We start from the raw sequence: 56,345 nt of genomic DNA, 5'->3' as shown, positions 1-56,345 counted from the left end.
ATGGTGGCCAGCAACTGCTGGCCAGTGGCGAGCGGCTGGGTTCTGTGACCTCGCTCGACCCACTCCGCGCGACCGCATGGCAGCAGGGCAAGCTGCGCTTCGACGGCACACCGTTGCGTGACGTGCTCGCCGATATCCGCCGTTACCGCCAAGCACCGATTCGCCTGGCCGATCCGCGTCTTGGCGAGCTGCGGGTGTCCGGCGAGTTCGACAGTGCGGCGGTGGAATCACTGATCGACCTGTTGCCGGCCATCCTGCCGGTGATGCTCAGCCGCGGTGGTGATGGCAGCGTTGTGGTGAGCGGGCGATAGAGAAACAAGCGTTCTGCGAACGACCGTGTGAGCGCGCAATGGGCGCTAAATCACGCCCCGATCCTATAAATCGGATCCGTATTCGCTCTCGGCAAAGCGGCTTCAAAAATAAACGAGAATTTTTCACATTCCGACCTCAACATCCCGCGACGCTCATCCGCCTTCTCCCATGAACGTCATTTCTGATCGCGTCATTGGGGAGCTTCATGAACAACAACGTACCATCGCGCCGCTCGCGGTTCGACCGGCTGTCACTGTTGACTGCCAGCATCCTGCTGGCTTCCAGCCTGCATGCCCAAGAGGCCAGGCACAGCGTCAATTTGCCCGCTCAGCCGCTGGACCAGGCGCTCAATGCCCTGGCCGAACAGACCGGCACGCGCATACTGTTCGCCACCGATAGCGCCGAAGGCCTGCGGGCTCCAGCGTTGAGTGGCGAGCTGAGCGTCGAGCAGGCCTTGCAACAGCTGCTCCGCGGCTCGATCCTGAGAGTGGAGAAAACGACAGATGGCAGCTTTATAGTGGCCGAGCCTGTTTCAGCGGACAACGCAATGAATCTTGGCGCGACGCTAATTCAGGGGCAGGGCATGGGAGAGGCCACCGAGAACAGCGGTTCCTACACCACGGGCCTGGTCAGCGTGGGTTCCAAGACGCCGGTCAGCCTCAAGGATACGCCCCAGGCGGTGTCGATCATCAGCCAGCAGATGATCGAGGACCAGCGCATGACGGCCTTGGCCGACGCGATGAAGTGGACACCCGGTATCACGCTACGCAATGCCAACTACAACACCCTGGCGTTCTACTCCCGCGGCTTCGGCATCGACAACCTGCAGATCGACGGCGCCGCGCCCATGGATATCGGTACTGGCGTGGGTACCTTTTACAGCGAGCGGCAGTACGACATGGCAGCCTACGATCATATCGAGGTGTTGAGAGGCGCCAGTGCGCTGCTGGGCGGTAGCGGCGATCCAGGCGCCATCGTCAATCTGGTGCGCAAGCGCCCACTGGACAGTTACCAACTCAAGCTCAATACCTCCGCCGGCTCCTGGGACAACTACCGCAGCGAGGTCGACCTGACCGGCCCGTTGGGATTCGAGGGCCGCTTGCGTGGTCGTGCCGTGGCAGCCTACACGGATCGCCAGTACTTCATGGACAACCGCGGTACCGAGAAGCCCTTCCTGTATGGCATCGTCGAGGCCGATCTGACCTACGACACCCTGCTGACACTCGGCGGCAGCTACGACAAGGTCAAGGAAAACGGCACGGGTGACGGCTTGCCGCGCTACAGCACAGGCGGTGATCTGAAGTTGCCGCGCCACCGTTGGTTCACCAACAATCGTGCGTGGAGCGATAGTGAATCTCGCGAGTGGTTCGCCAAGCTCGATCATCATTTCAACGAGGATTGGACACTCAATACCTCCTATACCCACTCCTTCAATACCGCCAGCACCGAGGGCATCATCCCCTACGGTTCGGTGGATGAAACAACCAATACTGGCACGTACTGGTGGGGCAGCTACGTGTCAAGCTGGAGCAAACAATCGGTATTCGATGTGAATCTTTCTGGTAGTTTCGAGGCCTTCGGCCGTCGGCATGAATTGCTGTTGGGGGCCGATTACCAGAAAGTCACCAGCCGCTGGCGTGCGGCGCTGGGCGTCAACGGCAAGGGTGGGTTGATCGACCTGTGGAATCCGGGCGCTACTCCGCTGCCGGACACTGGAACGAGCCGTGGTTTCTGGCGTGACTACTCCCCCAACACGCGAGAGCAATATGGGGCGTATTCGACCTTGCGTCTGCAACTCACCGATCCCCTCAAGCTAGTACTGGGTGCGCGCGCCCAGCGCTACAAATTCGAGCACGCGTACAGTACGGCTGCCAATACCGATGGCACGGGTGGCTGGACGACGGATGACCCAGTGCACGACCGAGTGGGGACAACGCTGATCCCCTATGGTGGCGTGATCTATGCCCTCAGTGACGAGTGGTCGGCCTATGCCAGCTACTCGCAAATGTTCAAACCGCAATCGCTGAGCATGCAGGCGCCCGAGGACGCACCGACCTCCATCGAGCCCATGACAGGGAAGGCCTACGAAACGGGGCTCAAGGGCGAATTGTTCGGGGGCGCGATGAACGTCAGCGCCGCGCTGTTCTACATCACCCGTGAGAATCAGGCAGTCACGGACCCCGCCTATCCCAATCCACCTTTCGGCTATAGCGGATCCTGCTGCTTCCTCGCCCAGGACAAGATCACCAGCAAGGGCATCGACCTGGAGGCCAGCGGGGAAATTTCGCCAGGTTGGCAATTACTGGCCGGCTACACCTATAACCAGGTGCGCAACGACACCGAGTCGACGCTGCACAGCACGATCACGCCCAAGCACATGCTCAAGCTGTGGAGCGTCTATACCCTGCCAGGTTCTCTCTCGGATTGGCGCGTCGGCGGTGGGTTAACGGCAACCAGCCCTACCTACGTATCGGGCAAGGCATATCGTTTCGATAATGCTGGTAATGCCGTCGATAGCCATGACTACGACTTCAGCCAATCGGGCTATGCGCTTTACGATGCGATGGTCGAGTACGACATAGATGAGAACTGGACCGTGGCCCTCAATGGTCGGAATCTTCTCGATCGTACCTATTACGCCAGTGTCGGTACCTCCGAATACGGTAACTACTACGGTGAGCCGCGCAACTTCACACTGACCCTACGTGGAACCTTCTGGTAACCAGGCAATTATGCTGTAACGCCCGCCGTGAACAGCGGGCGTATTGCTAGGGATACCAACTGGGCCGACGAGCAGCATCTGGTGAGCTAAGTGACTCGCGAGCACGGATGTTCGCAGTTAAAGGTCAATGGTGCATGCCCCTTGTGGCATCGGATGCAATCACTAGGCTTTGCAGGGCTACCAGGGCCTGGATCTCAGGCTCGGTAAGTGTCAGCCGACTGGGGCAGTCCACCTCGGGCTAGATGCCGGCAGGGAGGGGCAGGGCGGTAGTAGACTTGATGCGCTCCATGGCAAAGCTGGAGCTGATATCGGCGATACCGGGTATCTCAATCAGCCGCTTGTAAACCGCGTCGTAGCCTTCGATGTCCGGTACGACCACACGCAGCAGGTAATCGGTGACGCCAGCCAGCCGGTAGAAATCCACCACCTCGTCAATGGCCGACACCTTGTCATGAAACTGCTTGAGCCAGTCGGCGTTGTGCTGATTGGTTCGCACGAAGGCGAAAACCGTGACCGGCACACCGACCTGGCGCGGTTCCAGCAGCGCCACCCGCGCGCGAATCACCTTGCTCTCTTCCAACTTTTGAACGCGTCGCCAGCAGGCGGTGTTGCTCAGGCCTACGCGCTCGGCCATTTCGCCCAGCGCGAGGGTGCAGTCGTGCTGCAGAAGACTGAGGATGGCGTGATCGAACTTATCCATGGTGTAGCTCGTTAAGATGATTGAGGAATAACAAAAGCACTTAATCAAATATTATTGGAAGTAAATTCTATTTAAATGGTTTTTGGTAGAAATAAATTTCTTTTCTGCTTGAAGGTAGCAGCTAAATATCAAATTTATTCTTGTGCCTTTCCCCTAGCATGTTCGCTCTGATCCGCCGCTTTAGGTGGCGTTTTTTCGACCCAGAAGGCGGTATCCCCATGACAGAGCGCTATTTTGACTACGCAGCCACCACTCCTATCGATGATGTCGTGATTCAGGACATGCTGGCCCACATGGGGCGCAATACCATTTTCGGTAACCCTGCTTCATCCTCGCATTCGTTTGGGCAGCGGGCACGTGATGCTGTAGAGACGGCGCGTCGACAGGTTGCCGAATTGGTCGGCACTACTGCCGACAACTTGGTGTGGACCTCGGGTGCTACCGAATCCAACAATCTGGCGCTCAAGGGCGTGGCAGCCACCACACAGGGGCGCCGGCATATCGTGACCAGCAGCCTGGAACACAAGGCCGTGCTCGATACTGCCCGGCAGCTGGAGCTAGAGGGCTTCGACGTCACCTGGTTGCAGCCCGATGGTGATGGACTGATCCAGCCTGATGCGGTCGCCGCAGCTTTGCGTGACGACACCCTGCTGGTGTCGCTCATGCGCGTCAACAACGAACTCGGCACCCTGACCGACATCGCAGCGATCGGCGAGCGGGTTCGCCAGCGTGGCGCACTGTTTCACGTGGACGCCGCCCAGGCGACCGGCAAGGTGAAGATCGATCTGGCCCATTTGGCGGTGGATTTAATGTCGTTTTCGGCGCACAAGACCTATGGCCCCAAAGGCATTGGCGCTCTATACGTGGGGCCGCGTGCGCGCCCGCTGGTGCAAGCACAGATTCATGGTGGTGGCCATGAACGGGGCCTGCGCTCCGGCACCCTTGCCCCTCACCAGATCGTGGGCATGGGCAGCGCGTTCGCATTAGCAAATGAGGTAATGGACGAGGAGAATCGGCGTATCGCGCAGCTCAGCGTGCAAATGCGCGAAGGCTTACTAAGCCTTCCTGGGGTGCAGCTCAATGGATGTAGTACTCAACGTGTGCCGCACACGTTGAATCTGCGCATCGATAACCCCTGGTTCAATGTCGAAAGCCTGAGCCGCAGCCTGGCTTTTTCGTCCACGTCGGCGTGCAATTCGGCCAGCAATGCGCCGTCTCACGTGCTTCTCGCGCTGGGCCTGGATGCAGCTCAGGCGTATCGCAGCATCCGTCTGAGCCTGGGGCGTTACACCACGCTCGAGGATGTCGAGGCTGCCACGGATGCGATTCGCGAGTGCCTGCCGAAGTGATGCGCTGAGCAGCGCTTCACGCTGCTCTTGTGCCGTTCGAGCGCCGTACCCAGCAGCTATGTCGTGATGGCAGCGGCGCGCCAAGTCTTCACACGAGAGAGCCTGGCAGACGTATTGCAGTCGTGTCCGTCAGGCGCATCGGTTGCTGGCGCTGAGGTTGCGCCGACCGCGCACATTTAAAAAATATGGCTATCAGACGCCCCCTGGAGGCTGCCCCGAGGGTAGTGAGGGCATGCTCAACCAAAGCTTCAGGCCGCGCACGATAAGGCTCCTAGCTGTTTTTATATACGCTAAAGCTTTCTTGAGAAGCTCAGTCTATACCTCCCGTTTATATATATAGCGGAATTAATTCGTTCGAAAACGACCTCTTCTAGTCTAGGTTAGCGGCTATCCGTAGGCACCACAGGCCGGCCCTGTGAGCTGCTCACTGCCACTTCATAGGCCGCCGAATGTCGTTATCCATCGCACTTTCTTCACAGCCCGTCGACACCATCAGCCAGGGTGATTCGGCTTACGCTCGCATTCGTCGCGACATCCTCTCCTGCCGGCTGATGCCCGGTGCATTGATGACCGAGCCAGGGTTGATGGAGGCCTATGGCATTGGCAAGAGTAGCTGCCGCATCGCCCTTACTCGCCTGGCCCACGAAGGGTTCATTCAGTCGCTGCCACGTAAGGGCTATCAGGTTGCGCCGGTGACGGTGAAGGATGTCGAGGAAGTGTTCACCCTGCGCGTGCAGCTTGAACCGCTGGCCGCTCGTCTGGCCGTCGGGCGCGTGGACATCGAGCGCCTTCGCGTGTTGGAGACAGCTTGCCGGGTACGCCACCCGGTGCCGCTGCCTGATCAGATCGACGTGTTCATGGACGCCAATAAGGCGTTTCACCTGGAGATCGCCAGAGCTGCGGGCAACGAGCGTCTGTTGCGCACACTGTCCGGACTGATGGACGAGATGACGCGCCTGGTAGCACTGGGCTTCAACGTCCAGGGCACCAAACCCGAGATCAAACATGATCACAACGCGATGATCGCCGCGTTCGAAGACGGCGACGGCAAGCGCGCTGAGCTGATTGCCCGCCGGCATATCGAGACCTTTCAGGCCATGACGCTGGAAAAGGTCTATGCCAGCCTCAGCGAAGCCGGCGCGTCGCTGCCACTGTTGGCCGCGAGATTGGCCCGATGAACGCGGCGCTGCAGCAGCACCTTGCGACAGCGGCGATCAGCCTGCACGGGGTCGGCAAACGCTTCGATGCACTCGAGGTGCTGCGTGATATTTCCTTCGACGTCGGGCAGGGCGAAATAGTCGCGCTGCTGGGCACGTCGGGGTGCGGCAAAAGCACCTTGCTCAACATCGTATCCGGGCTGCTGGCTGAGGATCAGGGGCACCTTCGCCTCTTTGGTGACACCGCTGCGGCGTTCAGCGACTGGCGACGCATCGCCTACCTGTTCCAGGAGGACCGCCTGCTGCCCTGGCGCAGCGTACAGGCCAATATCGCCTTTGGGCTGGAGGGCGCAGGCATCGCCAAGGCGGAACGTGACCAACGTGTTGCCGAGGTGTTGCGCCTGGTGGGTCTCGAGGCCTTCGCGAAAGCCTGGCCGCATCAGTTGTCCGGTGGCATGCGCAGCCGCGTGGCGCTGGCGCGCAGCCTGGTGGTAAAGCCCCAGGTGTTGCTCATGGACGAGCCGTTTTCCAAGCTTGATCCGCAGACCCGCAGTCAGATGCACGATGAGCTGCTGCGCCTGCAGGCACTCACCGGGATGACGGTGCTGTTCGTCACCCATGATGTGGAGGAGGCCGTGGTCCTAGCTGACCGGGTGGTGGTACTGGAGCCGCGCCCCGGGCGCATTCGCGCGATTCATTCGATGGCCCTGCCGCGCCCGCGGGTGCCCACCGAGCCCGCCGTCAGCGAGCAGGTTCGCCGCCTGCGCCTGGAGGTCTGACATGGAAACCGCCAAGCGATTTTCCAGCCTCGCCCTGCAACGCTTCGCCCTGATCGCCGTGGTCGGTCTGCTCTGGTGGTACGCCGCAGGTCGCTTGCCATCGTTCGTGCTGCCCGGGCCGGAAAAGGTCTTCGCCGCGCTTGGCAGTCTGCTACACAGCGAGACCTTCTGGCATGACCTGAGCGCCACCCTCGGGCGCGTGTTCAGTGGCTTCGCATTAGCTACGCTGGTAGGCACCCCCCTGGGGCTGGCGCTGGGCAGCAGCCCGGCGCTGGCGCGCTTCTTCGAGCCGGTGCTGTCGGTGTTCAACACCGTGTCGTCGGCGATCTGGGCGATCTTCGCGATCATCTGGTTCGGCATCTCCGACGCCACCACGGTGTTCGTGGTGTTCATGACCGCCATGCCGCTGATCCTGACCAACGTCTGGCAAGGCGCGAAGACGGTGGAACGGCAATACGTGGAGCTGGCGCGTTCGTTTCGCCTGTCGCGGCTGCAGATCCTGCTGAAGATCTCTCTGCCGAGCATTCTGCCGTACTTCTTTTCCGGCGCACGCCTGGCGTTCGGCTTTGGCTGGCGGGTATCGCTGGTGGCCGAGACGCTCGGCGCCTCGGATGGCATCGGCTATCGCCTGCGCCAGGCGGCGGACCTGGTGCGGAGCGACCAGGTGTTCGCCTGGACCGTGCTGCTGGTCGCCCTGATGTTGTCGCTCGAGGCGGGCGTGCTCAAGCCCCTCGAACGTCGGCTGTTTCGTTGGAAAACCCCCTAGTTTCTTCCTCTATCAAGGATCACTCCATGCGTAAGTTGATTGCCGTCGCGGCCCTCGCCGCGAGCGCGGTGCTGCCTCTTGCTGCCCATTCGGCGGACAAGGTCCGCATCGGTTACTGGACCAGCGGCGTGAGCCTGGGCTACGGCTCGGTGCTCGAATCCAAGGATTTCCTCGCCAAGCGCGGCATCGAAGCCGAGTTCGTGCACTTCCCCGACGTCAATGCGCCGATTCGCGCACTGGCCGCCGGCTCCATCGACCTGGCGTTCGGCGCTCCACTGGCCGGGGTGTTCTCGACGGCTGCCGAAGGCGTGCCGATCCGCATCTTTGCCGCGACCCAGCCGGCCGACGTGCAGTTCGTGGTGCCGGCCGACTCGCCGATCACCTCACTGGCCGAACTCAAGGGCAAGAAGATCGGCATGTCGCCGGCGGGCTCCTCGGTGGCGGTGATCGCCGGTGCGGTGCTGGCGGGCAACCACGGCATCAAGACCAACGATTTCTCCTTGGTCGGCGGCAACGAGTCGCGCCTGGCGCAGTTCCTGGCGCAGAAGCAGGTCGATGGCGCGGCCCTGCGCTCGGTCACCATCGCCCAGCTCGAAGACGAGCTGAAGGTCAAGCGGCTGGGTAGTTTCGCCGAAGAGTGGAAGGCCCTCACCGATTCCGACGCGGTGCCCTACATCGGCGTCGGCACGGTCAGCGCCAAACTGGTCGACGACAAGCCGCAGGTGGTCGCCCGGGTCATCGCCGGCCTGCGCGACACCCTGGCGTGGGGCAAGGCGCACCCGGATGAAGTGGTCGAGATCCTGCGCAAGAGCGCCAACCTGCCGGAGAAGGATGCCCGCGTGTACGTCGGCCAGTGGGATGCCATGAATCGTATCGCCTTCGAGCCGGCGGACATCGAGACCCTGCGTCGTCAGCACCAGGTGTTCATCGACGGCGGCCTGATCAAGGGCGCACTGAAGGACGACCTGTTCGCCACCGAACCCTACACCCAAGCCAAACAAATCCAGTAATCACGGAGACAACGACTGTGAGCAAGACCATGAAAGCCCTGGTACTCGACGAGCACGGCGACCTTGACCAGTTGCGCGTCGTCACCGACAAGCCGATACCGGCAGTGGGCAGCGGACACGTGGTAATTCGCGTTGGTGCCTCGTCCTTCAATTACCACGACGTCTTCACGGTGAAAGGCATGCCCGGCATCAAGGTGCCGTTGCCGGTGGTCATCGGCCTCGACCTGGCTGGCACCATCAGCGAACTGGGCGAGGGCGTGGAAGGCTGGAAGGTCGGGGACCGCGTGCTGATCAACCCGCTCAAGCCCGATGTCGGCCTGATGGGCGAGATGGTCGACGGCGGCATGGCCGAGTACGCACGCGTCGATGCGCGGCAACTGATCCGCCTGCCCGATGCGGTGAGTTTCGAGCAGGCCGCGGCGCTGCCGGTGGCCTACGGCACCGCCCACCGCATGCTGATCACCCACAACACCGTCAAGGCCGGGGATCGCGTGCTGATCCTTGGCGCCAGCGGCGGCGTGGGCACCGCCTGCGTGATCCTGGCCAAACTGCTGGGCGCCGAAGTGATCGCCTGTGCCGGCAGCGACGAGAAGGGCGAGCGTCTCAAGGCGCTGGGCGCCGACCACGTCATCAACTACCGCGCTACCGACTTCTCCAAGTGGGCCATCGCCCAGTACGGCAAGCCGCAGCGCCGTACCTACGAAGGTGGCGTGGATGTGGTGATCAACTTCACTGGCGGCGACACCTGGCTGCCCTCGCTCAAGTGCATCAAGCGTGGCGGCACGCTGCTGGTGTGCGGCGCTACTGCCGGCCACGACCCCAAGGAAGACCTGCGCTACGTGTGGAGTTTCGAGCTCAACATCAAAGGCTCGAACAGCTTCTACGAAGATAACCTGGTCGGCCTGCTCGACCTGATTGCCGAGGGCAAGATCGATCCGATCATCGACCGCGTCCTGCCCCTCGAACAGGCCGCTGAAGGCCTGGCGCTGATCCGTGACCGGGAAGTGCTGGGCAAGGTGGTCGTCACCCCTTGATCGGCTTGCATCGATCTGCACCGTGCAGTCGCCCGTTTGTGGGCGACTGCACGACCTTCTGAACACTCAACAGGATTGATCTCATGACCGAAACGACACTTCCGAGCGCTGCCGACATTCAGGCCAAACTGCTCAAGGGCCCCTATCACCAATGGCTGGGCCTGCAGGTTCAAGCGGTGGGCGAGGGCAGCATCGAACTCAGTGCGACATGGCGCGAAGAGTGGGTGGTCAACGTCGAGGGTGGTTACACCCACGGCGGCATACTTGCCGCACTCGTCGATCTGACCGCGGACTGGGCGCTGGTGTCCAGGACCGGCAAGGGCGTGCCGACCATCGACCTGCGAGTCGATTACCACCGCCCGGCCAAGGGCGATCTGCGCGCCAAGGGCACGGTCATCAAGTTCGGCAAGCAGTTCTCGGTGGCCGAGGCGCAGGTCTTCGATGGCGAAGGCAACCTGGTCGCCAGTGGCCGCGGTGTCTATGCCACGCCTGCAGCGAAGGCGTGATTCCATGAGTGCGGTACTGGATCACCTGGTCATCAACGCGCGCTTCGATCTCGATGGGGCGGCAGAGGTCTTCGCGGGGCTGGGGTTCACCCTCACGCCGCGTGGGCATCATTCCCTCGGATCTATCAACAACCTGATCATGTTCGCCGAGGGCTACCTGGAGCTGATCGGCTTGCCGCTCGGGGGCGAGCGTTTGCGACAGGAAATTCTCGACAGCCCCCTCGGCATCGATGGCCTGGTGCTGGCCAGTGAAGACCCGCGCCGCACTCATGCGGCTCTGGTGCAGGCCGGTTTTCTGGTGCAGCCGGTACAGCATTTCTCCAGGCCGGTGGAGGTCGATGGGGCCTCTGTTGAGGCACGCTTCGGTACCGTCCGGCTGCTGCCTGGGCAGTTCGAGGCAGGCCGCGTGTATTTCTGCCACCACGAAACCCCCGAGCTGGTATGGCGACCCGAGTGGCTGGGCCATGCCAATGGCGTGCACAGCATCGAGCGCTTGACGGTGGTCAGCGAGCAGCCGGCGCACACGCGCGAGCTATTCGGGCGTCTGGGGCGCTTCGATGGGCGTTTCGCACTCGAGGTCATCGACGCGCAGGTCTGGCGCACCCGGGATATTGAGGCGCCCGAGGCCGCGCAAGCGCGGCCGGAGCGTTTCGTGTCGATCGGCTTGCGCGGTGGTGACCCGGCGGATCTGGCGCAGCGGGCGGCGAGCCTTGGTTTGCCGCATCGGCAGGCGGTAGACCGGGTGGTGATTGCCATCCCGGCGTTCTCCACCGTACTGGAGTGCCTGGCATGAATCCGCAGACCCGTAACCTAGGCCGCGTGCTCGACTCGCAGGCCACTGGCGAGCGACTGGCGTTTATCGGTTTGGACAATCAGCTCAACGAGTCGCGTTGCACCTATGCCGAGCTGGATGCGCTGGCCGATGGTATCGCCCGTGGCCTGCTGGCCCGTGGGCTGGGGGCCGGAGAGCGTGTCGCGCTGCTGGCTTTCAATTCGCCGGCCTCGATCGCCGCGCTGCTGGGCATCATGCGTGCCGGGCTGGTGGCGGTGCCGGTCAACCACCGCTTCCCCAAGGCGCTGATCGACTTCGTCATCGCCGACAGTGGTGCGCGCCTGCTGTTCTGCGACGCGGCCCATGAACAGGTTGCAGAGGGCAGGGCCTGGGTGTCGCTGGAAGCGGAAGGTATCGAGGCATTCACCGAGCCCGGGGCACTCAGCGCCTTCGAACCCGAGGGCGATGAGCCGGCGATGATGCTCTACACCTCGGGTTCCACCGGCAAACCCAAGGGTGTGGTGCTGAGCCACCGCGCCCACTTGTGGATCGTGCGCACCCGGTTGCAGGCCACGCCGCTGGCCGATGAGCGCACGCTGATCGCCGCACCCTTGTATCACATGAATGCCCTGGCCCTGGCGCTGCTGGTGCTGGCCAGCGGGGCCACCGCGGTGCTGCTGCCGCAGTTCGGCGCTGCGGCCTACATCGAGGCGATCCAGCGCTACCGTTGCACCTGGCTGACCGCCGTGCCGCCAATGATCGCCATGATGCTGCGCGAGCAGGCGCTGCTGGCGCATGCCGACCTGTCCTCGGTAAGGGTAGTGCGCATGGGCTCGGCGCCGGTGAGTGCCAGCCTGCTGGCGCAGATCCACCGCTTGCTGCCCAATGCGCGGGTCATCAACGCCTACGGCACTACCGAAGGCGGGCCGGTGGTGTTCGGGCCTCACCCCCAGGGCCTGACCAGCCCGGCGCTGTCGGTGGGGCATGCCCTTCCACACGTGCAGGTGCGCCTGCGTAACGAGGCGGGCGCGCTGGGTGATGAGGGCGTGCTGGAGCTGAAAAGTCCGGGATTGATGTCCGGCTATCACAACCGCCCCGATCTGGCCGTACCGTTCACGGTCGATGGTTTCTATGTTACCGGCGACGTATTTCGCCGTGATGCCGACGGCTTCCATACCTTCGTCGGCCGCCGTGACGACATGTTCGTCAGTGGCGGCGAGAACATCTATCCCGGTGAGGTGGAAAAGCTTCTCGAGCGTCACCCCGAGGTGCAGCAGGCCTGCGTGGTGCCGGTCGAGGACGAGATCAAAGGGTTCAAGCCCATGGCCTTCGTCGTCCGGCGCCAGGGCAGTGCAGTCGGGGAGGCGGCCATCAAGAATTTTGCCCTGGCCCATGCCCCGGCCTACCAGCATCCGCGTCGGGTGTGGTTCCTCGACAGCCTGCCGCTGGCCTCCACCCACAAGATCGACCGCAAGGCCTTGCTCGACAAGGCTCGGCGAAACCTCCTGGACAGTGACCGGACCACCGGACCGTCTGAATCGCAATCTGCCTAGGACCTACCACCATGCGCTTCGCTATCCGTTTCTTGCTGCCCCTGACGCTGGCCGTTGCCGGCCAAGCCCATGCCCTCGACGAGGTCACCGTCGCCCTGGCCATTCCACCAGCCGTCCACGACGGCGCGCCTTACGCTGCAGCCCAGGAGCTGGGCCTGTTCAAGGAGCAGGGGCTGAGTGTCAGTACCGTGGTGTTCCAGGGCGCCGGCGCCTTGCTTCCGCAGGTCGCCAGCAAGCGGGTGACCTTTGGTTTTCCGGTAGCTGAACCGGTGCTCTCCAGCCACTTCAACAAGAACCCCTTGCCGCTGCGCTACTTCTACAACGGCGTTCCCAGTCAGACCCTGGAATACCAGGTGCTTGCCGATTCGCCGATCAAGACCCTGGCCGATCTCAAGGGCAAGAAGATCGGCGTTGGCGCCCTGACCTGGGGCACGCTGCCCAACAGCCGCGCGGCCCTGCGCGTTGCCGGGCTGGAGCCTGGCAAGAACGTCGAGTTCGTCGCCGTCGGCGCGCTCGGCGCGGGCTTTCAGGCATTGCGCAGTGGCCAGGTGGACGCGCTCAATTTCAACAACAGCTGGGGCGACATGCTCGAGCTTTCCGGCACGCAAACCCGGCGCATCCAGTATCCCGAGGTGTTTCAGGAAAACCCCGGTAATGGCTTCATAGCGCACCAGGATACTTTCAGCGAAAACCCGGACCTGATCCGCCGCTTTGGTCGTGCCTATACCGAGGCGCAGTTCGTGTGCGAGGTGAACCCGGCTTTCTGCGTGCAGGCGTTCTGGCGCCAGCATCCGGAAAGCAAGCCTGCCGATGCCCAGGGCAAGGGCCTGGAAGATGCCAAGACGCTGCTCAGTCGGCGCCTGCAACGTACCCTGTACTTCCCAGGTGGCAGCCCGCGTGTGCCGGGGCAATACGACCTGCAGGCGATCCGCGCGGCGGTCAAGGCCATGGTCGAAGCCGGCGAGTTCCCCAGCGCTGAGGTGCCGGTGGAGCAAGTGTTCTCCAACGAGTTCGTGCCGGCGTTCAACGACTTCGACCGTGATGCACTGCGCAAGCGGGCAGAGGCGGCGCAATGAGCCCGGCGTTCGAGATCGACATTGCCGATGGACTGATCGACCAGCCACGGCGCATTTGCGTAGGGGGGCTGAACCCAGGGCTGGCGCGCTTGACCACCACCCTGGAGCACCCCGATGGCAGCTTGTGGCAGAGCGAAGCCCGCTTCGACATCGGGGCCGACGGTGCGCTGGATATCGATGCACAGCTGCCATTCGACGGGGACTGGAGCGAGCTGGAAGCGCTGGCGCCCGTGTGGTCGTTGCGTCAACTGAGCCCGCCCCATAGGCCGCAAGCCAGTGAAGGGCTGGAGCCGTTGTCGATTCGCTTGCAGGTCCGCGACGCAGCAGGGGCCAGTGCCTCGGCCACGCTAACTCAGCGCTTTCTCGCCCCCGGCGTAAGCCGCCGGGAAATTCGCGAAGAGGGACTCAGCGCAACCTTGTTCAGCCCCGAGGCTGCAGGCCCTCATCCTTTGGTCATCGTGCTCAATGGCTCGGGCGGCGGCACGCCGGAACAACGTGCAGCGTTGTATGCCGCACAGGGTTACGCGGCATTGGCGCTGGCCTACTTCAAGGCGCCGGGGCTGCCTGAGCACATTAGCGACACGCCACTGGAGTACTTCGAGCAGGCGCTGAACTGGGCGGCGCGCACGTTGCAGCCGCGGCACGGTTTCATCGCCGTCGCCGGGCTGTCGCGCGGCGGCGAGCTGGCGTTGCTGCTGGGCGCGACCTTTCCCGAGCGGGTATCGGCGGTGATCGGCTACGTGCCGAGTGCGGTGATCCATGGCACCTTGCGTGCCGGGCGCCCGGAGCAAGCCCGCGACGCCGATGCCTGGACCTGGCGAGGCCAGCCGCTGCGCAATGTCTGGCGGGACAACCCGGCAGCCGACTGGCGGGCCTTCGACCAGCCGCCCGAGCCCGGCGCGGCGATTCTCCAGGCGCCGGCGTTCGTGGCGGTGGAGGCACATGCCGCCAGTGTCGAGGCGGCGCGTATCCCGGTTGAGCGTATCAAGGGGCCGGTGTTGCTGATCTCGGGCAGCGATGATGGCTTCTGGCCGTCCAGCGCCTACAGCGAGCGCATCCAGGCCGAGCTGCAGGCGGCCGGCCATGCCTGGCCGGTCACCCATGTGCGCGGTGAAGGGGCGGGCCATGCCATCGGCTTTCCGTTCGTGCCGACCACCCAGATCGCCAGGGTTCATCCGGTTGCCGGGGTACTGATCAGCGGCGGCGGCACTCCTTTCGCCAATGCCCGGGCCAACCGCGAAAGCTGGCACGTCGTGCTGGCCTTCCTTGCCGATGCGCGGCGTACCCGCGAGGCGCAGTCATGAGCGCGGCCCTGACCCTGCAAGACACAGGGCTGACCTATCAGACCCGACGTGGCGAGATCCAGGCCCTGGCCGAGGTGAACCTATGCATCGAAGACGGCGAGTTCGTGGCCGTGCTCGGGCCTTCGGGCTGCGGCAAGTCCACCATCCTCAAGCTCGCGGCGGGCCTGCTCGAGGCCAGCGCCGGGCAGGTCAGCGTAGCCGGGCAGGGCATCGACGGCCCGAGCCGGCACACTGGCGTGGTGTTCCAGAAGCCCAATCTGCTGCCCTGGAAAACCGTGCTGAACAACGTGCTGCTGCCGGCACGTACCCTCGGCCTGCCCATCACCGAGGCGCGTCAGCGGGCACTGGCATTGCTCGAGCTGGTCGGCCTCGCACCGTTCGCCAACGACTACCCGTTCGAGCTGTCGGGTGGCATGCAGCAGCGGGTCGGCATCGCCCGCATGCTGCTGCACGACCCGCGCCTGCTGCTGATGGACGAGCCGTTCGCGGCCCTCGATGCGCTGTCCCGCGAAGCGCTGACACTGGAGCTGCAGCACATCTGGAGCCAGCAGCGTAAATCGGTGCTGTTCATCACCCACAGCATTCAGGAGGCGGTGTTCCTGGCCGACCGGGTGCTGGTCATGTCGCCGCGGCCTGGTCGCATCATCGACGAGGTGGCGATCACGCTGCCGCGGCCCCGTAGCCTAGAGACCCTGGTCGATCCAACCTTCACCGCACTCTGCCAACAGCTGAGAAGGCACTTCACCCATGCGTAGACTGCTGCCCGTGCTTTACCCCCTGACCAGCCTGGCGGTGTTGATCCTGATCTGGGACCTGTCCGTACGCCTGCTGGAGATTCCCGATTACCTGCTGCCCGCCCCAGTGACGGTCTATCAGGCGCTGGCCGGCGGTTTTGCCGATGGCAGCCTGTGGCCACACATCGGCGTCACCCTGGGCGAAACGCTGAGCGGATATGCCATTGGTTGTCTGCTGGCCATCACCTTGGGCGCCTTGCTGGCTGAGTCAGAAACCTTCGAGCGCTTCGTCTACCCGTTGCTGATCGGCCTGCAGGCAACCCCCAAGGTCGCCCTGGGGCCAATCATTCTGGTGTGGTTCGGTTTCGGCATGACTTCCAAGATCGTGCTGGTGGCATTGGTCTGCTTCTTCCCGCTGTTCGTCAACACGGTAAACGGCATTCGGCGTACCGACCCGGAGCTGCTCGACGCCTGCCGTTCCTTTTCCGCCTCGCGACTTTACCTGCTGGTTCACGTGAAGTTCCCGGCCGCGGCCGGCGAGGTATTCGCCGGCCTGCAGATCGGCGTGTCGCTGGCGCTGATCGGCGCGGTGGTCGGTGAATTCCTGTCGGCCCAGCGCGGGCTCGGTTATCTGATCGCTTCAAGCTCGGTAAGCATGAGCCTCGCGACCATGTTCGCCGGGGTCATCCTGCTGGCCTTCATCGGCCTGTGCGGGGCACAGAGCGTGCGCTGGCTTCAGCGCCGCGTGATTTTCTGGGAGCCGGGCGCCGCCCGGCCCCGTAAACATTGAAGGAGAGTTTCATGTCGTTCGACTGGCGCAACCCCTACCCAACGACCCGTATCCCGTTGTTCGCCCGCAACGTGGTGTCGACCTCCCACCCCATTGCGGCCCAGGCCGGGCTGCGCCTGCTCCTGGCCGGCGGCAACGCCGTGGATGCGGCCATCGCCGCGGCTGCCACCCTGACCGTGGTCGAACCGGTTTCCTGCGGGTTGGGCAGCGATGCCTTCGCCCTGGTCTGGGACGGCGACTCGCTGCATGGGCTCAACGCTTCCGGCACCGCGCCCGACGCCTGGACGCCAGAGTACTTCCGTCAGCGCTATGGCGAGGACGGCCATGGCCATGCGAAACGGCCCGTGCGCGGCTGGGACTCGATCACCCTACCCGGCGCGGTAGCCGGTTGGGGCGCGTTGCACGAGCGTTTTGGCAAGCGCCCCTTCGCCGAGGTGCTGGCGCCGGCGGTGGAGGTGGCCGAGCGCGGCATCACCATCGCGCCGATCGTGGCGCACAAGTGGGCGGCAGCGGTTCCCGAACTGCAGGGCCAGCCGGGTTTCGCCGAGGCCTTCATGCCCCATGGTCGGGCGCCGCAGACTGGCGAGAAGTTCGTCTTCGCCGACGCTGCGCGCACCTTGCGGCTACTGGGCGAGCAGGGCGCGCGGGCGTTCTACGAGGGTGAGATCGCCGAGGCCATCATCGGCCATGCCCGAGCCACGGGTGGCAACCTCACCGCAGCGGATCTGCGGGGCTATCGCCCCGAGTGGGTCGCGCCGATTTCACAGCGTTACCGTGGTTACGATGTGCACGAGATTCCGCCGAATGGCCAGGGCATCGCGGCGCTCATCGCGCTGGGTATTCTCGAGCACTTCGACCTGGCGGCTCTGCCGGTCGACTCGGCGGCGTCCCAGCATCTGCAGATCGAAGCCATGAAGCTGGCCTTCGCCGACGTTTACCGCTACGTCGCCGATCCGCGCAGCATGGAGGTCACGCCCGAACAGATGCTCGAGCCGGCGTACCTCGCGCAGCGCGCCAGGGCCATCGACCCGCGCAAGGCCAGCCGGCCCGGCTTCGGTCTGCCCAGGTCGGGTGGCACCGTTTACCTCAGCGTGGCCGACGAGGACGGCATGATGGTGTCCTTTATCCAGTCCAACTACATGGGCTTCGGCTCCGGCATCGTGGTGCCGGGTTATGGCGTCAGCTTGCAGAATCGCGGTGCCGGTTTCTCCAGCGACCCGGCTTCGGCCAATGTGGTGGCTCCCGGCAAGCGGCCGTTCCATACCATCATTCCGGCTTTTCTCACCCGTGATGGTGTGGCGCAGATGAGTTTTGGCGTAATGGGCGGTGATATGCAGCCCCAAGGCCATGTGCAGACACTGGTGCGCATGCTCGATTACCAGCAACAGCCCCAGGCGGCCTGCGACGCACCCCGCTGGAAGGTCAACCGGGATTTCTCGGTGGATCTGGAAGCCAGCATGAATGCCGATGCCGTACGCGGCCTGGAGGCACTGGGCAACCGTCTGAAATCCGTGGAAGACCCCTACATGGACTTCGGTTCCGGGCAGTTCATCTGGCGGCTATCGGATGATCCTGCCCATGGCTATGTGGCTGCCAGCGACAGTCGGCGAGACGGACAGGCTGTGGGGTTTTAGTTCAGAAGCAGGGCTGCACTCGCGTGCCGGAATGTTGATCGGCACAAGGGTGCATACAGAGAAAACATTCAGACGTGCGCTAGGGTCATGGAGCGGCTGTCAGGTCGCTCCTCTGCTAAGCCTTTGCCACCTGCTGTGCTGATGCAACCATACAGGCGCCAACAGGGCGGACATGCATACCCGCTATTGGTCTCGCTGTCATGCGCAGATGAACTGCGCATGTTCGCGGCCCGCTGCGCCAGTCCGATTGGGCCCTGTATGTCACGCGGCAGTTGCTGATCGCTAATCTGCTCCAGCGGTACCTGCAGTTGGCCACCGGAAAGCTGCTTTGACCATCTCGCGATGCTCCAGCAACTGGGCACAGGTGAGCTGCAAGCTGTTGATGTCGGCATTGGTCTTGGTGCGAAGAGCCAGGGTCGTGGCGTTCTCGTTCCAGATGGTGTGCTCCGGCGGGTTGGCACCGCGAAAGTGCGAGCCGTCGATCTGCAAAGCGCTGTTCCTGATCGAATAGTCCAGAAGCGTTTGACTGTTTACCACCGAACAGCCAATCAGCATTGCTGTGGTCGTCTATGCATTTCTCTTGTTTCTCACTTTATATAACTCTATGTAAACAAAAGAATTATCAGTTGGCATGAATCGTGTTGATAGAGCTACAAGCAGCACCGCCACAGGTGCCGAGCCTATTGAGCAGGAGTCCCCATGCCACGTGAAATTCGTTTGAACGCCTTCGAGATGAACTGTGTCGGCCACCAGTCGCCCGGCCTCTGGAGGCACCCCAAGGATCGCGCCTGGCAATACAAGGATCTGGATTACTGGACGGATCTGGCCAGGTTGCTGGAGCGTGGCAAGTTCGACGGCATCTTCATCGCCGACGTGATCGGTATCTACGATGTGCTGGGCGGCAATGGCGACGCGGCCATCCGCCGGGCGACCCAGGTTCCGGTGAATGATCCGCTGGCGCTGATCACCCCGATGGCGCTGGTTACCGAACACCTGGGCTTCGGTCTCACCGCCTCGCTGACCTTCGAACACCCGTATCCCTTCGCCCGGCGTCTGTCGACTCTGGACCATCTGACCAAGGGGCGCATCGGCTGGAACATCGTCACGTCCTACCTCGACAGCGGTGCGCGCAACCTCGGGCAGAAGGCCCTGAGCGATCACGATGCGCGCTACGACTACGCCGATGAATACCTTGAGGTGCTCTACAAGCTGTTTGAAGGCAGCTGGGAGGAGGGAGCGGTGGTACGTGATCGTGAACGCGGGATCTTCACCGACCCGAGCAAGGTTCACGAGATCCGCCATCAGGGAGAGCACTTCCAGGTGCCTGGCATCCACCTCTGCGAGCCGTCGCCGCAGCGCACGCCGGTGCTCTACCAGGCTGGCGCATCGAGCCGCGGCAAGGACTTCGCCGCCGGGCACGCCGAGTGCGTGTTCGTCGCCGCACCGTCCAAGGTGATTCTGAAGAAAACCGTGGCAGACATCCGCCGCCGCGCTGCCGAAGCCGGGCGCGATCCACGCAAGGTGCTGATCTTCAACCTGCAGACGGTGATCGTCGACGAGACCGACGCCAAGGCCCAGGCCAAGTGGCAGGAGCTGAAATCCTATAGCAGCTACGAGGGGGCGCTGGCGCTGATTTCCGGCTGGACCGGTATCGACTTTGGCCAGTACCAGCCGGATCAGGTGCTCAAGCACATCCACACCAATGCCATTCAATCGGCAGTGGAAACCTTCTCCACCGCCGACCCGGACAAGCAGTGGACGGTCCAGGAACTGGCTGACTGGGTTGGCATTGGCGGCTTCGGTCCACTGATCGTCGGCAGTGCGCAGACCGTTGCTGACGAGCTGCAGGCCTGGGTCGAGGAGACCGACGTGGATGGCTTCAACCTGGCTTACGCCCTGGCCCACGAAACCTTCCGCGACGTGGTCGAGCTGCTGGTGCCCGAGTTGCAGGCACGCGGTGTGTACAAGACCGATTATCGCTCCGGCACCCTGCGCGAGAAATTGTTCGGTGATGGCCCGCGGCTGCCCGCCAACCATCCGGGCGCCGGTTATCGCGACCTCGGCCAGCAGCGCGAAACCCTCAGTGTCGGCCTGGCCGAGCCCGCCTGACTCGGCAGAGGAGTCATCGCATGAGCATTCATGAACTCAATCCGCCGTTGCCTGATGTGGTGGGCGACAGTGCCCTGGCGGCGTTGCAGCGCTGGGCCAGAGAACGACCGACACGCATCGCCCTGCGTCATCGCCGCCTCGGTGCGTGGAAGGCCTGGCGCTGGATCGATGTGCAGCGCGAAGTCGAGCGGGTTGCCGATGGCTTGCGTCAGCAAGGCTTTGCTCCTGACGCGCGGCTGGCCTTGTGCGGCGCCTATGAACCGAGCCTGCTGATTCTGGCGCTGGCTGCCCGGCAGCTTGGTGGCCAGAGCCTGGTGATCGACCGCGACAGCCGTGGCGATGAACTGCAACGGCAGCTGCGCCAGGTGCGCCCTACGTTCGCGTTCGTCCAGCGCCGCGAAAACGTGTCGCACTGGTTGGGCAGCGGCCTTGTCGAGCAGTGGCCACTGCATCTGTTTTGCGCCCAGGCCAATGCCGTGAGCAACGGCTCGTGGCAGGTGCAGCCGCTGTCGACGCTGTTTGTCGGTGAGGCGCCGGCAGTGCAGCGTGAGGGTTGGGCGCAAGCGTCTGAGGATGATGTGCTGTGGATCGATGAGGGCACCGAATGGCATGAAGGATTGGGGCATTTGCTGAGCCGCTGGTTGGCGCATGGCGAAGGCCTGGCCTTCCCGGAGACCAGCGAGTCTGCCGCTCGCGACCGCCGCGACATCGCCCCGACCGGGTTGCTGCTATCTGCTGCGCGTGCCGAGGCGCTGGCTGGCGAAATCCATGCGCGTCTGGCGCCGCCAGGCACTTGGCGCCGGCGTCTTTGTGACTGGGCGCTGGAGAATCCGCGCCAGGGCTTGCGTCGCTGGCTGAAGGGGCGGGTGCGGCGTCTGCTCGGCTTCCATCGCTTGCGTCGGATCGAGGCGCCAGGTACGTCCGTCAGCAGGACGTTACAAAGCCCGGCGCGCCTGTCATGGCTGCATGAACATCTGGAGCGGGTGGCATGAGCGCCTTGCTGGAGATACGCAACGTGTCGCTGTCGTTCAGGGGCGTGAAGGCGATTTCCGATCTGTCGTTCAGCGTCAGGCGCGGCGAGATCTGCGCCCTGATCGGGCCGAACGGGGCTGGCAAGAGCTCGTTGCTGAATATCCTCAACGGGGTCTACCAGGCCGATACCGGACAGTTGTACTTCGCCGCCGAACCGCTGCGCCGTCCGCACCCGCTGAAGGCTGCGCGGCTCGGGATTGGCCGCACCTTCCAGAACAACGCGCTGTTCAAGAAGATGAGCGTGCTGGACAACCTGCTCACTGGCCTGTCGCGTTTTCAGCGCAGCTTCTTTCTCGAGCAGGCATTGGGCTTGCCACGTGCCCGGCGTGAAGCGCGCGCTTTCGCTGAACGCGCCGAGAGCGTGCTCGAGTTCCTCGAGCTGCAGCCCTGGCGCGACGTTGCCGTGGGCAGCCTGGCCTACGGCCTGCAAAAGCGCGTGGAGCTGGGCCGCGCACTGATCGCGCAGCCGACCCTGTTGCTGCTCGACGAGCCGATGGCGGGGATGAACGCTGAAGAGAAACAGGACATGAGCCGCTTCATTGCGGACAGCAACCGCGATCTCGGCACCACGGTGATTCTCATCGAACATGACATTCAGGTGGTCATGGGGCTGTCCAGCCACGTGGTGGTGCTGGACTACGGGCGCAAGGTCGGTGACGGCACACCGGCCGAGGTTCAGGCCAACCCCGATGTGATCGCCGCTTACCTGGGGACGGCAAACGGATGACCTTCTTTCTGGAAACCCTGATCGGCGGGCTGCTCGCCGGCACCATGTATTCGCTGGTGGCGATCGGCTTCGTGCTGATCTACAAAGCCAGCGGTGTGTTCAATTTCGCCCAGGGCGCGATGCTGCTGTTCGCTGCGCTGACCTTCGTCAGCCTGCACGAGCAGGGACTGTCTTTCGCCCTGGCGCTGGCCGTGACGGTGCTGGTGCTGATCATCGGCGCGCTGCTGATCGAGCGGTTGGTGCTGCGGCCACTGGTCAATCGCTCGCAGATCACCCTGTTCATGGCCACCCTCGGCCTGTCGTTCGTCATCGAGGGCCTGGCACAAGGGCTGATGGGCGCCCAGGTGCGTGCGCTGGATCTGGGTATCGAAGATATCCCGCTGTTCGTCGGCGAGATCATGATCAGCCAGTTCGACCTGGTCGCCGCGAGTGTCTCCGCACTGCTGGTGGTGGTGTTGGCGCTGCTGTTCAACAAGACCCGAATCGGCGTGGCATTGCGGGCGGTGGCCGACGACACGCGAGCGGCGCTGTCGCTGGGCATCAACCTGAACCGCATCTGGCAGATCGTCTGGGCGGTGGCCGGGGTGGTCGGGCTGGTTGCCGGGCTGCTCTGGGGGGCGCGCCAGGGCGTGCAGTTCTCGCTCTCGCTGGTGGTGCTCAAGGCGCTGCCGGTGCTGATCATCGGTGGTTTCACCTCGATTGGCGGGGCCATCGTTGGCGGCCTGATCGTCGGCGCCGCGGAGAACCTTGCCGAGGCCTACATCGGCCCGCTGATCGGTGGCGGCATCACCCCCTGGTTCGCCTATTTCCTGGCTCTGATCTTCCTCTACATCCGTCCGGCCGGCCTGTTCGGCGATCGGGCCATCGAACGGGTATGACGCCATGACCGCTACCGTTTCGCGCCTGCGCGCTCGCTTCGACGAAGCGCCTCTGATCCTGGTACGCCATCGCTGGCCGCTGGGGTTGTCGTTGTTGCTGCTGGTGGCCTTCGTCGCGCTGCCCTTGCTGGGTAACGACTACTGGCTCAACGCGATCCTGATCCCCTTTCTGGTGTTGTCGCTGGCCGGGCTGGGGCTGAACCTGCTGACCGGCTACACCGGGCAGACTTCGGTCGGCGCTGCCGGCTTCATGGCGGTTGGAGCCTTCGCCACCTACGGCCTGTTGCTGCGGGTGCCTGGGCTGCCCCTACCGCTGGCGCTGATCGGCGGCGGGCTGATCGCTGGCCTGGTTGGCTTGCTGTTTGGCATTCCCAGCGCGCGGATCAAGGGTTTTTACCTGATGGTCACCACGCTCGCTGCGCAGTTCTTTCTGGAGTGGGTGTTCGCCAAGTTTCCCTGGTTCTACAACTACGCCTCGTCCGGCACCATCAGCGCGCCGCGTCTGGAGTTGTTCGGCTACAGCCTGGCCACACCGGTCGGCCGCTACCTGCTGACCCTGAGTTGCGTGGTGCTGCTGACCTGGGTGGCGGTCAACCTGGTGCGTAGCCAGGTCGGCCGCAACTGGATGGCGATTCGCGACATGGATACCGCTGCGGCAGTGATCGGCATCGAGGTGGATCGCTACAAGCGGCTGGCCTTCGCCGTCAGCTCTTTCTACCTGGGTATCGCCGGGGCGCTCTGGGCGTTCGCCTACCTGGGCACTGCCAGTGCCGGTAGTTTCGATATCAACCGGTCGTTCCAGATCCTCTTCATCATCATCATCGGTGGCATGGGCAGCATCGCCGGCAATTTCATCGGTGCGGCCTTTATCAGCCTCACCCCGATTCTGCTCAGCCATGCCGGGCAATGGCTGTTCGACGGCAACGTCGATGCCGGGCAATTGCAGAACCTGCAGAAGATCCTCTTCGGCAGCCTGATCATCTGGTTGCTGATCAAGGAGCCGGAAGGGCTGGTACGCCTGCTCGGCGACTGGCGCGAGCGAGCCAGGATCTGGCCGCTGAGATTCTGAGCCCCACGACCAGAACGTTCCCACGAACCTTGACCCGACCCCGGGAAAGGAGGCTTCCAACACCGCACAAGAAGTACACATCATGCGTAAGAATCAGCATCGCCACCTGCTCGCCAGCCTTCTCCTGCTTGGCGCCCAGGCCCTGTCACCGGTGGTCGCCCAGGCGGTCGACAACCAACAGTTCATTCCCATGGCCACCTACCGGGTCGGCGCCTATGCCTCCAGTGGCATTCCCTGGTGGGCCGGAGAGATCGACTACTTTCGCTACATCAACGAGGTGGAAGGCGGCATCAATGGCGTCAAGCTGGTCTGGCAGGAATGCGAGACCGAGTGGAACGTCGACCGTATCGTCGAGTGCTACGAGCGCCACAAGGGCGGCAAGGACGGCGCATCGACGGCGTTCTTCTTCACCCACAGCACACCGGGTTCCTACGCACTGATGGAGAAGGGCGCAGCCGACCGCATCCCGTTGATCGATGGCGCCGGCGGGCGTACCGAGTCCACCGACGGCCGCGTGTTCCCCTATGCCTTCCCACTGCTGTTGAACTACTACGGCCAGGCTTCGGTGGGCATCAATTACATCGCCGAGCGCGAGGGTGGTTTCGACCCGCTCAGGGGCAAGAAGATCGTCACCGTCTACCACGATTCGGCGTATGGCCGGGAAACCCAGGCGCCGATGAAGCTGCTGGCGGAAAAGTACGGCTTCGAGAACATCCAGATTCCGGTGGCCGACCCGGGCAACGAGCAGTCGGCGCAGTGGCGCCAGGTGCGGCAGATCAAGCCGGACTGGGTGTTCCTGCGTACCTGGGGGGTGTCCACTCCGGTGGGCATCAAGACTGCCGCGCGCTTTGGCATCCCGGTGGATCGGATCATCGGCGACGTCTGGGCCGGCTCCGAAGCTGACGTGATTCCGGCTGGTGTCGCGGCCAAGGGTTACCAGGCGCTGGCGCCATTTCCGGGCGGTGACGGTTTCGAGATCCATCAGCGCTTGGGCCAGCACATCCTCGATGCCGGCAAGAGCGACCTCAAGGACAAGGGCTACTTCGGCAAGGTGTACTACAACATCGGCCTGATCAATGCCGCGATTGCCGTCGAGGCACTGCGCACTGCCCAAGGCAAGTTTGGTAACCGCCCGCTCAACGGCGAGGAAGCGCGCTGGGGCTTCGAGCACCTGGACATCGATGCGGCGCGGCTCAAGGTCATTGGTTTCGAAGGGCTGTTGCCCCCGCTGAGGCTGTCCTGCTCCGACCACGAGGGCGGCGGTGCTGCCCGTGTGCAGCAGTGGGATGGCGATAAGTGGGTGCTGGTGACGGACTGGATCCAGGCCGACCGCGCCACCCTGCGTCCGCTGATCGAAGCCAAGTCCGCTGCCTACGCCAAGGAAAAAGGCATCACCCCGCGCGACTGCGCCAACGAGCACTGAGTCCCTATCAACCAGCGCCTGGCCGCGGTTGCGCAGGCCAGGCGCGCGAGTGAGAAATTATCATGAATGCAACCCTGAAACGCCGCTTCGCCGCCTTCGGCCTAGTGCTCGCGACCTATGCCGCGCTGCCGCTGACGGCTCAGGCGGCCAATGAACAATTCTTCCCGCTGGCCACCTACCGGGTCGGTGCCTATGCCTCCAGCGGCATTCCGGTGTGGGCCGGGATGATCGACTACCTGCGCTATATCAACGAGGTGGAGGGGGGCATCAATGGCGTCAAGCTGGTCTGGCAGGAGTGCGAAACCGAGTGGACGGCGGAGAAGGGCATCGAGTGCTACGAGCGCTTCAAGAACGGTCTCAATGGTGCACCAGTGGCCGTCTACCAGCCCAATGGCGCGCCTGCGGCCTATGCCCTGGCGGACAAGGCCGCGGCCGACAAGATCCCGCTGATCACCCTTGGCTACGGCCGTACCGAGGCTACCGACGGCCGCGTGTTCCCCTATAACTTCCCGGTAATGTTGACCTTCTACAGTGAGGCCTCGGCATTCATCAACTACGTGGCCGAACGCGAAGGCGGGCTGGACAAGCTCAGGGGCAAGAAGATCGCCACCGTCTATCACGATTCCGCCTATGGCCGGGAAACCCAGGGGCCGCTCAAGCTGCTGGCGGAGAAGTACGGCTTCGAGAACATCCAGATTCCCGTTGCCGACCCGGGTAACGAGCAGGCCTCGCAGTGGCGCCAGGTTCGCCAACTGAAGCCGGATTGGATATTCCTGCGCACCTGGGGCGTGTCCACTCCAGTGGCGATCAAGACGGCCGCACGTTTCGGCTTTCCGGTCGAGCGCATCATTGGTGACATCTGGGCCAGTTCCAACGAAGACGTGCTGCCGGCCGGCGAGGCGGGCAAGGGTTACCTGGCGCTGACGCCCTATCCGGGCGGTGCCGACTTCGATATCCACCGGCGCATCAAGGAACACATCCTCGACAAGGGCAAGAGCGACCTCAAGGACCCGAAAAGCTTCGGCAGCGTCTACTACAACTCCGGCCTGGTGAACGCCGCCATTGCCGTCGAAGCGATTCGCGCCGGGCAGAAGAAATTCGGTAACCGGCCACTCAATGGCGAGGAAGGTAGCTGGGGCCTCGAGCACCTTGATCTCGACGATGCGCGACTCAAGGAGATCGGTTTCCTTGGCCTGATGCAGCCGCTGAAACTGTCCTGCAGCGACCATGAAGGCGGCGGCGCGGCCAAGGTGCAGCAGTGGGATGGTCAGCGCTGGAACCTGATCACCGACTGGGTCCAGGCCGACCGCACCACCTTGCGCCCGTTGATCGATGCCAAGGCGGCCGAGTACGCGAAGGAGAAGGGCGTGACGCCGCGCGATTGTAATGCGCAATAGCCGCTTGCCCTGAACCGGCAGCGAGGTTGAACCGCGCGACATACAACCGGGCGCGAGGGCGCCGACGGAGGATGAAGAGATGGGCAGTGCGCCGAATGCGGGTGCCGCGAGCCAGGAACTGCTGGCGGTAAATGATATCGAGGTGATCTACGACGGCGCGATTCTCGCCGTGGCTGGCGTGTCCCTGCGGGTCGGGCAGGGCGATATCGTTGCCTTGCTCGGCGCCAACGGGGCTGGCAAGAGCACCACGCTCAAGGCTATCTCCGGGTTGGTGCAAGCTGACCGGGCCCAGGTCAGTCGTGGGCAGATCCGTTTTCAGGGACAGGACACCGCTGGCGTTGCCGCCAATGTTCTGGCACGCCAGGGCATCATCCATGTGCTGGAGGGGCGGCATGTATTCGCCCATCTGACTATCGAGGAGAACCTGCGTAGCGGCGGTTTCCTGCGCAAGCCCACGCGACGCCAGCTGGAGCAGGATCTGCAGCGCATCTACGCCTGGTTTCCACGCTTGAAGACCAAGCGCAAGACCCAGGCCGGGCTGACCTCCGGCGGTGAGCAGCAGATGCTTGCCATCGGCCGTGCGCTGATGACCAAGCCGCGTCTGATGCTGCTCGATGAACCTTCGATGGGCCTGGCGCCGATCATCGTCGAAGAGATATTCGCCATCGTCGCTCAGCTCAATGCACAGGAGGGCGTGAGCTTTCTGGTCGCCGAGCAGAACATCAACGTCGCCCTGCGCCACGCCAGTTACGGCTATATCCTGGAGAACGGTCGGGTGGTGGGTGAGGGCGGCGCTACCGAGTTGGCCGCGCGGGAAGATATCCAGCATTTTTACCTGGGCGCAAAGGCCGACTGAGCGGCGCTAACGCCGCCGAGTCCAACGTCGACGAGTTGCGGCTGATCGTCCAGTCCCCGCTGGATATCAGCCTCTGCAGCAACTGTTCGCTTGGCAACAGCCAATCCGCAGTTTGCGTCGCCAGGCACTTCCCGATAACGGGGACGGTTCGCCAAGCCACTGAATTGAAAGGATTTACCAGGTTGGTACGGGCTGTGCTGTAGCCCTGGGGAATCCGTCATTCATGGAGCAGCACATGACCCAGCCACAATCAGCCGACCGGCCTGCGCAGGGGCGCTCGGCGCCGCAGCGTGCGGCTCATATCATCCGTCACGATGCCGAAGCCATCGACGTGGCGCTGCGTATGGCCGATGATTTCGCCCGTGAGGCGGCCTCTCGTGATCGCGAGCGACGCTTGCCCTGGGAGGAGCTGGAGCGCTTCTCCGAAAGCGGTCTGTGGGCGATCAGCGTACCGAAAGCGTACGGGGGCGCCGGGGTGTCGTACGTCACCCTCAGTGAGGTGATCGCGACCATCTCCGCCGCCGATTCGTCGCTCGGCCAGTTGCCGCAAAACCACTTCGGCGTGCTCAGCAACCTCGGCCTGACCGGCAGCGAGGAGCAGAAGCGCCGCTACTACGCCAAGGTGCTGCAAGGCTACCGTTTCGGTAACGCCTTCTCCGAAGCGCGCAGCCAATACGTCACCACCTTTCAGACGCAGATCCGCTTCGCTGGCGACACGGCCGTGCTCGACGGCGAGAAGGCCTACTGCACCGGTGCGTTGTTCGCGCATATCGTCCCGGTTGCGGGTGTCGACGAGGAGGGCCGCCCGCACATCGCATTCGTTCCGCGCGATGCCGCCGGCCTGACGGTGATCGACAGTTGGGACGGCTTCGGCCAGCGCATCACCGCCAGCGGCCAGGTGCGTATCGACGGTGTACGCGTGCCGGTGAGCGATGTGGTGCCGGCCTGGAGGGCTTACGACCAGCCAACCGCCGATGGCCCTATCTCGCAGATCATCCAGGCCGCCGTGGACACCGGCATCGCCCGTGGCGCCCTTGCCGAAACCCTGCGCGTGGCGCGTCAGGCACGCCCTTGGGTCGACAGCGGGTTGCAGCACGGCTGGCAGGACCCACTTGGCCAGGCGCTGATCGGTGAGCTGGCCTGGCGCCTGCAGGCGGCCGAAGCCATCTTGCAACGCGCTGCCCAGGCGGTCGATCGCGCCGTCACCGAGCCCAGTGAAGAGCACGTGGCAGACGCCTCGCTGGTGGTCGGCCAGGCTAAGGTGCTGTCCACCGAGATTGCCCTGGAGGCTTCCAGCCGCCTGCTGGAGCTGGGTGGCACGCGCAGCGTCTCGGCCAGCCAGGGCCTGGATCGCTTCTGGCGCAACGCGCGCACCCACACCCTGCATGACCCGGTGCGCTGGAAGTATCACCTGGTCGGCAATCAGTTGCTCAACGGCATCAAGCCGCCACGCCATTCCTGGAACTGAGGTCACGCCATGTCCATTACCCATTCACAAGGCCGGGGCGACCTGGCTCACGCTCGTCATGTCGAGGTGTCGCTGCTTGATTACCTGCGTGGACAGAGTGCCCGCCACGAAGCACTGGTGATTGCCGCAGTCGGCGAGCTGCGTATTCGCATCGATGCCGCTGATGCGCTGCTGGGGCACGCCGGTACTTCGCAATCGGCCGCCATCGCCTTTCGCCTGGCGGCTGCCGAGGCGGCACGTCTTGCCACCCAGACGCATTTCGAGCTGGCCGGCAGCAGCCTGTCGCGACCGCAGCCGGACAGTGCCGAGCCGGCATTGCCGACGCAACGGCGGCTGCTCGGTGACCATTACTTAAACGGCGCCGCCCTGGCCGATGAATTGGGAGGGCAGGCATGAATCGGGTCCCGGCGTTGCTCGCCGGGCTGATGCTGGCGCTGGCTGGCGGCTTGGTGCAAGCCAAAGCGTGGTGATTTGTGAGAGGGGCTTTAGCCGCGATTGGCGCTGCTTGGGCGTCAAGAGCTGACGGCTAAAGCCCCCTGCCACGAGTCGTGCGACCGGCTGCTCCGGCCTATTCGTTGATCTGTGCTAACTAAAGGATCGTGATCAGGTTTCAAGGTCTGGAGAGTGCTCTCCAGGCCTATGTATGCCGTCAGGACTGCTTGGCGCCACCACCGATCTGCCAGACATAGGGCGGCTCGGTGCCGTTTACATGCCAGTCGCCGATGATGCGCTCCTTGTAGATCACCGGGTTGTGCGAGGCGGCGGTACGGGCGTTGCGCCAGTGGCGGTCGAGCTGTTTGGCGGTGCTGGCGCCCGAAGCACCCAGCGTGTTGAACAGGTCGCTGGTGGCGCGCAGCACCAGCTCCACGGCAGCCACCTGTGCCTGGGCCGATTCCAGTTCGGCGGCGCTGTTGGCCTGTTGCTCGGCCGTTTCATCGCTGCCAAAGCGTGCCAGGTAGGCCCGCTGAGCTGCTTCGGTGGCGCGCAGGGTGCCCGCTTCGGCGGCATAGACCAGGCCACTGGCCTTGCCGATCACCTGCAGTACCTGTGGATCCTGACTGACGGTCGGCGCGTTGCCATGGCTGAACACCCGTGTGCGCTTGCTGGTTTCTCTGCTGAAATCACGTACGGCGGCGCGGCCTGAGCCAACGATGACGGCCAGCAGCACCAGTTGGTAGAACGCCGTCTGGTATGTGAAGCGGGTAGCGAAGTCGATGATGTTCTCTTCCTCGACCACCGCGTTCGCGAATACCGAAGTGCCGCTGCCGGTGGTGCGTTGGCCGAAGCCGTCCCAGTCGTCGCTTTGGGTGATGCCTGGCTGCCGAGTGCGGATTGCCGCGATCACGTCGGCGCCGGTGTCATCGCGCCGGGCGAACAGGTCGATCCAGTCGGAGAAGAGACTGCCGGTGCTGTAGTACTTGGTGCCATTGACCACCCACTGTTCGCCCTGGCGTGAGACCCGGGTGATGACGTCACCGATCTTCACCGTGCCCACTTCCGTCCAGGCGCAGCCGACCAGATCACCCCCCACGAAGCGTTTGAACCAGACGTCCTGCGGCGTGCTGGCATGAGCATTGAGGCGATCCTCGACGAATGCGAAGTGCCCGCGCAGCGCCTGCGGCAGGTTGGAGTCGGCTTCGGCCAGTTCGATCAGCAGCTGGAACAACTGCGGCAAGGATGCGCCGGCGCCGCCGTGTTCGACCGGCACGCGCACGGCGCCGAAGCCGGCCTCCTTCAGCCAGCGGATGGGCTCGAATGGCAGGCTGCGGGTGCGCTCACGTTCGACACTGCCTTCGGCGACGCGCGCGAAGATCGGCCGGAAGCGGGCGACGAGGGATTGGTAGTCGGTGCCGGTAGACAGGTGTGGCACATGGGCTTGAGCGGTCATCGCAGTTCTCCTCGGGTGATGCGATTGCTGACGGCTGATCCTTCGCAAATTCCGTACCCTGTATGAAAACCTCTATAAATCAAATGGTTGTGATTTTTTCGGGCAGGTTGGCTGTACCAGTACCAACAGCTTGTTGAACGTCTGTTGAAGGGCGGGCAGTACTGCTGCTTGGCGCTACTGTTTCTCGGTGGTCAGTGGTTCAACAGCTTGCACGCGGCGGGGCAGCTGCGGTTGTTGCTGGTTGATCACAACTCATTGAATCAACTGGAGTTAACCCATTGGCATGGTTGCTGCTCAAGCTCTCTCGAACGATGACCAGGGGCGGAGGGATGAGCATGAGCACAAGCGTTATCAAAGTGGTGGTGGTGTCGGGCAGTTTGCGTGCGCCATCACGTACGCATGGGCTGCTGGAGGCCCTGGTGCAAAGGCTGCAGGCAAGGCTGCCGAATCTGCAGGTGCATTGGGTGCGCATCGCCGAGTTGTCCAGCGCGTTGTCCGGCTCACTCGAGCGCGACACGGCCTCTGCCGATCTGCAGCCGCATCTGCACGCCATCGAGCAGGCTGACCTTCTGTTGGTTGGCAGCCCGGTCTATCGCGCTTCCTACACCGGTTTGTTCAAGCACCTGTTCGATCTGGTCGAACACCAGTCGCTCAAGGGGGTGCCAGTCGTGCTGGCCGCTACCGGTGGCAGCGAGCGCCATGCACTGATGATCGATCATCAGCTGCGCCCGCTATTCGCGTTCTTCCAGGCCCATACCTTGCCGTACGGCCTGTACGCCAGCGTCGAGGCCTTCGATGACTATCGCCTCGCCGAAGCGGCGCAGTTCGAACGGATCGAACGCGTGCTCGACACCGTCGCGGCGTTCTTTCATCTCCCGGTCGCCAGTGCGGCCTGACTTTTCCGAGCTACAGAGGAGCCACCGTCATGAGCCAACCGATCAAATTCGCCTACTGGGTACCCAACGTCAGCGGCGGCCTGGTTGTCAGCAAGATCGAGCAACGCACCAGTTGGGACATCGACTACAACCGCAAGCTGGCGCAAATCGCCGAGCGTTCCGGGTTCGAATACGCGCTGTCGCAGATCCGCTTCACGGCCGGCTATGGCGCCGACAACCAGCACGAGTCGGTGACCATCAGCCATGCGCTGTTGGCCGCTACCGAGAAGCTCAAGGTGATCGCGGCGATCCTACCCGGGCCGTGGACGCCGGTGCTGGCGGCCAAGCAACTGGCGAGCATCGATCAGTACACCAACGGACGCATCGCCATCAACGTGGTGTCTGGCTGGTTCAAGGGCGAATTCCGCGCCATCGGTGAGCCGTGGTTGGATCATGATGAGCGCTATCGCCGTTCCGAGGAGTTCATCCGTGCCCTGAAGGGCATCTGGACGCAGGACAATTTCAGCTTTCACGGCGATTTCTACCGTTTCAACGATTACACCCTCAAGCCCAAGCCGCTGCAGCGACCGCACCCGGAAATCTTTCAGGGCGGCAGCTCGCGAGCCGCGCGCGACATGGCCTCACGGGTTTCCGACTGGTACTTCACCAACGGCAACAGCGTCGAGGGCATCAAGGCCCAGATCGACGACATCCGTGCCAAGGCGGCAGCCAACGGCCATTCGGTGAAGGTCGGCGTGAACGCCTTCATCATTGCCCGCGACACTGAGGAACAAGCCCGCGCGGTGTTGGCCGAGATCATCGCCAAGGCCGATCCGGAGGCCGTCAACGGCTTCGGCAGCGAAGTGAAGAACGCTGGTGCAGCCAGCCCGGAGGGCGAGGGCAACTGGGCCAAATCCACCTTCGAAGACCTGGTGCAGTACAACGACGGCTTCAAGACCAACCTGATCGGCACGCCACGGCAGATCGCCGAGCGCATCGTCGCGCTCAAGGCCGTCGGCGTCGATCTGATCCTCTCCGGCTTTCTACACTTTCAGGAGGAGGTCGAGTACTTCGGCAGGCATGTGTTGCCGCTGGTGCGTGAGCTGGAGCAGGAACAGCCGGTAGGCAAGGCAGTGGCTTGAAACGAGGACGCAGCGTAGCCGAAAGAAACCGCCAACCCTTTGCGGGACGGCGGTTTTATTTTGCTCGTCTTGTGGCGTGGCGGTGCGCCAGGCGGCCAAGCCGGAGGCAGGGCCAGGTCGGTCGTCCGGCGCGCTGCACCGCGCTTACCCCAGGTCAACCCGAACAGCCACTCGGCATTGCCACCGAAGAACTTCTCCACCCCCTCATCCTCGAGCCCCCGGTATGCCACCGAAGGGCTGCAGGTAGGCTGGGCGACAGCACAGGTCGCTGATCTTCATGCGACTTGCTCCTTGCCGGCACGCACGTCGAACGCACCACCGGTGAACGCACCGTCGACGGTGACCTTGCCCTTGCCGGGCAGCAGCGGGAACACCAGTTCGGCGAAACGGTAGGCTTCTTCCAGGTGCGGGTAGCCGGACAGCACGAAGCTGTCGACGCCCAGGTCGGCGTATTCCAGCAAACGTGCCGCGACCGTTTCCGGGTCGCCCACCAGCGCTGTGCCGGCCCCGCCGCGCACCAGGCCGACGCCGGCCCAGAGGTTGGGGGCGACCTCCAGCTGGTTGCGGTCGCCTCCGTGCAGCGCGGCCATGCGCCGTTGGCCTTCGGAGTCCATCTTGGCGTAGTTGGCCTGGGCCGCAGCGATGGTGGCGTCGTCCAGATGGCTGATCAACTCGTCAGCAGCGGCCCAGGCCGCATCAACGGTTTCACGCACGATGACGTGCAGGCGCACGCCGAAGCGCACGCTGCGACCCCGTTTGGCGGCACGAGCGCGAACATCGGCAATCTTCTCGGCCACGGCGGCCGGGGGCTCGCCCCAGGTCAGGTAGGCGTCGACGTGCTTGGCCGCCAGTTCGTGCGCGGCAGGTGAGGAGCCGCCGAAGTACAGCGGCGGGTAGGGTTTCTGTACCGGCGCGAAGAAGTTCTGCGCGCCGCGCACCTTGAGGTGCTTGCCGTCGAAGTCGACCTTCTCCCCTTGTAGCAGGCGGCGCCAGATGCTGAGAAATTCATCGGAGGCTTCGTAGCGCTGGTCGTGGGCGAGGAATACGCCGTCGGCTTGCAGTTCGGTGGCATCGCCGCCGGGCACCACGTTGAGCAGCAGGCGACCGCCGCTGGCCTGATCCAGGCTCGCCGCCTGACGGGCCGAAGCGGTGGGGTTGCCCAGCGAGGTGCGCAGCGCCACCAGCAGCTTGATGCGCTGGGTGACCGGCGCCAGGCTGGCGGCGGTGACCCAGGGATCCAGGCAACTGGCGCCGGTGGGAATCAGCAAACCGTCGTAGCCGAGCTGGTCGGCGGCCACGGCAATCTGCCGCATGTAGGCGTTGGTGGCCGGACGGCCACTGCCGGAGTGACCGAGATAGCGGGTGTCGCCGGAGGTGGGCAGGAACCAGAAGATGTCGAGACTCATGATGTTTTCCTCGTTGCGGTGGTTGAGGCAACGCAAGGTAGGTAGTGAGCCGATGGGCGCCGGCTGCTCATATCGATAGCTGTACCGCCCGATTGGGTTGTGTGTGGGGGGCCGGCTTGCGGCGATTGACCACCAGCTCGCCGATGGCGATCAGCCGCGCGCGCGTGATGTTACGGCTCAGCCCCAGCAGGCTGGCGGTGTGCACCTGGTTGTAGTGGCAGAAGCGATATGCCGCGCGCAGCAGACTGTCCTCGACCTTCTCGTGCAGGCCTCCGGCCTGTTCCTCGAACAGGCGCTGAAAGGCGCGCAGCAACTGTTCGTCGGCGTTTTCCTTTATTGGCGCCGGCGCCTGATCCTGGCGCTCGATGCGCAGGTGCGACAGGCGCAGATCATCGTCCTGCACCAGGCCGTTGCGGCACACCAGCAGGGTGTGGTGGATGACGTTCTCAAGCTCGCGAATGTTGCCCGGCCAGTCGTAGCTCACCAGCTTGCGCTCGGCTTCGGGAGACAGCCGCACTTCGCCGTAACCCAGGCGGTTGCAGTAGGTTTTGATGAAGTGGCGGGTCAACGGCAGGATGTCGCCCGGCCGTTCGCGCAGCGGGTAGAGCTGCAAGCTGACGACGTTGAGGCGGTAGTACAGATCCTCGCGGAAGTTGCCGGCGCCGATGGCCTTGTCCAACTGCACGTTGGTGGCGGCGACCACGCGCACGTTGATCGGGATGCTCTTGCGCGAGCCCAGGCGCACCACCTCGCGCTCCTGCAAGACCCGCAGCAGCTTGACCTGGATGGCCATGGGCAGATCACCGATTTCATCGAGGAACAGCGTGCCGCCATTGGCCTCCTCGAACCAGCCGGCCTTGGCCGCCAGGGCACCGGTGAAGGCGCCTTTGTCGTGGCCGAACAGTTCCGCCTCGACCAACGATTCGGAGAAGGCGCCGCAGTTGACCGCCATGAAGGGGCCATTGCGTCGGCCACTCAGATTGTGGATATGGCGTGCGACCAGCTCCTTGCCCGTGCCGGTTTCGCCGATGATCAGAACGCTGGCCTCGCTGGGGGCGACCTGTTGCAAGTGGGCGAGAAGCGCCTGCGATCTAGGGTCTTCGAAGACCTGTGCGGTTGCCCGGATCGAGGTGGCCAGTGTCGGCGAGGGGGGGAGGGTCAGCAGTTGCATGGGGATCCCTACGAATAGAAAGACGGGGTGGGACGCGTCTGGTTCAGTGCCCACTCACCCAGCTCGTGGAGCTTGTAGTCCACTGGGTCGTGCAGGCTCTGGGTACGCAGGTTGCGCCAATAGCGGTCAAGGCGTAGCGAAGCGTGGGTGGCGCGGGCGCCGGTCACCTCGAACAGACGGTTGCAGATATCCAGGCCGGTGCGGGCAGCCGCCACCTTGGCCGTGGCGATGGACAGTGCCAGTTGCGCGCGCTCCTCGGCACCGAGGGCGTGTTCCTTGTGCCAGGCTTCGTCGAGCTGCGCGGCGGCGCGCTGCACCAGCAGGCGCACGCCTTCCAGGCCAACCCAGAATTCGCCGTAGTGGCGCAGCACGTAAGGGTCTTCGCTGACGTGCTGGACCTTGGAGCGGAACCAGGGCCGGCCTTCCTTGAGGGTGTACTGACGGGCTTCCTCCAGAGCGCCTTCGGCGATGCCGAGGAAGATATGGGCGAAGTGCAACTGGGCGATCAGTGGGCGCAGGCAGGCAAAGGGCGTGCTCAGCGGGCCGGGGTCGAGCAGCAGTTCGTTCTCTTCCACGCGCACGCGCTCGAAGGTGGCGCTGCCACTGTCGGTCTGGCGCTGGCCCATGTTGTTCCAGTCACCATGTAGCGTGATGCCGGTGCGGCCACTGGGAATGGCAGCGATCAGCAGTTTGCCGCCGGCGCTTTCGTCGACCGCCGAGGCAATCAGCATTTCCGAGTCGCTGGCGCCGGAACAGAAGCTCTTCTTGCCGGAAAACTCACGCCAGCGATCGAAGGTTTTGACCACGGTGCGGGTATCCAGCGGATTGAGCGCATTGCCCCAGAACCAGTTCTTGCGCGCAGTCTGCTCGAACCAGGGCTGCCACTGATCGGGGCGGGAGAACAGGCGCACGGTGGCCAGCATCAGGTGCTGGAAACCGAACACGTGGGCGATGGAGCTGTCGACCTTGGCGAACTCGCGCACCACTTCCAGGGTTTCGCTCCAGCTGGCGCCGAGGCCGCCGAACTGGGTCGGGATGCTCAGCGCCAACAGGCCGCTCTGACGAATCGCATCGCGTTGCTGCTTGGGTGTGCCGCCGGCCTCGTCGCGTTCGACGGCGGTCTCGGCGAAATCCGCAGCCAGCCGGCGAGCGGCCTGCAAGGGGCTGAGCACGCTGGGTTGTTGGTTGGTTCTCACGCGATGTCCCTCGCTTGCTGGCCTTGCTGGCAAATAGTGTGCTGGCGCATGCGGGCTCCTCAGGCGATCTTGCGCAGGGCATGCGCTTGGCCGCGGAACAGGCCAGCGGCACGCTCTGCCGCCAGTTCGATACGCGCTTGCAGGGGCTGACTGACGATGCGGTAGTCGGCGAATTCGGACTCGCTGGCGTAAACGCCGATGGGCAGGGTCAGCGACTGGAAGAAACTGAACAGCGGGCGTAGCTGGTGGTCGAGCACCAGCGCATGCCGCTCGCTGCCACCACTGGCGGCGAGCAGCACCGGTGTGTCGATCAGTGCGTCCTGGCCGATAAGGTCGAACAGGTGCTTGAACAGCCCAGGGTAGGTGCCGCGATAGACCGGCGCGGCGACTACCAGTAAATCGGCTGACTCGATCTGGCGCAGCTCGTGTTCGACGGTTGTCGACAGCTCCGTGCGCCACAGCGCACCACCGAGCGGGCGAGCGATGTTGCCTAGTTCGATCAGGTGGGTGTCGATAGCCAGATGCTTGCCGATTTCGCTGACGATGGCTTCGGTCAGTGCCAGTGTGCGCGAGGGACGGGAGGTGCCACCGGAAACGGCGACTATTTTAAAGGGAGTGCTCATCCGAGATGTTCCTGTAGTGCTGTTGCTCGAGGTGAGGCACTTGGAGCAATCGCCATACCAGCAGCGGTTCCCCCGGAAAAACTGGCTTGGCTGGCAACAGGCAGCTTGGAGTCTGTTGATCTGGCACACGGATTGTTGAATCGCTGTTGTTGCGGCAGCAGTTGGTCTGCTGTTGCCGTGGCAGCAGCTTGCAGGACGTGATCGGAGGCAGGTAATGGCTCAGGCATGAGCTTTGCCAGGTGTTCGAGCATGGGCGGTGGAGCCTTTTTGCAGCCGTGATACCTCGTCTTATAAAGGTTGGAGGGATATCTCTAAAAATAATATAAATAAATATTTATATTATTTTTAGAGATAAGAGATGTTGCTGCGCGAGCCGCGCTCTAGCTGCCAGCAGCAGCGCCTTTGCTTCTGCGCCAACAGTTGCGGCGGTGAATTACGATTGCTGGCGCTTACCCAAACTGCTTTCGATACGCTCCGGGCAGCGCCCCGATCACCTTGCCGAATGCCCGTGTAAAGGCGGCCACCGACTGGTAGCCGCAGGCATCGGCTGTCTCGGCGACCGGTTGTCCTTGTTGCAGCAGGCGACACGCCTGGCGCATGCGCAGGGTCAGCAGCACGTGGCCAGGCGAGGTGCCGGTCAGTTCCTGGAAGCGTTTGCAGAAAGCCGAGCGCGACAGGCCGGTCAGCTCGGCCATCTGCTCCAGTGGCCAGGCTTGCTGGAGCTCTGCGATCAAGCGTTCGAGCAGGGCGGCGAATTGGGGGTGACGGGCCAGGCCCAGCAGGCCGCCGAGGTTTGCCACGGCCTGGCCCTGTTCGCGCAGCACGTAGAGAAACAGCAGGTGGCTGAGGCGCTCGAGCAGGGCGCCGGCCGGGCCTTCGCTACGTGAGCATTCCTCCATGATCAGTTCGAACAGCCGCCGTGCGGCACTGGAGCCTGGATCACCAGCGCGCAGGATCAGGTGATCGGGCAGGGCATCGATGATCAGGCTGCTCAATCCTGGACGGAAATGAAAGAAGCCACAGACCAGGCTCACCCCATCCTGGGCGCCGGTGTCCAGTGGCTGCATGGCGATGCGCGGGTTGCACTGCGCCTGTGCGGGCGAGGCCGCGTCGGACAACCGATAAGGCAGATCGCGCAGCAGGAACACGGCGTCGCCGCTGTGCAGGGGGATGCCTTGGTCGCGTTCGGCCAGGTGCAGCCAGCACTTGCCCTGTACCAGCAGGTGGAAACTGGCCCGTGCCAAGCCGTGGGTACTGGCCTGCCAGCTGCCACAGTAACGGCCGACATGGAACAGGCTGGCGTCCAGTTCCAGGCTGTTTAATAACCATTCAAAAGGGGCACTGGAAGAATTCATCTAATGGAAAGACTCAAGAGCAAGTGAATGCGACTTTAGAATATGGCTCATGATTTTTATAACCAAGACAATAGTGTCGTACCTCTTGGTCAGGAGATGAACCATGTCTCGCGTCACCCTACAGACACTCGAATCGGCCCCGCAAGAAGCTCGTCCTTTCCTGCAGAACGCCCTTAACAACTCGGGTTTCATCCCCAATCTGCTGGCTGTCTTGGCCAATGCGCCGGCTGCCCTGGAAACCTATGTCACCGTCTCCGCGCTCAACGGCAAGGCCAGCCTTGGCCTGGCCGAGCGCGAGGTAATCCAGTTGATCGCCGCCACCACCCATGGCTGCAGCTTCTGTGTAGCTGGCCATACGGCGGTCGCCCAGAACAAAGCCAAGTTGCCGGCCCAGGTGATCGAGGCGTTGCGTGCCCGTGGCGAGTTACCCAATGCCCGTTACGAGGCCCTGGCCGCCTTTACCCGAGCGGTGATCGCCACGCGTGGCAACGTCAGCGATACCGACTATCAGGCGTTCAAGGATGGCGGTTTCGAGGAGGGCCAGGCGCTGGAGGTGATTCTCGGCGTGAGCCTGGCGACCTTGTGCAACTTCGCCAACAGCTTTGCCCATACGCCGCTCAACCCTGAACTTGCGCGCTATCGCTGGGAACAGGCAGAGGCCTGATACCCGGCTTGCTGAAGGAGACCGACCAGATGCTCGATCACTCGTTGCGCCAATGGCTGGATGCTCAGGCCGATGCACTCGACCGTGGCCTGCTCGACGGCGAAACCCTACTCGGCCAGCTAGCCGCCGCTGATCTGTTGCGCCATGGCGTTGCGCCCGAGCAGGGCGGCGTGAGTGGAGACGTGACCGATGGTGTCGAGGCCATCGCCCAGGTCGCCAGCCATTCACTCACCGCCGCGTTCGTGTTCTGGGGCCAGCGCGCCTTTATCGAGTACTTGCTGCAGAGTGACAACGCCGGTCTGCGCGAACGATTGCTGGCTGATCTGCTCAGCGGGCGCAAAGCCGGGGCCACCGGCTTGTCCAACGCCATGAAATTTCTTTCTGGTATCGAGCAGCTGAGCGTGGTGGCCCAGGCGCAGGGCGATGGCTGGCGCCTGGACGGCCAGTTGCCTTGGGTGACCAACCTGCGCAAGAGCGGCTTCAGTGTGGCCGCCGCCATCGACCTGCCGGGCGCACAGCCTTTCGTGGCGGCGCTGCCGGATGACTTGCCGGGGCTGGTGCGCAGCGACGACCTGCAGCTGCTTGGCCTGCAGTCGAGCAACACCGCGGCGATTCGTATCGACGGCGCAGCTCTCGGCCGAGACTGGTTGATCGCCGCCGATGCGCGCCGTTACCTGCCGCGCGTGCGCCCAGCCTTTCTTGGCTTGCAATGTGGCCTGTCAATTGGCCTGGCGCGCCGATCCCTGGCGGAATCCAAGGCGAAGTTAGGCGGAGGTCGTTCGGTACTCGAAGGCGAATGGCGGGTGCTCAGCGACGAACTCAAAGGATTCGAGCGTGCGCTACGCGACGGACTGAAACACGGCTATTTCACCGCTGGACCGGTACAGCTGTTCAAAATCCGCATTGGGCTGGCCCACGTGGCGGCCGAGGCGGTGCAGTTGGAGTTGCAGGCCAGCGGCGGCAAGGCCTACCTGCAAGCTTATGGCAGCGGTTTTGCCCGGCGCCTGCGCGAGTCTGCCTTCGTGCCCGTGGTTACGCCGAGCTTGGTGCAACTGCGTAGCGAGTTGCGCAAGCACGGTGAGCTGGCCGCATGACCGTCCTGCATGCGCGTGACATCAGCCTGGGCTACGCCCAACGCCGCGTGCTGGAAGGCTTCCAGCTGGAGCTGCGTGCCGGCGAGCTGGTCAGCATTCTCGGCCCCAGCGGGGTGGGCAAGTCCAGCCTGCTGCGCGTGCTGGCCGGCCTGCAGGCGGCGCAGCAGGGCAGGGTGGAGTTGTTCGGCGAGGCGCTGAATGGGCCGCACCCACGGGTGGCGGTGGCTTTTCAGGATCCGTCGCTGCTGCCCTGGCTGAGCCTGGAACAGAACGTCGGCTTCGGCCTGGACTTCGTCCGTCAGCCGAGGCGCTCGAGGGCGCAGCGTCAGGCGCTGATCGACCAGGCGATTGCCGCCGTGGGTCTGGCCCACGCCCGCGAGCGCTACCCCGGTGAACTCTCCGGCGGCATGGCCCAGCGTACCGCGCTGGCCCGCTGCCTGGCCCGCGAGCCGCACGTATTGCTACTCGACGAACCCTTTGGCGCACTGGACGAAGTGACCCGTGCCGACATGCAACAGTTGCTGCTGAACCTGATCCGCGAGCGGCATACCGCCGCCGTGCTGATCACCCATGACATCGATGAAGCGTTGCTGCTGTCCGACCGTATCCTGCTACTGGGTGGCACCCCGGCGCACACGCTCGATCAGTGGCGCATCGACCTGCCGCAGCCACGCGCTGACCTGGTCGATGAGCTTGGCGCCCTGCGCGTCGACATCCTCAAAACCCTACGGCGGGCGAGCCGCAACAACGGACATCTAATCGAACCGCTGGAGCCCTGCCATGTGCCTGGACGATCCTACCCATACCCGTCGTGATTTCATCAAGTTGACTGGCCTGCTCACCGCAGCCGGCGCCTTCCCGCTGTTGACCAGCCTGCAGGCGCGAGCTGCCAGCGAGCCCGATGCGCCGGTGCGCATCGGCTATCTGCCGATTACCGATGCCACACCGCTGTTGGTGGCACACAACAACGGCCTGTTCGAGGCCGAGGGCATCCAGTCCGAGCGCCCGGTGTTGCTACGCAGCTGGGCGCAGGTGATCGAGGCGTTCATCTCCGGCCAGGTCAACGTCATCCATCTGCTGTCGCCGATGACCGTGTGGGCGCGCTACGGCAGCCAGGTGCCGGCCAAGGTGGTGGCATGGAACCACGTCGGCGGCTCGGGGCTGACCGTGGCGCCGGGCATCGAGGATGTGAAGCAGCTCGGCGGGCAGTCCATCGCCATTCCGTTCTGGTACTCGATCCACAACGTGGTGGTGCAACAACTGCTGCGCGACAGTGGCCTGACCCCGGTGAGCAGGGCAGCAAACGCCAATATCGCCGCCAACGAGGTCAACCTGGTGGTGCTGGCACCCTCGGACATGCCGCCGGCCCTGGCCAGCAAGCGCATCGCCGGCTACATCGTGGCCGAGCCGTTCAATGCCCTGGCCGAGAACCTCAAGGTCGGGCGCATCCAGCGCTTCACCGGCGATGTGTGGCGCAACCACGCCTGCTGCGTGGTGTTCATGCACGAGCACGATCTGAACAACCGCCCCGAGTGGTCGCAGAAGGTGGTCAACGCCATCGTCAAGGCGCAACTGTGGACGCGCGACAACCGCGCGGAGGCCGCGCAGCTGCTATCCAAGGACGGTGCCAATCGCTACACCCCGCATACACCGGAGGTGCTCGGCCAGGTGTTGGCGCCGGCGGCCAGCGAACGTGACGCTTATCTGGCCAGCGGCGCGATCCAGCATGGCGACTGGGCCGACAAGCGTATCGACTTCCAGCCGTATCCCTTCCCCAGCTACACGGAAGAGCTGGTCAAGCGCCTCAAAAGCACCCTGATCGAAGGCAATAGCCGTTTCCTCGCCGATCTCGACCCGGCTGCCACGGCGCGCGATCTGGTGGACGATCGCTTCGTGCGCACGGCCATCGAAGCGGTCGGTGGGCTCAAGGCCTTCGGTGCGCCGGAAAGCTTCGAGCGCGTCGAGGAGATCGCGGTGTGAGCACTTCGCTGAAGAGCTGGGGGCTCGGCCTGGCCGGGCTGTTCGGTCTGTTCGTCCTCTGGTGGTTACTGCTGGCGCTGTTCAGCAGCGGCCAGGGCCTGGTCGCGCTGTTCACACCTCAGGCCACGCTGGCCAGCCTGGTCGAGCTGCTGCAACGGCCGGAGCTGTTCGAGCATGTGCTGGTGAGCCTCAAACGCATCTTCATAGGCCTTGGTCTGGCGCTGCTGATTGGTGTGCCGCTGGGCCTGCTGGTGGGCAGCTGGCGTAATCTGGAGTGGGCGACTACTCCGGTGTTCCAATTTCTGCGGATGATCTCGCCGTTGTCGTGGATGCCGATTGCCGTCATGGTGATGGGTGTCGGCGACCAGCCGATCTACTTCCTGCTGGCCTTCGCCGCGGTGTGGCCGATCCTGCTCAACACTGCCGCCGGCGTGAAGCAACTCGACGGCCGCTGGCTGCAGTTGGCGCGTAGCCTCAGTGCGACACGTTGGGAAACCCTGCGCCGGGTAATCGTGCCCGGCGTGCTTGGTCACGTACTGACTGGCGTGCGCCTGGCAATCGGAATTCTGTGGATCGTGCTGGTGCCCTGCGAGATGCTCGGGGTAAGCGCCGGCCTTGGTTACTACATTCTCGATACGCGCGACCGCCTGGCCTATTCCGAGTTGATGGCAATGGTTTTACTGATTGGCGTATTGGGATTTTGCTTCGATGCTGCGGCGCGCTCGCTGTATGCGCGGTGGAGCCACGTTGCCAGTGGCTGAATCAGTGTGTGAGGCTAACGTCAGCCTGGCTCCATAATACCTGGGTTCCGGCCGGCGGTTCGCGAGCGCAGTTTCTTCACACAGATCAGGCGGGCCGATGAGTGACGGCCAGCAATTGGCGCAAATCGTCTCGAATCTTCCGGTAGCTCCGTCGGCGGCATCTTTGTTCGGCCACGGGTGTACCATCTAACCCAACTGGCGACCACCGTGCCGCCGAGCCTCAGCTAGCGACGTACCGTTGCCCTCGGCAGCGGAACATGGCGCAGGATCGGGCGGGGTGCATGGCGGCAGCGACGATGATCATTCAGAACTACTGGAATGTCGGTATGACCGTGTGGATCTATGCACTCGTGTTGGCAGCAGTCGCGCTCCGCGTGCTCTTTGTGTTCTTCAAGGCCAAGCGCCGCAAGCGAATCAGAAAAAACCAGGCTTCCGACTCCGGCGGCTCGACCAGCACCCTGGTCGATGACAACCACAACTCTGACGATCACGGCGTGGGTGGCGGGGACGGCGGTGGCGATGGGGGAGGCGGGGGCGGCGACTGAGCGCTTGCGATTCGCCGCCAGGCGGGCAGTGTTACGGATGACCCATCGAGCAGTAGCGCTGGGTGGTTCGTTCACGATTAGGCTCCGCGGGTTCGCTCGGCACGCGTTGTATTTTTCGTTTCTTTAGCTATACCTTGGGTCTCCTGGCACAGCTTCTGCTTGTTCAGGTGGGCCGCGGTCTGTCGCCGTGCAGAGCGCGCAAATGCCTGCGCGTGTGTGCGTCAGCGTCTCCCATTGAACAAGGATCGACCATGAACAAGCTGTTGTTCGCCAGCCTCAGCCTCGTCGCCTGCTCCTTCGCCCAAGCCAACGACAAACAGGTGCACTTCTACAACTGGTCCGACTACATGGGGCCAGATACCCTGAAGAACTTCGAAAAGGAAACGGGGATCGCCGTGGCCTACGACGTCTTCGAGACCAACGAAATGCTCGAAGCCAAGCTGCTGTCCGGGCACTCGGGTTATGACCTGGTGGTGCCGTCCAGCCAGTTCCTGTCCAAGCAGATTCGCGCCCAGGTCTATCAGCCCCTCGAGCGCAGCAAGCTGCCCAACTGGTCGCACCTCGATCCCCGTCTGATGCAGCGCCTGGAGGCAGCCGACCCCGGCAACAAGTACGCGGTGCCGTACATGTGGGGCACCGTGGGCGTCGGCTACAACGCCGAGAAGGTCAAGGCGGTGTTGGGCGATGGCGCGCCGGTGGATTCCTGGGAGCTGGTGTTCAACCCAGCCAACCTGGCCAAGCTCAAGAGCTGCGGCGTGGCCTTTCTCGATGCGCCGGTGAAGATCATTCCCCAGGCGCTGCATTACCTGGGCCTGGACCCCAACAGCCACGAGCCGGATGACTACGCCAAGGCCTCGGCACTGCTGCAGAAGCTGGCGCCATTGGTGACCTATTTTCACTCGTCGCGCTATATCGCCGACCTGGCCAACGGCGATGTCTGCGTGGCGGTCGGCTATTCCGGTGACGTGATGCAGGCCCAGAGTCGAGCCAAGGATGCCGGCAAATCGCTGGACATTCGCTACGTGATCCCCAAGGAGGGCGCCAACCTGTGGTTCGACATGTTCGCCATTCCTCGCGATGCGCGTAATGCCGATGGCGCTCATGCGCTGATCAACTACCTGCTGCGCCCGGAGGTCATCGCCCCAGTGAGCGATTACGTGGGCTACGCCAACCCCAACAAGGACGCCACCGCGTTGTTGGAGCCGAGCGTGCGCGACAATCCGGGCATCTACCCGGCAGACGAGGTGATCGCCAAGCTCTACGTATCCGCGGATCTTCCCGCGCCGATCCAGCGGATCATCACCCGTGAGTGGACGCGGATCAAAACCGGGCGGTGATCCGAGCTCATGGTGTCTGGCACTTATCGCCAGGCGCCGCCATACCGCCTGATCATCCGCCGTTTCGTGGCCAGCAGGGCTGGTGCCTGGGCCGACCATCTGTGTAGGATGGCGGCCGGGTGTTAGCCGCATTCTGCGGTGAGACAGGTCTGTTGCGTTGGTCGGGCCGCCGCGCGGAGCCCGCTCGCCCATGAAAACGCGTCCGTCCCTTCAGGATCTTCCCCGTGCCCAGCATCTTGCCGAGCGCACGTTCGACTTCATCCGCAGCCTTTTTCATCGCGAAGCCTTCAGTGGCGTGGTGCTGCTCCTGGCCACCGCCGCGGCGCTGATCTGGGCCAATTCGCCCTACGCCGACAGCTACCACGCGCTCTGGCATGCGCCGGTGTCGTTCGGTTTCGGCAGTTTCGGCTTTTCCCAGTCCCTGCATTTCTGGATCAACGATGGTCTGATGACCCTGTTCTTCCTGGTGGTCGGCATGGAAATTCGCCGGGAGATGCACGACGGCGCCCTGGCCGACCTGCGCCAGGCGTCGTTGCCGATCGCGGCCGCTTGCGGTGGCGTGATCATGCCGGCGCTGATCTACGCCAGCCTCAATCTGCAGGGGGCCGGTTTGCACGGTTGGGCGATCCCCGCGGCGACCGACATCGCCTTCGCCGTCGGCCTGCTGGCGCTGCTGGGCAAGGGCATTCCTTCCGGTGTGCGCATCTTTCTGCTGACCCTGGCGGTGATCGACGATGTGATCGCGGTGATCCTCATCGCGCTGTTCTATTCGAACGGGCTTAACTACAGCGGCTTTGCCCTGGCCGGCGTCGGTGCGCTGGTGGTGCTCGGCCTGCAGCGTATCGGCATTGGATCGGCTTTGGCCTATGTACTGCCGGGCGCGCTGATGTGGGGCGGTTTGTTGATGACCGGCGCGCACCCGACCCTGGCCGGGGTGATCCTCGGCCTGATGACGCCGGTGATGTGCCTGCCGACCCGTGAGGTGCCGCGTGACGCCGTGGGCCGTATCGCCCGTGAACTGGAGGACGACAGCGGCACTGCGGTGGCGTCCAACGAGGCCGCGCAGTCGTTGCGCGAGTTGCGCCTGGCCCAGCGCGAGCTGCTGCCGCCGGTGGTGCGCGTACAGCTGGCGCTGCACCCCTGGGTGACCTTTGGCCTGATGCCCCTGTTCGCCCTGGCCAACGCCGGGGTGAGCCTGGGTGGTACCGATCTGTCGTCGGCCACCTCGCACTGGGTGATGATCGGCGTGGCCGTCGCGCTGCTGGTCGGCAAGCCGGTCGGCGTGATCAGCGTCAGTTGGCTGATGGTCAGGCTCGGCCTATGCCGCCTGCCGGCCGACGTGTCCTGGCGCGGCGTCGCCCTGATCGGCCTGCTGGCCGGCATCGGCTTCACCATGTCGATCTTCATCGCCAATCTGGCCTTCACCGATGCCAACCTGCTGGCTGCCGCCAAGCTCGGTGTACTGCTGGGCTCGCTGGCTTCGGCGTTGGTGGGGCTGACCTGGGGCGTGCTTTACGTACGTCGCCTGCGTGCGGCTCAAGTTGCCAGCGCAGCTAATCGGTAAAGGGAATTTGCGGTGTGTCCGGGTTCAACTGCTGGCGGCGAAACTGGCCAGGCGGCAGGCCGTGGATCTGCCGGAAACGCCGGGAGAAATAGGCCTCGTCGGCGAAGCCGCATAGCCGCGCCACTTCGCCCACCGGCTTGCTGCCATTGAGCAGGTGATTGCGGGCGGCGTGCATGCGCCGCTCCAGCACCATGTCACTGAAGGTCTTGCCGACTTCCTTGCGCAGCCAGTGGGTCAGGTAGCTCGGCGACAGGTAAGTGGCCGCCGCCACCTTCTTCAGGTTCAGATCCGGGTCGGCGATATTGCGCCGCAGGTATTCGGACATCCGCCCCAGCGCATCGCGCCGGCTCGCCTGGGCCGCATTGCTTTCCGCCAGTTGCTTGAGCGGCTCGGCGTAGAGCATGCACACCAGGCCGATCAGCTGCAGCATCAGGCCCTTGAGGATTTCCCGCACGCCGAACTGACGGCTGACGTCCAGTTCGCGCATCTGCTCGATCAACGCGCACACCTGGGCGAAATGGCCATCGTCCAGGGTGAAGTCCAGGTACTGCTGGAAACGGAAGGGCGACAGCTCCGGGGCCAGGAGAATGGACACGTCTTCGAGATCCATCGGGTCGCACTGCAAGTGCGGCAGCAGAAAGGTCTGCGAAAAATTGATGACGATGAAATTGCTTTCCGGCGGGTGGGGAATCACGTGCACCCGGTGAGGCAGGATGAAGGCCAGGGTATTGCGTGGGAAGGGCCGCTCGACGTTGCCGATATGTTGCACGGTGTCGCCGCCCAGGTTGATCTGCACCTGAAAGTATTCGTGGCGGTGGGGCGCGGTTTCGGCGCGACGACCTCGCTTGTCGCGGATATAGAAGTCCGTCAGCTCGCTACGCTGTTGCATGAAATAGGTAGGAACCTGACTCAGTGACGACATGTACCCGCTCTCTATCAAGAATGTTTCGCAACATATTGGATGCTCGCGAAGCGCTCTGGCAAGCGGGTTGTACGATGATCTGCCTTCGCAACGACGATAATTCTCCGCGCTGCTCGTGAGGGGCTGTCCAAAATATGGGAGGGGCGTATTTTAGCCACAGAAGCCTCTAGCACGGTGTTTTCAATCGGTTTTGACAGGTTGTCTGGGGAGCCCGGTGCAGCAGGATTTTTTGGACTGGTTCAATCGACCTGAAAGGCACCAGAAAAAACGATCTAACGGAAATATTGATTTACAAAGGTTGTACGATCACCTTGTGGGCCATGCACAGCGACATCTCATCCAAAAACAATCACAGGTGCAGCTCGATGGTTTCTCGCCCCGTTTCACCGCCCTCCGCCCATTCGCCCCCACATCCAACGTCGTGCCCCGGTCGCGCGAGCTGATGCTGCGCGCCGCCATTTTCTAGCCCCAACGCCCATGAACACGCTCACCCCGGTTACCGCGGGTGCAGGACGCGTTCGCCCGAAAAAACTCGATATTCCAATTACAAGAGGTCACCCATGTCGAGCATTCCCACTTCCCAGGCCGCTGCTGCCGAGCACTCCGGTGCCACCGAGGCCGCCGTACCACGCAGCCTGCCGACCCGTCGGCGCTGGTTCATGCTGTCGCTGCTGCTGATCGCGACCATCATCAACTACGTCGACCGGGTGAACATTTCCATCGCCGCGCCGTTCATGGCCGAGGACCTCGGCCTGGACAAGATCCAGATGGGCCTGATCTTCTCGGCGTTCGCCTGGACCTACGCCCTGGCCCTGGTGCCGGCGGGGTTCGTGGCCGACCGCTTCGGCTCGCGGCTCACCTACGGCGTATCGCTGATCAGTTGGTCGGCGGTCACCGTGTGCCAGGGCCTGGTCAGCAGCTTCGGTGCGCTGTTCGGCCTGCGCCTGGCGGTCGGCGCCATGGAAGCGCCGGCCTTTCCCGCCAACAGCCGGGCAGTGACGGTGTGGTTCCCGGCCCGTGAACGCGGCATGGCCAGCAGCATCTACGTGTGCGGTCAGTACCTGGGTACGGCACTGTTCACCGGCGCGCTGCTGTGGCTGGCGACGACCTACGACTGGCGGCACATCTTCTACACCACCGGCGCGGCGGGGATCGTGTTCGGGGTGATCTGGCTTTACCTGTACCGCGATCCGATGAATTGCAAGAAGGTCAGCAAGGAAGAATTGCAGTACATCGAGGAGGGCGGGGCGCTGGCCAAGAGCAGCCAGCAGCGCACCAGGTTCAACTGGCGCCAGGTCGCCGAGTTGTTCCGCTACCGCCAGGTGTGGGCGATCTGCATCGGCAAGTTCGCCAGCACCTCGGCGCTGTATTTCTTCCTGACCTGGTTCCCGACCTATCTGATCGAAGAGCGCAACCTGACCATCATCAAGGTCGGCATCTTCGCGGTGATGCCGTTCATCGGTGCCACGGTGGGCATCCTGCTGGCGGGGATCGTCTCTGACCTGCTGATCCGCCGCGGCTACTCGCTGTCGTTCGCACGCAAGCTGCCGTTGGTGGTGGGCTCGATGCTCGGCATGTCGATCGTGCTGGTCAACTTCACCGACTCCAACGTGCTGTGCATCGCCATCCTCACCCTGGCGTTCTTTGCCCAGGGTATCGCCTCGTCGTCCTGGGCGGCGGTTTCGGAAGTCGCGCCCAAGGAGCTGATCGGCCTGACCGGCGGCGTTACCAGTCTGGCGGCCAACATCGGCGGTATCGTCACGCCCATCGTGATTGGCGCCATCGTGCAGGCCACGGGCTCGTTCGCCATGGCCTTCTGGTTCATCGGTGGCGTGGCGCTGATGGGCACGCTGTCGTACTCGCTGCTGCTGGGCCGGCTGTATCGCATCCAGTTGCAGGCACGCTGAGCGGCAATTGGCTGGTTTTCTCCAAGAGCAAGCGGTTTTCGTCCAACTTCTCGCGCTCAGCCGGCTTTAGGCTGAGCGCTCCAGACAGGAGTTCACCAACCATGACTTCCCCTTCCTATGTGTTTACCCCTGAGCCCCAGGTGAGCCTGCCGGTAGCCGGCAGCTCCGCGCGCTTTCCGGTGGGCCGCGTGTTCTGCGTGGGGCGCAACTACCCGTGGCCAGGCGCCAGTGACGTAAAACCCGAGGCGCCGGTGTTCTTCATGAAACCGGCCAGCGCTGTGGTCGAGGCGGTGGGCGAGGTGATCTACCCGCCGATGACCGACGAGTTCTGCCATGAGATCGAATTCGTGGTGGCGATCGGCAAGGCTGGCACCGCCATCGACCAGGCCGATGCCCTACAGCACGTGTGGGGCTACGCAGCCGGCCTCGACCTGACCCGCCGCGATATCCAGATGCGCGTAAAGAGCGCCGGCATGGCCTGGGAAATGGCTAAAGTGTTCGAAGGCGCCGCGCCGATCACGGCGGTTGTGCCAGTCGCAGCGGTCGGGCATCCGGAGCAGGGCGCGGTGTGGTTGAGCGTGAATGGTCAGGAACGCCAGCGCAGCGCACTCGACGAGCAGATATTCTCGGTCGGCGAGGTGGTCAGCCTGCTGTCGCACCTGGTGCCGCTGCGTCCGGGCGACCTGATCATGACCGGCACCCCCCACGGCGTCGCCGCCTTGAACCCCGGCGATGTGATCAACGCCGGCATCGACGGCGTGGCCGAGCTGGAAATGCAGGTTGGCAGCCGCCGTTAGAGTTCGCTCAACCGTCACCTGTGGGCGCGCGCCATGCTCGCGAAATCACCGGCATGGCCCGTTCTCACAAGGGTTCTGATCATTTCGTATCGGCAGAACTACAAGCCGTGAACCGTTCACTGAGGAGATCCACCCATGCCCCAACAAGCCTTGAACAAGGTTGCCCTGATCACCGGATCCGGTAGCGGCATCGGCAAGGCCGTGGCCGAAGCGCTGATGGCCGACGGTTTTTCCCTGGTGCTCGCCGGGCGTCGCCCCGAGCCGCTGCTGGCGATGGTCGAGGCGGCCCGCAGCCGCGGCCAGAGCGCCATCGCGGTGCCGACCGATGTCCGTGATCCTGCTAGCGTCGACGCCCTGTTCGCCAGCGTCGAGGAGGCCTATGGCCGGCTCGACGTGATCTTCAACAACGCTGGCGTCAACACGCCACCCGTGACGCTGGACGAACTGGATGTCGAGCAGTGGCGCAACGTCATCGATACCAACCTCAACGGCGTTTTCCTCTGCGCGCGCGGCGCGTTCCGGCTGATGCGCAAGCAGTCGCCCCAGGGCGGGCGAATCATCAACAACGGCTCGATCTCGGCGCACACGCCGCGGCCCTGCAGTAGCGCCTATACCACCAGCAAGCATGCGGTCCTGGGGCTCACCAAGTCCCTGGCACTCGACGGCCGCGAGTTCGGCATCGCCTGCAGCCAGATCGATATCGGCAATGCCCTGACCGAGCTGTCGGTGCGCATGACCAAAGGTGTGCGCCAGGCCAATGGCGAGATCGCCGTCGAGCCGATGGTCGACGTCAGCCACGTTGCCGACGCAGTGCGCTACATGGCCGCACTGCCGCTGTCGGCCAACGTGCTGAACATGACCGTGATGGCCACCAACATGCCCTTCGTCGGGCGTGGCTGATCGGCACGTCGTCAATACGACCTGCCCAAGACAACAATCGAGGTACCCATGAAACCAGAAGTCCTGCAGCTCAGCCCCATCCTGATTCCAGAGATCCGCGACCAGCTCGACGAGCTGTTCACCATTCGCCGTTACTACGAGCAGGCCGACAAGGCCGCTTACCTGGCGCAGCACGGCGCCAACATCCGCGGGGTGATCACCGGCGGGCACACCGGCATCAGCCAGGCGGTGATGGCGCAGTTGCCGAATCTCGAAGTGGTGGCGGTCAACGGTGTGGGTACCGATGCGATCGATCTGGCCTATGCCCGTGACCGCGGCATTCAGGTCACCGCCACCATCGGCGCGCTGACCGAAGACGTCGCCGACCTGGCCATCGGCCTGCTGATCGACCTGTGCCGCGGCATCAGCACCGGGGATCGCTACGTGCGCAGCGGCCAATGGGCGAAAAGCGCCACGCCGCTGGTGCCGTTACCGCTGGCCCGGCAGTTCTCCGGCATGCGCATCGGCATCGTCGGCATGGGTCGGGTAGGGCGCGCGGTGGCCGCCCGTGCCGCGGCCTTCGGTTGCCCGATCAGCTACACCGATCTACAGCCGATGAACGATGTGCCGCACACCTTCGTGGCCGATCTGCCGAGCCTGGCCAATGGCAGCGATGCGCTGATCCTGGCGGCGGCCGCGGACAAGGGTGAGGCCATCGTCAACGCCGAGGTGCTGCATGCCCTGGGGCGCGACAGTTACCTGATCAACATCGCTCGCGGCAAGCTGGTCGACGAGCCTGCCCTGGTCGCCGCGCTGCAGAGCGGGCAGATCGCCGGTGCCGGACTCGATGTGTTCGCCGATGAGCCCCAGGTGCCAGGCGAACTGTTCGAACTCGAGCAGGTGGTGCTGCAGCCGCACCGCGCCAGCGCCACGGTGCAGACCCGTACGCGCATGGGGCAGATGGTCGTCGCCAGCCTGGTGGACGTGTTCGCCGGGCGCAAGCCGAACGGCAGCGTCACCGGCTGAGTCTTGCGGATGGCGGCTCGCCGAGCCGCCCTTTTGGGGCCGTGCGGCCCCTGTTTTATCCTACGCCAGCGAGCTGGCCAGTCGACAGCGCGCACGCCTGACCCGACCAGGCCTTGTCCGCCCTGGCAAGCGATTTCCCGGCAGAAAAAATGGTTTTTTCGCGCGGCGCTTTTGAGTAAAGTGCGGGCCTCTTTGGGGAGTAGCCTGCTTCCGGGTTCGCTCGGCAGCGTTCGTATCAACATTCTCGGCAGCAGCCGTGGTACGAACACCTTTCGGTTGGTGAGACCAATGACAGATACGTGCCTAAGGTCGGGCGCGTGTATCCGTCATTGACTCATAGCCCGACCGAGACGTAACCGTGAGCCTCCTTTCTCTTGTTTTCCTGGCCTTCGCCATGTCCACCGATGCCTTTGCTGCCGCTGTCGGCAAAGGTGCCTCGCTGCATAAACCCAGGTTTCTCGATGCACTGCGCACCGGCCTGATCTTTGGCGTGATCGAAGCCATCACCCCGGTGGTCGGCTGGTTCATTGGCCAGGCGGCGGCGGGGTACGTGGAGGAGTGGGATCACTGGATCGCCTTCACGCTGCTGTTGCTGCTCGGCGGCCATATGATCTACGCCGGCCTGCAGCCCGAAAACGACGATACCGAAGAAGACAAACCCAAGTCCCATTCCTTCTGGCTGCTGGCCGCCACGGCGTTCGCCACCAGTATCGACGCGCTGGCCGTCGGTGTCGGCCTGGCATTCGTCGACGTGAATATCTGGTTCGCCGCACTGGCCATCGGTCTGGCGACCATGACCATGGTGACCGTTGGCGTGATGCTCGGCCGCCTGATCGGCACTGCCATTGGCCGCAAAGCGGAAATTCTCGGCGGCCTGGTATTGATCGGCGTGGGCGCGGCAATTCTCTACGAGCACACCCTGTAAGAGCCTGTTCATAATCTTTGGGCCCAGGTTTGGCGGCTAGGTGGCGGAAGCGGCCGATCATTCCCGAAGGATGGACTGGTGATTAAAGGATGGACTGGTGATTACCTGTGGGAGCGCGCCATGCCCGCGATTTTTCGCGCGTATGGCGCGCTCCCACAGTGGATCGGCGCACGGCTGCTTCTGCCTTGTAGTTGCCTCTTCATGCAGATACAAGACTTTGAACAGGCTCTGAGGAAGGCGGCTGAGTTCAAGCCGCCATTCCAGCGTCGAAAAATCAACCCCGACCAACATCGGCAAACCTGATACATATAGATGAATAACTTCATGTTTCCGAATGTTTCGGCGACCGCTGCGCTTGTATAATTTCTGGTTAACCGCCCGTTGGGCTCTTTTGTAACGATTTCGTGGGTTTTTCGATGGCAAATGATTCATCACCACCTTCGGCTGTCGCACGCCTTTGGCTCGCTGCGCTCGGCTTGGTCATCCTGGCGACTGGGCTGTTCTTCGGCATCCAGGGTTACCGCCTGGTCGCGCTAGGCGGCAGCGTGTATTTCCTGATTGCCGGCGTGATGATGCTGGCGGCGGCCGTGCAGATCATGCGCGCACGGATTTCCGGTGGTGTGCTGTTCGCACTGGTGTTCGTCGGCTCGCTGGCCTGGTCATTATGGGATGCCGGGCTGGATTTCTGGCCGCTGATCTCCCGCCTCATGGTGCCCACTGGTTTCATGATCTGTGTGGCGCTGTCCGTCCCGCTGTTGCAGCGCGGTAGCCGCCGTGCCGCGACGCCGGCACCGGCCTTCGTCGCCGCTGGCGTGTTGACGCTGGGCTTCGGTGCCGCGGTGTGGGGCATGTTCCAGCCCCATCCGGTGGTAGCCGCCAGTGGCCAGTTGCCGGTGGCAACACCGGCGAGCGAGGCGCAGCAGAACTGGGAGCACTACGGCAACACGCCTGGCGGCTCGCGGTTCGTCGCGCTTGACCAGATCACGCCCGAGAACGTCAAGGCGCTACAGGTCGCCTGGACCTACCGCACCGGTGACGTACCGCAGAGCCCGACCGGCAATGGCGCCGAAGACCAGCAGACGCCGCTGCAGGTCGGTGACCGGGTATTCCTGTGTACTCCGCACAACAACGTGATCGCCCTGGAAGCGGCCACCGGCAAGGAAATCTGGAACCGGCAGATCAACGCCCAGCAGAAGAAGTGGATGCGCTGCCGCGGCCTGGCGTATTTCGACGCCACCCGGCCCATCGCTCAGCCGACGCAGCCGAACTCCACGCCTATCAAGGTGCCCAGCGTGCCGGCGGGTGCTGTTTGCCAGCAGCGCATCCTGATGAACAGCATCGAGTCCGAACTGATCGCCCTGGATGCCACTACCGGTGAATTCTGCGCGGATTTCGGCGTGCAGGGCCGTGTCGACCTCAAGGCCGGTATCGGCAAGGGCGCCGACGCGGGGCAGTACTCGCTGACCTCGGCACCGACCCTGGCCGGCACTACAGTAGTAGTGGGTGGCCGGGTGGCCGATAACGTCAGCACCGACATGCCGGGCGGGGTGATGCGCGGCTTCGACGTGATCACCGGCGAACTGCGCTGGGCCTTCGACCCAGGCAACCCGGACGAGCGCGAAGCGCCTGCGGCGGGCGACACCTACACCCGTTCCACGCCCAACGTGTGGGCGCCGATGTCCTACGACCCGGACTCCAACACGGTGTTCATGCCGGTCGGCAGCGCTGCCATCGACCTGTGGGGCGTCAAGCACACCGCGCTGGATCGCAAGTACGGCGCCTCGATGCTGGCACTGGACGCCACCACCGGCAACGAGAAATGGGTCTACCAAGTCGTGCACAACGACCTCTGGGACTTCGACGTGCCGATGCAGCCCAGCCTGATCGACTTTACCCAGGCCGATGGCAGTAAGGTACCAGCGCTGGTATTCGGTACCAAGGCCGGCCAGCTGTTCGTGCTCGATCGCCTGACCGGCAAGCCGCTGACCGAGGTGCAGGAGCGTCCGGTGCAGCCGGGGCAGATCAAGGGCGAGAGCTACTCGCCTACCCAGCCGGTTTCCGTCGGCATGCCGCAGATCGGGGCCGATACGCTGACCGAGTCGGACATGTGGGGCGCGACGCCATTCGACCAGCTGATGTGCCGCATCAAGTTCAAATCGATGCGTTATGACGGCCTGTTCACCGCGCCGGGCACCGACCCGTCGCTGAACCTGCCAGGCTCGCTGGGCGGCATGAATTGGGGTGGCCTGTCGGTCGACCCGACGCGCAACTACTTGTTCGTCAACGACATGCGCGTCGGCCTGCAAGTACAGCTGATTCCCCAGCCTGCCGAGGGCAGTGCGGCGAGGAACGACGGCGGCGAGGCAGCCAATATCGCCAACGCCGCGGTGCCGCTGGAAGGCACACCGTATGCGATCAACGCCAAGCTGCGCTTCACCTCGCCGCTGGATATCCCGTGCCAGAAGCCGCCGTTCGGCACCCTGACCGCCGTTGACCTGAACACTCGGCAGATCGCCTGGCAGGTACCGGTTGGCACCGTGCAGGACACCGGCCCGATGGGTATCAAGATGCATCTGCCGATTCCGGTCGGCATGCCGACCATCGGTGGCACGTTGTCCACCCAGAGCGGCCTGCTGTTCATAGCCGCCACCCAGGATTACTACCTGCGCGCTTACGACAGCAGCACCGGGCAGGAGGTCTGGAAGGGCCGCTTGCCGGTCGGCAGCCAGGGCACGCCGATCAGCTACAAGGATCCGGCCACCGGCAAGCAGTACATCGTGATCTCGGCCGGTGGCGCACGTAACTCGCCAGATCGTGGCGATTACGTCATCGCTTACGCACTGCCGGACTGAGCCGCCAAGCCCCTGCCGCAGCCGTGCTGCAGGGGCTTTTCTTTTCCAGGCGTCGCTCGACGGCCTGATTTGCAGATGCGCGCCGAGGTAGCGCGCGGCCCTGTATCCGCCTCTGAGAACCTGTTCATAATCTTTCACTACAGGCTCGTCGATTTTGGCAGCTAGGTGTGATCTCTCAGTAGGTTGTTCATCCGGGGCGTTCCCGGAATTCTGGAAGCGCGACCAACACAGCCTTCCAGGAGCCCCGGATGAACTTGCATAAACATGCCCGTCTTACCC

At 63.7% G+C, this 56,345-nt stretch carries 53 protein-coding genes and 1 riboswitch (1 of these 54 running past the window's edge); of the genes, 42 read left to right on the top strand and 11 right to left on the bottom strand.

Features of this window, described 5'->3' with window-relative positions; genetic code table 11:
• Both BVH03_RS12855 and BVH03_RS12850 read left to right on the top strand, forming a co-directional pair.
• On the top strand, positions 1-311 hold the end of the coding sequence (locus BVH03_RS12855) for a FecR family protein (protein ID WP_075961542.1). 523 nt of this gene lie to the left of the window's left edge; 311 of the gene's 834 nt are visible here — the last part of the coding sequence; its start codon lies beyond the left edge, outside the window; it ends in the stop codon at positions 309-311.
• Between the two features lie 206 nt (positions 312-517).
• Positions 518-3,034: a TonB-dependent siderophore receptor gene (locus BVH03_RS12850; RefSeq protein WP_075961541.1), complete on the top strand. Its 2,517-nt coding sequence runs from the start codon at positions 518-520 to the stop codon at positions 3,032-3,034.
• 238 nt (positions 3,035-3,272) lie between these two features.
• Here BVH03_RS12850 and BVH03_RS12845 read toward each other — a convergent pair whose 3' ends face one another.
• A complete protein-coding gene (locus BVH03_RS12845; RefSeq protein WP_075933214.1) occupies positions 3,273-3,734 on the bottom strand; it encodes an Lrp/AsnC family transcriptional regulator in 462 nt (153 codons plus the stop codon).
• 218 nt (positions 3,735-3,952) lie between these two features.
• Here BVH03_RS12845 and BVH03_RS12840 point away from each other — a divergent pair, with 218 nt between their 5' ends.
• The 14 genes from BVH03_RS12840 to BVH03_RS12775 all read left to right on the top strand — a co-directional run bounded on the left by BVH03_RS12840 (position 3,953) and on the right by BVH03_RS12775 (position 18,198).
• Complete coding sequence (locus BVH03_RS12840) at positions 3,953-5,083, top strand: cysteine desulfurase family protein (RefSeq protein ID WP_075961540.1); 1,131 nt, start codon at positions 3,953-3,955, stop codon at positions 5,081-5,083.
• A gap of 449 nt (positions 5,084-5,532) precedes the next feature.
• Positions 5,533-6,261 (top strand): GntR family transcriptional regulator, encoded by a 729-nt coding sequence (locus tag BVH03_RS12835; RefSeq protein ID WP_075961539.1) that lies wholly within the window; start codon positions 5,533-5,535, stop codon positions 6,259-6,261.
• Complete coding sequence (locus BVH03_RS12830) at positions 6,258-7,019, top strand: ABC transporter ATP-binding protein (RefSeq protein ID WP_075961538.1); 762 nt, start codon at positions 6,258-6,260, stop codon at positions 7,017-7,019. Before BVH03_RS12835 ends, BVH03_RS12830 begins: the two co-directional genes overlap by 4 nt.
• 1 nt (position 7,020) lies before the next feature.
• On the top strand, positions 7,021-7,785 hold the full coding sequence (locus BVH03_RS12825) for an ABC transporter permease (protein WP_075961537.1): 765 nt from the start codon (positions 7,021-7,023) through the stop codon (positions 7,783-7,785).
• A gap of 26 nt (positions 7,786-7,811) precedes the next feature.
• Positions 7,812-8,795, top strand: a complete 984-nt coding sequence (locus BVH03_RS12820; protein ID WP_075961536.1) for an ABC transporter substrate-binding protein — start codon at positions 7,812-7,814, stop codon at positions 8,793-8,795.
• Between the two features lie 17 nt (positions 8,796-8,812).
• Entirely contained in the window at positions 8,813-9,829 is a 1,017-nt protein-coding gene (locus BVH03_RS12815; protein WP_075961535.1) for a zinc-binding dehydrogenase, read from the top strand.
• Between the two features lie 83 nt (positions 9,830-9,912).
• Entirely contained in the window at positions 9,913-10,335 is a 423-nt protein-coding gene (locus tag BVH03_RS12810; protein WP_075961534.1) for a PaaI family thioesterase, read from the top strand.
• A gap of 4 nt (positions 10,336-10,339) precedes the next feature.
• The gene (locus BVH03_RS12805; protein WP_075961533.1) at positions 10,340-11,128 is read left to right on the top strand and encodes a VOC family protein; all 789 of its coding nucleotides are present in this window, start codon (positions 10,340-10,342) and stop codon (positions 11,126-11,128) included.
• The gene (locus BVH03_RS12800; RefSeq protein ID WP_075961532.1) at positions 11,125-12,660 is read left to right on the top strand and encodes a class I adenylate-forming enzyme family protein; all 1,536 of its coding nucleotides are present in this window, start codon (positions 11,125-11,127) and stop codon (positions 12,658-12,660) included. The genes BVH03_RS12805 and BVH03_RS12800 overlap by 4 nt, the downstream gene beginning before the upstream one ends.
• 11 nt (positions 12,661-12,671) lie before the next feature.
• On the top strand, positions 12,672-13,736 hold the full coding sequence (locus BVH03_RS12795; protein WP_075961531.1) for an ABC transporter substrate-binding protein: 1,065 nt from the start codon (positions 12,672-12,674) through the stop codon (positions 13,734-13,736).
• Positions 13,733-15,040: an acyl-CoA thioester hydrolase/BAAT C-terminal domain-containing protein gene (locus BVH03_RS12790; RefSeq protein ID WP_075961530.1), complete on the top strand. Its 1,308-nt coding sequence runs from the start codon at positions 13,733-13,735 to the stop codon at positions 15,038-15,040. The genes BVH03_RS12795 and BVH03_RS12790 overlap by 4 nt, the downstream gene beginning before the upstream one ends.
• The gene (locus BVH03_RS12785) at positions 15,037-15,795 is read left to right on the top strand and encodes an ABC transporter ATP-binding protein (protein ID WP_075961529.1); all 759 of its coding nucleotides are present in this window, start codon (positions 15,037-15,039) and stop codon (positions 15,793-15,795) included. The genes BVH03_RS12790 and BVH03_RS12785 overlap by 4 nt, the downstream gene beginning before the upstream one ends.
• The gene (locus BVH03_RS12780; RefSeq protein ID WP_075961528.1) at positions 15,788-16,564 is read left to right on the top strand and encodes an ABC transporter permease; all 777 of its coding nucleotides are present in this window, start codon (positions 15,788-15,790) and stop codon (positions 16,562-16,564) included. Before BVH03_RS12785 ends, BVH03_RS12780 begins: the two co-directional genes overlap by 8 nt.
• Positions 16,565-16,575: 11 nt before the next feature.
• On the top strand, positions 16,576-18,198 hold the full coding sequence (locus tag BVH03_RS12775; RefSeq protein WP_075961527.1) for a gamma-glutamyltransferase family protein: 1,623 nt from the start codon (positions 16,576-16,578) through the stop codon (positions 18,196-18,198).
• A gap of 282 nt (positions 18,199-18,480) precedes the next feature.
• Here the strand turns inward: BVH03_RS12775 and BVH03_RS12770 are convergent, their stop codons facing one another.
• Positions 18,481-18,753 carry a hypothetical protein gene (locus tag BVH03_RS12770; protein ID WP_075961526.1) on the bottom strand — a complete coding sequence of 91 codons (273 nt, stop codon included), beginning with the start codon at positions 18,751-18,753 and terminating at the stop codon, positions 18,481-18,483.
• Positions 18,754-18,897: 144 nt separating this feature from the next.
• Between BVH03_RS12770 and BVH03_RS12765 the strand changes: the two genes are divergently transcribed.
• The 10 genes from BVH03_RS12765 to BVH03_RS12720 all read left to right on the top strand — a co-directional run bounded on the left by BVH03_RS12765 (position 18,898) and on the right by BVH03_RS12720 (position 29,553).
• Positions 18,898-20,307, top strand: coding sequence for an LLM class flavin-dependent oxidoreductase (locus tag BVH03_RS12765; protein WP_075961525.1), 1,410 nt, complete (start codon positions 18,898-18,900; stop codon positions 20,305-20,307).
• A 20-nt stretch (positions 20,308-20,327) separates the two neighbouring features.
• Positions 20,328-21,299 (top strand): AMP-binding protein, encoded by a 972-nt coding sequence (locus tag BVH03_RS12760; protein WP_075961524.1) that lies wholly within the window; start codon positions 20,328-20,330, stop codon positions 21,297-21,299.
• A complete protein-coding gene (locus BVH03_RS12755) occupies positions 21,296-22,066 on the top strand; it encodes an ABC transporter ATP-binding protein (RefSeq protein WP_075961523.1) in 771 nt (256 codons plus the stop codon). Before BVH03_RS12760 ends, BVH03_RS12755 begins: the two co-directional genes overlap by 4 nt.
• On the top strand, positions 22,063-22,944 hold the full coding sequence (locus BVH03_RS12750; protein WP_075961521.1) for a branched-chain amino acid ABC transporter permease: 882 nt from the start codon (positions 22,063-22,065) through the stop codon (positions 22,942-22,944). Before BVH03_RS12755 ends, BVH03_RS12750 begins: the two co-directional genes overlap by 4 nt.
• 4 nt (positions 22,945-22,948) lie before the next feature.
• Entirely contained in the window at positions 22,949-24,013 is a 1,065-nt protein-coding gene (locus BVH03_RS12745; RefSeq protein WP_075961520.1) for a branched-chain amino acid ABC transporter permease, read from the top strand.
• Positions 24,014-24,095: 82 nt separating this feature from the next.
• Positions 24,096-25,436 carry an ABC transporter substrate-binding protein gene (locus BVH03_RS12740; protein ID WP_075961519.1) on the top strand — a complete coding sequence of 447 codons (1,341 nt, stop codon included), beginning with the start codon at positions 24,096-24,098 and terminating at the stop codon, positions 25,434-25,436.
• Positions 25,437-25,498: 62 nt separating this feature from the next.
• A complete protein-coding gene (locus tag BVH03_RS12735; protein ID WP_075961518.1) occupies positions 25,499-26,833 on the top strand; it encodes an ABC transporter substrate-binding protein in 1,335 nt (444 codons plus the stop codon).
• Between the two features lie 79 nt (positions 26,834-26,912).
• Entirely contained in the window at positions 26,913-27,689 is a 777-nt protein-coding gene (locus BVH03_RS12730; RefSeq protein WP_075961517.1) for an ABC transporter ATP-binding protein, read from the top strand.
• Between the two features lie 235 nt (positions 27,690-27,924).
• On the top strand, positions 27,925-29,157 hold the full coding sequence (locus BVH03_RS12725; RefSeq protein ID WP_075961516.1) for an SfnB family sulfur acquisition oxidoreductase: 1,233 nt from the start codon (positions 27,925-27,927) through the stop codon (positions 29,155-29,157).
• Positions 29,158-29,166: 9 nt separating this feature from the next.
• Positions 29,167-29,553, top strand: a complete 387-nt coding sequence (locus BVH03_RS12720) for a hypothetical protein (RefSeq protein WP_075961515.1) — start codon at positions 29,167-29,169, stop codon at positions 29,551-29,553.
• 253 nt (positions 29,554-29,806) lie between these two features.
• Here BVH03_RS12720 and BVH03_RS12715 read toward each other — a convergent pair whose 3' ends face one another.
• Positions 29,807-31,045, bottom strand: a complete 1,239-nt coding sequence (locus BVH03_RS12715; protein ID WP_075961514.1) for an acyl-CoA dehydrogenase family protein — start codon at positions 31,043-31,045, stop codon at positions 29,807-29,809.
• A 335-nt stretch (positions 31,046-31,380) separates the two neighbouring features.
• Here BVH03_RS12715 and msuE (BVH03_RS12710) point away from each other — a divergent pair, with 335 nt between their 5' ends.
• The gene (gene msuE, locus BVH03_RS12710; RefSeq protein WP_075961513.1) at positions 31,381-31,941 is read left to right on the top strand and encodes an FMN reductase; all 561 of its coding nucleotides are present in this window, start codon (positions 31,381-31,383) and stop codon (positions 31,939-31,941) included.
• 29 nt (positions 31,942-31,970) lie between these two features.
• Positions 31,971-33,062, top strand: coding sequence for a dimethylsulfone monooxygenase SfnG (gene sfnG, locus BVH03_RS12705; RefSeq protein ID WP_075961512.1), 1,092 nt, complete (start codon positions 31,971-31,973; stop codon positions 33,060-33,062).
• 275 nt (positions 33,063-33,337) lie between these two features.
• Here the strand turns inward: sfnG and ssuD are convergent, their stop codons facing one another.
• The 6 genes from ssuD to BVH03_RS12680 all read right to left on the bottom strand — a co-directional run bounded on the left by ssuD (position 33,338) and on the right by BVH03_RS12680 (position 38,813).
• Positions 33,338-34,468, bottom strand: coding sequence for an FMNH2-dependent alkanesulfonate monooxygenase (gene ssuD / locus BVH03_RS12700; protein ID WP_075961511.1), 1,131 nt, complete (start codon positions 34,466-34,468; stop codon positions 33,338-33,340).
• Positions 34,469-34,535: 67 nt separating this feature from the next.
• Positions 34,536-35,639 carry a sigma-54-dependent Fis family transcriptional regulator gene (locus tag BVH03_RS12695; RefSeq protein ID WP_075961510.1) on the bottom strand — a complete coding sequence of 368 codons (1,104 nt, stop codon included), beginning with the start codon at positions 35,637-35,639 and terminating at the stop codon, positions 34,536-34,538.
• A gap of 8 nt (positions 35,640-35,647) precedes the next feature.
• On the bottom strand, positions 35,648-36,835 hold the full coding sequence (locus tag BVH03_RS12690; RefSeq protein WP_075961509.1) for an acyl-CoA dehydrogenase family protein: 1,188 nt from the start codon (positions 36,833-36,835) through the stop codon (positions 35,648-35,650).
• 59 nt (positions 36,836-36,894) lie between these two features.
• Positions 36,895-37,458 (bottom strand): FMN reductase, encoded by a 564-nt coding sequence (msuE, locus tag BVH03_RS12685; protein ID WP_075961508.1) that lies wholly within the window; start codon positions 37,456-37,458, stop codon positions 36,895-36,897.
• Positions 37,455-37,709, bottom strand: a complete 255-nt coding sequence (locus tag BVH03_RS25940) for a hypothetical protein (RefSeq protein WP_143485955.1) — start codon at positions 37,707-37,709, stop codon at positions 37,455-37,457. Before BVH03_RS25940 ends, msuE (BVH03_RS12685) begins: the two co-directional genes overlap by 4 nt.
• A 198-nt stretch (positions 37,710-37,907) precedes the next feature.
• Positions 37,908-38,813 (bottom strand): AraC family transcriptional regulator, encoded by a 906-nt coding sequence (locus BVH03_RS12680; protein ID WP_075961507.1) that lies wholly within the window; start codon positions 38,811-38,813, stop codon positions 37,908-37,910.
• Between the two features lie 103 nt (positions 38,814-38,916).
• On the opposite strand from BVH03_RS12680, the gene BVH03_RS12675 reads away from it, so the two are divergent.
• From BVH03_RS12675 to nhaA, 8 genes are all read left to right on the top strand, one after another.
• Positions 38,917-39,477: a carboxymuconolactone decarboxylase family protein gene (locus tag BVH03_RS12675; protein ID WP_075961506.1), complete on the top strand. Its 561-nt coding sequence runs from the start codon at positions 38,917-38,919 to the stop codon at positions 39,475-39,477.
• A gap of 29 nt (positions 39,478-39,506) precedes the next feature.
• Positions 39,507-40,571 carry an acyl-CoA dehydrogenase family protein gene (locus BVH03_RS12670; RefSeq protein WP_075961505.1) on the top strand — a complete coding sequence of 355 codons (1,065 nt, stop codon included), beginning with the start codon at positions 39,507-39,509 and terminating at the stop codon, positions 40,569-40,571.
• Positions 40,568-41,386, top strand: coding sequence for an ABC transporter ATP-binding protein (locus tag BVH03_RS12665; RefSeq protein WP_075961504.1), 819 nt, complete (start codon positions 40,568-40,570; stop codon positions 41,384-41,386). Before BVH03_RS12670 ends, BVH03_RS12665 begins: the two co-directional genes overlap by 4 nt.
• Positions 41,352-42,551, top strand: a complete 1,200-nt coding sequence (locus BVH03_RS12660; protein WP_075961503.1) for an ABC transporter substrate-binding protein — start codon at positions 41,352-41,354, stop codon at positions 42,549-42,551. Before BVH03_RS12665 ends, BVH03_RS12660 begins: the two co-directional genes overlap by 35 nt.
• A complete protein-coding gene (locus BVH03_RS12655) occupies positions 42,548-43,312 on the top strand; it encodes an ABC transporter permease (RefSeq protein WP_075961502.1) in 765 nt (254 codons plus the stop codon). The genes BVH03_RS12660 and BVH03_RS12655 overlap by 4 nt, the downstream gene beginning before the upstream one ends.
• Before the next feature lie 296 nt (positions 43,313-43,608).
• Positions 43,609-43,857 carry a hypothetical protein gene (locus BVH03_RS12650; protein ID WP_075961501.1) on the top strand — a complete coding sequence of 83 codons (249 nt, stop codon included), beginning with the start codon at positions 43,609-43,611 and terminating at the stop codon, positions 43,855-43,857.
• A 251-nt stretch (positions 43,858-44,108) separates the two neighbouring features.
• Positions 44,109-45,194 (top strand): polyamine ABC transporter substrate-binding protein, encoded by a 1,086-nt coding sequence (locus BVH03_RS12645; RefSeq protein WP_075961500.1) that lies wholly within the window; start codon positions 44,109-44,111, stop codon positions 45,192-45,194.
• Between the two features lie 190 nt (positions 45,195-45,384).
• Positions 45,385-46,758, top strand: a complete 1,374-nt coding sequence (gene nhaA, locus BVH03_RS12640; protein WP_075961499.1) for a Na+/H+ antiporter NhaA — start codon at positions 45,385-45,387, stop codon at positions 46,756-46,758.
• On the opposite strand, the gene BVH03_RS12635 is transcribed toward nhaA, so the two are convergent.
• Positions 46,748-47,680, bottom strand: coding sequence for an AraC family transcriptional regulator (locus BVH03_RS12635; RefSeq protein WP_075961498.1), 933 nt, complete (start codon positions 47,678-47,680; stop codon positions 46,748-46,750). The genes nhaA and BVH03_RS12635 overlap by 11 nt on opposite strands.
• Positions 47,681-48,240: 560 nt before the next feature.
• Here BVH03_RS12635 and BVH03_RS12630 point away from each other — a divergent pair.
• The 5 genes from BVH03_RS12630 (at position 48,241) to mntP (ending at position 53,214) form a co-directional block, all read left to right on the top strand.
• Entirely contained in the window at positions 48,241-49,587 is a 1,347-nt protein-coding gene (locus BVH03_RS12630; RefSeq protein WP_075961497.1) for an MFS transporter, read from the top strand.
• A 101-nt stretch (positions 49,588-49,688) separates the two neighbouring features.
• Positions 49,689-50,384 carry a fumarylacetoacetate hydrolase family protein gene (locus tag BVH03_RS12625; RefSeq protein ID WP_075961496.1) on the top strand — a complete coding sequence of 232 codons (696 nt, stop codon included), beginning with the start codon at positions 49,689-49,691 and terminating at the stop codon, positions 50,382-50,384.
• Between the two features lie 135 nt (positions 50,385-50,519).
• The gene (locus BVH03_RS12620; RefSeq protein WP_075961495.1) at positions 50,520-51,284 is read left to right on the top strand and encodes an SDR family oxidoreductase; all 765 of its coding nucleotides are present in this window, start codon (positions 50,520-50,522) and stop codon (positions 51,282-51,284) included.
• 48 nt (positions 51,285-51,332) lie between these two features.
• Positions 51,333-52,289 carry a 2-hydroxyacid dehydrogenase gene (locus tag BVH03_RS12615; protein WP_075961494.1) on the top strand — a complete coding sequence of 319 codons (957 nt, stop codon included), beginning with the start codon at positions 51,333-51,335 and terminating at the stop codon, positions 52,287-52,289.
• 187 nt (positions 52,290-52,476) lie between these two features.
• A riboswitch (yybP-ykoY riboswitch) is annotated at positions 52,477-52,643 on the top strand.
• A 4-nt stretch (positions 52,644-52,647) separates the two neighbouring features.
• Positions 52,648-53,214 (top strand): manganese efflux pump MntP, encoded by a 567-nt coding sequence (mntP, locus tag BVH03_RS12610; RefSeq protein ID WP_075961493.1) that lies wholly within the window; start codon positions 52,648-52,650, stop codon positions 53,212-53,214.
• Between the two features lie 57 nt (positions 53,215-53,271).
• Here the strand turns inward: mntP and BVH03_RS25935 are convergent, their stop codons facing one another.
• Positions 53,272-53,646 (bottom strand): hypothetical protein, encoded by a 375-nt coding sequence (locus BVH03_RS25935; RefSeq protein WP_143485954.1) that lies wholly within the window; start codon positions 53,644-53,646, stop codon positions 53,272-53,274.
• Between BVH03_RS25935 and BVH03_RS12600 the strand changes: the two genes are divergently transcribed.
• Positions 53,631-56,066 (top strand): membrane-bound PQQ-dependent dehydrogenase, glucose/quinate/shikimate family, encoded by a 2,436-nt coding sequence (locus BVH03_RS12600; RefSeq protein WP_075961491.1) that lies wholly within the window; start codon positions 53,631-53,633, stop codon positions 56,064-56,066. The two genes, BVH03_RS25935 and BVH03_RS12600, sit on opposite strands and share 16 nt — an antisense overlap.
• Positions 56,067-56,345 lie beyond the last annotated feature (279 nt).

Source organism: Pseudomonas sp. PA15(2017), assembly GCF_001945395.1.
Lineage (GTDB): Bacteria > Pseudomonadota > Gammaproteobacteria > Pseudomonadales > Pseudomonadaceae > Aquipseudomonas.
The sequence above is the reverse complement of the archived record's forward strand: the minus strand, read 5'-3'. Positions and strand labels throughout refer to the sequence as shown.

Excerpts from the sequence above, each read along its gene's own strand:
- BVH03_RS12835 (WP_075961539.1), top strand. The coding sequence starts at position 5,533 with ATGTCGTTATCCATCGCACTTTCTTCACAGCCCGTCGACACCATCAGC.
- ssuD (WP_075961511.1), bottom strand. The coding sequence starts at position 34,468 with ATGAGTCTCGACATCTTCTGGTTCCTGCCCACCTCCGGCGACACCCGC.
- BVH03_RS12630 (WP_075961497.1), top strand. The coding sequence starts at position 48,241 with ATGTCGAGCATTCCCACTTCCCAGGCCGCTGCTGCCGAGCACTCCGGT.
- BVH03_RS12845 (WP_075933214.1), bottom strand. The coding sequence starts at position 3,734 with ATGGATAAGTTCGATCACGCCATCCTCAGTCTTCTGCAGCACGACTGC.
- BVH03_RS12850 (WP_075961541.1), top strand. The coding sequence starts at position 518 with ATGAACAACAACGTACCATCGCGCCGCTCGCGGTTCGACCGGCTGTCA.
- BVH03_RS25940 (WP_143485955.1), bottom strand. The coding sequence starts at position 37,709 with ATGCTCGAACACCTGGCAAAGCTCATGCCTGAGCCATTACCTGCCTCC.
- BVH03_RS12680 (WP_075961507.1), bottom strand. The coding sequence starts at position 38,813 with ATGAATTCTTCCAGTGCCCCTTTTGAATGGTTATTAAACAGCCTGGAA.
- BVH03_RS12755 (WP_075961523.1), top strand. The coding sequence starts at position 21,296 with ATGAGCGCCTTGCTGGAGATACGCAACGTGTCGCTGTCGTTCAGGGGC.
- BVH03_RS12615 (WP_075961494.1), top strand. The coding sequence starts at position 51,333 with ATGAAACCAGAAGTCCTGCAGCTCAGCCCCATCCTGATTCCAGAGATC.
- msuE (WP_075961508.1), bottom strand. The coding sequence starts at position 37,458 with ATGAGCACTCCCTTTAAAATAGTCGCCGTTTCCGGTGGCACCTCCCGT.
- BVH03_RS12740 (WP_075961519.1), top strand. The coding sequence starts at position 24,096 with ATGCGTAAGAATCAGCATCGCCACCTGCTCGCCAGCCTTCTCCTGCTT.
- BVH03_RS12720 (WP_075961515.1), top strand. The coding sequence starts at position 29,167 with ATGTCCATTACCCATTCACAAGGCCGGGGCGACCTGGCTCACGCTCGT.
- BVH03_RS12730 (WP_075961517.1), top strand. The coding sequence starts at position 26,913 with ATGGGCAGTGCGCCGAATGCGGGTGCCGCGAGCCAGGAACTGCTGGCG.
- BVH03_RS12830 (WP_075961538.1), top strand. The coding sequence starts at position 6,258 with ATGAACGCGGCGCTGCAGCAGCACCTTGCGACAGCGGCGATCAGCCTG.
- BVH03_RS12620 (WP_075961495.1), top strand. The coding sequence starts at position 50,520 with ATGCCCCAACAAGCCTTGAACAAGGTTGCCCTGATCACCGGATCCGGT.
- BVH03_RS12645 (WP_075961500.1), top strand. The coding sequence starts at position 44,109 with ATGAACAAGCTGTTGTTCGCCAGCCTCAGCCTCGTCGCCTGCTCCTTC.
- nhaA (WP_075961499.1), top strand. The coding sequence starts at position 45,385 with ATGAAAACGCGTCCGTCCCTTCAGGATCTTCCCCGTGCCCAGCATCTT.
- BVH03_RS12660 (WP_075961503.1), top strand. The coding sequence starts at position 41,352 with ATGTGCCTGGACGATCCTACCCATACCCGTCGTGATTTCATCAAGTTG.
- BVH03_RS12825 (WP_075961537.1), top strand. The coding sequence starts at position 7,021 with ATGGAAACCGCCAAGCGATTTTCCAGCCTCGCCCTGCAACGCTTCGCC.
- BVH03_RS12805 (WP_075961533.1), top strand. The coding sequence starts at position 10,340 with ATGAGTGCGGTACTGGATCACCTGGTCATCAACGCGCGCTTCGATCTC.
- BVH03_RS12670 (WP_075961505.1), top strand. The coding sequence starts at position 39,507 with ATGCTCGATCACTCGTTGCGCCAATGGCTGGATGCTCAGGCCGATGCA.
- BVH03_RS12820 (WP_075961536.1), top strand. The coding sequence starts at position 7,812 with ATGCGTAAGTTGATTGCCGTCGCGGCCCTCGCCGCGAGCGCGGTGCTG.
- BVH03_RS12665 (WP_075961504.1), top strand. The coding sequence starts at position 40,568 with ATGACCGTCCTGCATGCGCGTGACATCAGCCTGGGCTACGCCCAACGC.
- msuE (WP_075961513.1), top strand. The coding sequence starts at position 31,381 with ATGAGCACAAGCGTTATCAAAGTGGTGGTGGTGTCGGGCAGTTTGCGT.
- BVH03_RS12635 (WP_075961498.1), bottom strand. The coding sequence starts at position 47,680 with ATGTCGTCACTGAGTCAGGTTCCTACCTATTTCATGCAACAGCGTAGC.
- BVH03_RS12840 (WP_075961540.1), top strand. The coding sequence starts at position 3,953 with ATGACAGAGCGCTATTTTGACTACGCAGCCACCACTCCTATCGATGAT.
- BVH03_RS12770 (WP_075961526.1), bottom strand. The coding sequence starts at position 18,753 with ATGCTGATTGGCTGTTCGGTGGTAAACAGTCAAACGCTTCTGGACTAT.
- BVH03_RS12745 (WP_075961520.1), top strand. The coding sequence starts at position 22,949 with ATGACCGCTACCGTTTCGCGCCTGCGCGCTCGCTTCGACGAAGCGCCT.
- BVH03_RS12725 (WP_075961516.1), top strand. The coding sequence starts at position 27,925 with ATGACCCAGCCACAATCAGCCGACCGGCCTGCGCAGGGGCGCTCGGCG.
- BVH03_RS12780 (WP_075961528.1), top strand. The coding sequence starts at position 15,788 with ATGCGTAGACTGCTGCCCGTGCTTTACCCCCTGACCAGCCTGGCGGTG.
- BVH03_RS12790 (WP_075961530.1), top strand. The coding sequence starts at position 13,733 with ATGAGCCCGGCGTTCGAGATCGACATTGCCGATGGACTGATCGACCAG.
- BVH03_RS12625 (WP_075961496.1), top strand. The coding sequence starts at position 49,689 with ATGACTTCCCCTTCCTATGTGTTTACCCCTGAGCCCCAGGTGAGCCTG.
- BVH03_RS12785 (WP_075961529.1), top strand. The coding sequence starts at position 15,037 with ATGAGCGCGGCCCTGACCCTGCAAGACACAGGGCTGACCTATCAGACC.
- BVH03_RS25935 (WP_143485954.1), bottom strand. The coding sequence starts at position 53,646 with ATGAATCATTTGCCATCGAAAAACCCACGAAATCGTTACAAAAGAGCC.
- BVH03_RS12795 (WP_075961531.1), top strand. The coding sequence starts at position 12,672 with ATGCGCTTCGCTATCCGTTTCTTGCTGCCCCTGACGCTGGCCGTTGCC.
- BVH03_RS12800 (WP_075961532.1), top strand. The coding sequence starts at position 11,125 with ATGAATCCGCAGACCCGTAACCTAGGCCGCGTGCTCGACTCGCAGGCC.
- BVH03_RS12760 (WP_075961524.1), top strand. The coding sequence starts at position 20,328 with ATGAGCATTCATGAACTCAATCCGCCGTTGCCTGATGTGGTGGGCGAC.
- BVH03_RS12735 (WP_075961518.1), top strand. The coding sequence starts at position 25,499 with ATGAATGCAACCCTGAAACGCCGCTTCGCCGCCTTCGGCCTAGTGCTC.
- BVH03_RS12650 (WP_075961501.1), top strand. The coding sequence starts at position 43,609 with ATGATCATTCAGAACTACTGGAATGTCGGTATGACCGTGTGGATCTAT.
- sfnG (WP_075961512.1), top strand. The coding sequence starts at position 31,971 with ATGAGCCAACCGATCAAATTCGCCTACTGGGTACCCAACGTCAGCGGC.
- BVH03_RS12675 (WP_075961506.1), top strand. The coding sequence starts at position 38,917 with ATGTCTCGCGTCACCCTACAGACACTCGAATCGGCCCCGCAAGAAGCT.
- BVH03_RS12695 (WP_075961510.1), bottom strand. The coding sequence starts at position 35,639 with ATGCAACTGCTGACCCTCCCCCCCTCGCCGACACTGGCCACCTCGATC.
- BVH03_RS12810 (WP_075961534.1), top strand. The coding sequence starts at position 9,913 with ATGACCGAAACGACACTTCCGAGCGCTGCCGACATTCAGGCCAAACTG.
- BVH03_RS12765 (WP_075961525.1), top strand. The coding sequence starts at position 18,898 with ATGCCACGTGAAATTCGTTTGAACGCCTTCGAGATGAACTGTGTCGGC.
- BVH03_RS12750 (WP_075961521.1), top strand. The coding sequence starts at position 22,063 with ATGACCTTCTTTCTGGAAACCCTGATCGGCGGGCTGCTCGCCGGCACC.
- BVH03_RS12715 (WP_075961514.1), bottom strand. The coding sequence starts at position 31,045 with ATGACCGCTCAAGCCCATGTGCCACACCTGTCTACCGGCACCGACTAC.
- BVH03_RS12600 (WP_075961491.1), top strand. The coding sequence starts at position 53,631 with ATGGCAAATGATTCATCACCACCTTCGGCTGTCGCACGCCTTTGGCTC.
- BVH03_RS12775 (WP_075961527.1), top strand. The coding sequence starts at position 16,576 with ATGTCGTTCGACTGGCGCAACCCCTACCCAACGACCCGTATCCCGTTG.